General features: G+C 69.7%; 46 protein-coding genes. 23 read left to right on the forward strand and 23 right to left on the reverse strand.

Going from position 1 to position 52431, the window contains the following annotated elements; all coding sequences use genetic code 11:
- The first annotated feature begins 105 nt into the window (after window positions 1-105).
- The gene (locus D187_RS37235) at window positions 106-495 is read left to right on the forward strand and encodes a hypothetical protein (RefSeq protein WP_002628738.1); all 390 of its coding nucleotides are present in this window, start codon (window positions 106-108) and stop codon (window positions 493-495) included.
- Window positions 496-513: 18 nt separating this feature from the next.
- Here D187_RS37235 and D187_RS37240 read toward each other — a convergent pair whose 3' ends face one another.
- Both D187_RS37240 and D187_RS37245 read right to left on the reverse strand, forming a co-directional pair.
- On the reverse strand, window positions 514-2172 hold the full coding sequence (locus tag D187_RS37240) for a M14 family zinc carboxypeptidase (RefSeq protein WP_002628737.1): 1659 nt from the start codon (window positions 2170-2172) through the stop codon (window positions 514-516).
- Window positions 2169-3596, reverse strand: coding sequence for a cytochrome P450 (locus D187_RS37245; protein WP_002628736.1), 1428 nt, complete (start codon window positions 3594-3596; stop codon window positions 2169-2171). The genes D187_RS37240 and D187_RS37245 overlap by 4 nt, the downstream gene beginning before the upstream one ends.
- A 73-nt stretch (window positions 3597-3669) precedes the next feature.
- Between D187_RS37245 and nudC the strand changes: the two genes are divergently transcribed.
- Both nudC and D187_RS37255 read left to right on the forward strand, forming a co-directional pair.
- A complete protein-coding gene (gene nudC / locus D187_RS37250; protein ID WP_002628735.1) occupies window positions 3670-4509 on the forward strand; it encodes an NAD(+) diphosphatase in 840 nt (279 codons plus the stop codon).
- A gap of 122 nt (window positions 4510-4631) precedes the next feature.
- Window positions 4632-5324 carry a radical SAM protein gene (locus tag D187_RS37255; RefSeq protein ID WP_002628734.1) on the forward strand — a complete coding sequence of 231 codons (693 nt, stop codon included), beginning with the start codon at window positions 4632-4634 and terminating at the stop codon, window positions 5322-5324.
- A gap of 70 nt (window positions 5325-5394) precedes the next feature.
- Here D187_RS37255 and D187_RS37260 read toward each other — a convergent pair whose 3' ends face one another.
- Window positions 5395-5679 carry a hypothetical protein gene (locus D187_RS37260; RefSeq protein ID WP_002628733.1) on the reverse strand — a complete coding sequence of 95 codons (285 nt, stop codon included), beginning with the start codon at window positions 5677-5679 and terminating at the stop codon, window positions 5395-5397.
- A gap of 71 nt (window positions 5680-5750) precedes the next feature.
- Here D187_RS37260 and D187_RS37265 point away from each other — a divergent pair, with 71 nt between their 5' ends.
- Window positions 5751-6086, forward strand: coding sequence for a hypothetical protein (locus tag D187_RS37265; protein WP_002628732.1), 336 nt, complete (start codon window positions 5751-5753; stop codon window positions 6084-6086).
- A 25-nt stretch (window positions 6087-6111) separates the two neighbouring features.
- On the opposite strand, the gene D187_RS37270 is transcribed toward D187_RS37265, so the two are convergent.
- Window positions 6112-7053: a LysR family transcriptional regulator gene (locus D187_RS37270; RefSeq protein WP_002628731.1), complete on the reverse strand. Its 942-nt coding sequence runs from the start codon at window positions 7051-7053 to the stop codon at window positions 6112-6114.
- A 132-nt stretch (window positions 7054-7185) separates the two neighbouring features.
- On the opposite strand from D187_RS37270, the gene D187_RS37275 reads away from it, so the two are divergent.
- Both D187_RS37275 and D187_RS37280 read left to right on the forward strand, forming a co-directional pair.
- On the forward strand, window positions 7186-8814 hold the full coding sequence (locus tag D187_RS37275; protein WP_002628730.1) for a hypothetical protein: 1629 nt from the start codon (window positions 7186-7188) through the stop codon (window positions 8812-8814).
- The gene (locus D187_RS37280) at window positions 8811-9815 is read left to right on the forward strand and encodes an NAD(P)H-dependent flavin oxidoreductase (protein WP_002628729.1); all 1005 of its coding nucleotides are present in this window, start codon (window positions 8811-8813) and stop codon (window positions 9813-9815) included. The genes D187_RS37275 and D187_RS37280 overlap by 4 nt, the downstream gene beginning before the upstream one ends.
- A 6-nt stretch (window positions 9816-9821) precedes the next feature.
- Here D187_RS37280 and D187_RS37285 read toward each other — a convergent pair whose 3' ends face one another.
- The 3 genes from D187_RS37285 to D187_RS37295 form a co-directional block, all read right to left on the reverse strand.
- Entirely contained in the window at window positions 9822-11135 is a 1314-nt protein-coding gene (locus D187_RS37285) for a sensor histidine kinase (RefSeq protein ID WP_162159745.1), read from the reverse strand.
- 75 nt (window positions 11136-11210) lie between these two features.
- Window positions 11211-11498 (reverse strand): GIY-YIG nuclease family protein, encoded by a 288-nt coding sequence (locus D187_RS37290; RefSeq protein WP_002628727.1) that lies wholly within the window; start codon window positions 11496-11498, stop codon window positions 11211-11213.
- Between the two features lie 48 nt (window positions 11499-11546).
- Window positions 11547-11777 carry a CBS domain-containing protein gene (locus D187_RS37295; RefSeq protein ID WP_162159746.1) on the reverse strand — a complete coding sequence of 77 codons (231 nt, stop codon included), beginning with the start codon at window positions 11775-11777 and terminating at the stop codon, window positions 11547-11549.
- A 183-nt stretch (window positions 11778-11960) separates the two neighbouring features.
- Here D187_RS37295 and D187_RS37300 point away from each other — a divergent pair, with 183 nt between their 5' ends.
- From D187_RS37300 to pdxA, 5 genes are all read left to right on the forward strand, one after another.
- Window positions 11961-12977, forward strand: a complete 1017-nt coding sequence (locus D187_RS37300) for an alpha/beta fold hydrolase (RefSeq protein WP_002628725.1) — start codon at window positions 11961-11963, stop codon at window positions 12975-12977.
- An 87-nt stretch (window positions 12978-13064) separates the two neighbouring features.
- Window positions 13065-14111 carry a peptidylprolyl isomerase gene (locus D187_RS37305; RefSeq protein ID WP_002628724.1) on the forward strand — a complete coding sequence of 349 codons (1047 nt, stop codon included), beginning with the start codon at window positions 13065-13067 and terminating at the stop codon, window positions 14109-14111.
- The gene (locus D187_RS37310) at window positions 14108-15136 is read left to right on the forward strand and encodes a peptidylprolyl isomerase (RefSeq protein WP_002628723.1); all 1029 of its coding nucleotides are present in this window, start codon (window positions 14108-14110) and stop codon (window positions 15134-15136) included. Before D187_RS37305 ends, D187_RS37310 begins: the two co-directional genes overlap by 4 nt.
- 47 nt (window positions 15137-15183) lie before the next feature.
- A complete protein-coding gene (locus D187_RS37315; protein ID WP_002628722.1) occupies window positions 15184-16152 on the forward strand; it encodes a peptidylprolyl isomerase in 969 nt (322 codons plus the stop codon).
- Window positions 16153-16214: 62 nt separating this feature from the next.
- Window positions 16215-17189, forward strand: a complete 975-nt coding sequence (pdxA, locus tag D187_RS37320; protein WP_245591923.1) for a 4-hydroxythreonine-4-phosphate dehydrogenase PdxA — start codon at window positions 16215-16217, stop codon at window positions 17187-17189.
- Here the strand turns inward: pdxA and D187_RS37325 are convergent.
- Window positions 17119-18300, reverse strand: coding sequence for an alpha/beta hydrolase (locus tag D187_RS37325; protein ID WP_002628721.1), 1182 nt, complete (start codon window positions 18298-18300; stop codon window positions 17119-17121). The genes pdxA and D187_RS37325 overlap by 71 nt on opposite strands.
- 147 nt (window positions 18301-18447) lie before the next feature.
- On the opposite strand from D187_RS37325, the gene D187_RS37330 reads away from it, so the two are divergent.
- Together D187_RS37330 and D187_RS50955 are read left to right on the forward strand one after the other, a co-directional pair.
- Complete coding sequence (locus D187_RS37330; RefSeq protein ID WP_002628720.1) at window positions 18448-18720, forward strand: hypothetical protein; 273 nt, start codon at window positions 18448-18450, stop codon at window positions 18718-18720.
- 109 nt (window positions 18721-18829) lie between these two features.
- On the forward strand, window positions 18830-20791 hold the full coding sequence (locus D187_RS50955; RefSeq protein ID WP_002628719.1) for a lamin tail domain-containing protein: 1962 nt from the start codon (window positions 18830-18832) through the stop codon (window positions 20789-20791).
- Window positions 20792-20980: 189 nt separating this feature from the next.
- On the opposite strand, the gene D187_RS37340 is transcribed toward D187_RS50955, so the two are convergent.
- The gene (locus D187_RS37340) at window positions 20981-21478 is read right to left on the reverse strand and encodes a hypothetical protein (protein ID WP_002628718.1); all 498 of its coding nucleotides are present in this window, start codon (window positions 21476-21478) and stop codon (window positions 20981-20983) included.
- A gap of 199 nt (window positions 21479-21677) precedes the next feature.
- Between D187_RS37340 and D187_RS37345 the strand changes: the two genes are divergently transcribed.
- Complete coding sequence (locus D187_RS37345; RefSeq protein ID WP_002628717.1) at window positions 21678-23186, forward strand: ABC transporter substrate-binding protein/permease; 1509 nt, start codon at window positions 21678-21680, stop codon at window positions 23184-23186.
- Between the two features lie 48 nt (window positions 23187-23234).
- On the opposite strand, the gene D187_RS37350 is transcribed toward D187_RS37345, so the two are convergent.
- A complete protein-coding gene (locus D187_RS37350; protein WP_043433593.1) occupies window positions 23235-23576 on the reverse strand; it encodes a hypothetical protein in 342 nt (113 codons plus the stop codon).
- Window positions 23577-23973: 397 nt separating this feature from the next.
- Between D187_RS37350 and D187_RS37355 the strand changes: the two genes are divergently transcribed.
- Entirely contained in the window at window positions 23974-24501 is a 528-nt protein-coding gene (locus tag D187_RS37355) for a pyridoxamine 5'-phosphate oxidase family protein (protein WP_002628715.1), read from the forward strand.
- A gap of 225 nt (window positions 24502-24726) precedes the next feature.
- Complete coding sequence (locus D187_RS58390) at window positions 24727-24939, forward strand: hypothetical protein (protein WP_002628714.1); 213 nt, start codon at window positions 24727-24729, stop codon at window positions 24937-24939.
- 66 nt (window positions 24940-25005) lie between these two features.
- Here the strand turns inward: D187_RS58390 and D187_RS37365 are convergent, their stop codons facing one another.
- Window positions 25006-25407: a helix-turn-helix domain-containing protein gene (locus tag D187_RS37365; RefSeq protein ID WP_002628713.1), complete on the reverse strand. Its 402-nt coding sequence runs from the start codon at window positions 25405-25407 to the stop codon at window positions 25006-25008.
- A 261-nt stretch (window positions 25408-25668) separates the two neighbouring features.
- Between D187_RS37365 and D187_RS37370 the strand changes: the two genes are divergently transcribed.
- Window positions 25669-26319 (forward strand): hypothetical protein, encoded by a 651-nt coding sequence (locus D187_RS37370; protein ID WP_002628712.1) that lies wholly within the window; start codon window positions 25669-25671, stop codon window positions 26317-26319.
- On the opposite strand, the gene D187_RS37375 is transcribed toward D187_RS37370, so the two are convergent.
- Window positions 26320-27609 (reverse strand): CapA family protein, encoded by a 1290-nt coding sequence (locus D187_RS37375; protein WP_020918529.1) that lies wholly within the window; start codon window positions 27607-27609, stop codon window positions 26320-26322.
- A 61-nt stretch (window positions 27610-27670) separates the two neighbouring features.
- Window positions 27671-31042, reverse strand: coding sequence for an ATP-binding protein (locus D187_RS37380; RefSeq protein ID WP_155893876.1), 3372 nt, complete (start codon window positions 31040-31042; stop codon window positions 27671-27673).
- 173 nt (window positions 31043-31215) lie between these two features.
- Between D187_RS37380 and D187_RS55875 the strand changes: the two genes are divergently transcribed.
- From D187_RS55875 to gloA, 5 genes are all read left to right on the forward strand, one after another.
- Window positions 31216-31419: a hypothetical protein gene (locus tag D187_RS55875; protein ID WP_002628709.1), complete on the forward strand. Its 204-nt coding sequence runs from the start codon at window positions 31216-31218 to the stop codon at window positions 31417-31419.
- A gap of 349 nt (window positions 31420-31768) precedes the next feature.
- Window positions 31769-32965, forward strand: a complete 1197-nt coding sequence (locus D187_RS37385; protein WP_245591924.1) for a DUF2380 domain-containing protein — start codon at window positions 31769-31771, stop codon at window positions 32963-32965.
- Window positions 32962-33429 (forward strand): hypothetical protein, encoded by a 468-nt coding sequence (locus D187_RS37390; RefSeq protein WP_002628707.1) that lies wholly within the window; start codon window positions 32962-32964, stop codon window positions 33427-33429. Before D187_RS37385 ends, D187_RS37390 begins: the two co-directional genes overlap by 4 nt.
- Window positions 33430-33502: 73 nt before the next feature.
- A complete protein-coding gene (locus tag D187_RS37395) occupies window positions 33503-34237 on the forward strand; it encodes a hypothetical protein (RefSeq protein ID WP_002628706.1) in 735 nt (244 codons plus the stop codon).
- Window positions 34238-34242: 5 nt separating this feature from the next.
- Window positions 34243-34629 (forward strand): lactoylglutathione lyase, encoded by a 387-nt coding sequence (gene gloA / locus D187_RS37400; protein WP_043433597.1) that lies wholly within the window; start codon window positions 34243-34245, stop codon window positions 34627-34629.
- 3 nt (window positions 34630-34632) lie between these two features.
- On the opposite strand, the gene D187_RS37405 is transcribed toward gloA, so the two are convergent.
- The 3 genes from D187_RS37405 to D187_RS37415 form a co-directional block, all read right to left on the reverse strand.
- The gene (locus D187_RS37405) at window positions 34633-36312 is read right to left on the reverse strand and encodes a CotH kinase family protein (protein WP_002628704.1); all 1680 of its coding nucleotides are present in this window, start codon (window positions 36310-36312) and stop codon (window positions 34633-34635) included.
- Window positions 36313-36445: 133 nt separating this feature from the next.
- A complete protein-coding gene (locus D187_RS37410; RefSeq protein WP_002628703.1) occupies window positions 36446-36844 on the reverse strand; it encodes a response regulator in 399 nt (132 codons plus the stop codon).
- Window positions 36845-37047: 203 nt separating this feature from the next.
- Complete coding sequence (locus tag D187_RS37415) at window positions 37048-38637, reverse strand: glucose-6-phosphate isomerase (protein WP_002628702.1); 1590 nt, start codon at window positions 38635-38637, stop codon at window positions 37048-37050.
- Between the two features lie 179 nt (window positions 38638-38816).
- Here D187_RS37415 and D187_RS37420 point away from each other — a divergent pair, with 179 nt between their 5' ends.
- Window positions 38817-39623, forward strand: a complete 807-nt coding sequence (locus D187_RS37420) for an alpha/beta hydrolase family protein (protein ID WP_043433609.1) — start codon at window positions 38817-38819, stop codon at window positions 39621-39623.
- A gap of 10 nt (window positions 39624-39633) precedes the next feature.
- Here D187_RS37420 and kynU read toward each other — a convergent pair whose 3' ends face one another.
- The 7 genes from kynU to D187_RS56545 all read right to left on the reverse strand — a co-directional run.
- Window positions 39634-40914 (reverse strand): kynureninase, encoded by a 1281-nt coding sequence (kynU, locus tag D187_RS37425; RefSeq protein WP_002628699.1) that lies wholly within the window; start codon window positions 40912-40914, stop codon window positions 39634-39636.
- On the reverse strand, window positions 40911-42086 hold the full coding sequence (locus tag D187_RS37430; RefSeq protein WP_002628698.1) for a hypothetical protein: 1176 nt from the start codon (window positions 42084-42086) through the stop codon (window positions 40911-40913). Before D187_RS37430 ends, kynU begins: the two co-directional genes overlap by 4 nt.
- A gap of 17 nt (window positions 42087-42103) precedes the next feature.
- The gene (locus tag D187_RS37435; protein ID WP_002628697.1) at window positions 42104-43666 is read right to left on the reverse strand and encodes a sensor histidine kinase; all 1563 of its coding nucleotides are present in this window, start codon (window positions 43664-43666) and stop codon (window positions 42104-42106) included.
- A 35-nt stretch (window positions 43667-43701) separates the two neighbouring features.
- Complete coding sequence (locus D187_RS37440; RefSeq protein WP_002628696.1) at window positions 43702-48984, reverse strand: hybrid sensor histidine kinase/response regulator; 5283 nt, start codon at window positions 48982-48984, stop codon at window positions 43702-43704.
- A 108-nt stretch (window positions 48985-49092) separates the two neighbouring features.
- A complete protein-coding gene (locus D187_RS56540) occupies window positions 49093-49524 on the reverse strand; it encodes a thiol-disulfide oxidoreductase DCC family protein (protein WP_002628695.1) in 432 nt (143 codons plus the stop codon).
- Between the two features lie 74 nt (window positions 49525-49598).
- Complete coding sequence (locus D187_RS37450; RefSeq protein WP_020918530.1) at window positions 49599-50945, reverse strand: hypothetical protein; 1347 nt, start codon at window positions 50943-50945, stop codon at window positions 49599-49601.
- A partial coding sequence (locus tag D187_RS56545; protein ID WP_043433599.1) for a hypothetical protein occupies window positions 50942-52431 on the reverse strand: 1490 nt, incomplete at its 5' end. The genes D187_RS56545 and D187_RS37450, both read right to left, overlap by 4 nt.

Raw genomic sequence — 52431 nt, forward strand, 5'->3', positions numbered from 1 at the left:
CCCCCCCCCCCTTCCAAATACCCGTTTTTACTGGGTTTCGTCCAGGATGAGCCTTCCGTTGTCGCACCGAGCCGAGGGGACTGGCCCCAGGGACTCCCGTCGCCCATGACGAAATACAACGTGAACTTCGATGTGGAGTCCGTGCTGCGCACCGTGGAGGCGCTGGGCAGGAATCAGCCCGAGGGGACGCTGGAAGAGGAGTCGCTCCGGGTGTGTGCGGCCGCGCTGCTCTTCGTGCGCGAGGACCCGCACAAGCTCGATGAATTCCGGGAGTACTTCCGCAGGCTCACCCCGCCGGCCGTCGAGGGCGTCAAGGTGGACCACGTCTTCGCCACGCGCGAGGCGGCGGAGACCTGGCTCAAGCAGGGAGATGCCCGGGATGGCCAGCGGCTGCGCGTCGCGGGCCAGGGCTTCACCGTCATCGACCTCGGCGCCCGGGGGCTGAAGCTCGTGCGGATGCCGCTGCCCGAGGAGTTGCCGCCCCACAAGCCGTGAGGCGCCCCACCTGTCGAGTCACTCGGCCTTCCGGGGCACCGACCCCGCGCCCACCACGCGGTGTACAGGGTACAGCTCACCCACGGTGATGTCCTTGTCGAGGAACTGCCAGCGGCAGAAGCCGTCGTCGGAGTGGGGCTCGAGCAGGTACACGGCGAGCGTCCCGGCGCGCTGGGCGGTGGGGACGAGCAGCGTGCCCGGGGGGAACTCGCGCGAGGAGCGCTCGGGGGACACGGTGAGCACGGTCTCGAAGCGCACGGGCTTGGGCTTCTGGCTGAGCGGCACCTCGGCCTCACCGGGCGGCGGCACGTTGGCGGCCACGTCGGGGCTGAACGTCTCCTCGCGCCGCGCCACCCGGTAGCTGTCGACCGTGAAGCGCTGGGCGGCCGCGAGGCGCTCGAAGCGGATGCCATGCCCCTCCAGCCGCGAGGCGAGCGACTCGGGCACGAGGTACGCGGACGGCGTGCTCACCGCCTGGGTGGGCACGAAGGTGCGGTGGTGCGGCATGCGCCAGGTGCGCGGGCGCTTGCCCGGGTAGCGCCGCGCGGTGATGCTCGCCTCGTCGAAGGAGTGGATTTCCGCCACGTCGCCGGGCTTCGCGTGGGCGGGGTACTCGAACACCAGCGCCCCCTTCTCATCGCGCGTGGCCACGCCGTAGTTGATGCCCACGAGCGCCGTGACGTCCGGGGACTCGCCGCGCGCGAGGATGCGCTCGCCCTCCGCCTCGGTGATGGCGAGGTAGGAGCTGGCGTTCTTCGCCGCGTCCCGGAACAGCTCGAGCAACCACGCCCGCATCACCGCGCAGCGGCGCGGGAAGTCGATGTAGCTGTACGTCTCGAGCAGCACGTCGATGCGCCCGAGCAGGCCCCGGTAATGGCTGCCAAAGCGCGGGAGCGCGGGATAGGTGTGCCAGCCCGAGCGCGGGTTGCCCTCCTCCTTGAAATTGCCATACCAGAAGCTCTGGAAGTCATGGCGCTTGGACACCGCCGCGGCCACGCGATCGAGCATCACGCGGTTGAAGGAGCGCAGCTCGGAGAAGAGCGGCTCGTTCGAGTGGGACGTGTCATACGTCAGGTCGAAGGCGTGGATGCTGCCGTCGGTGGTGTGGCAGTCGATGAAGACGTGTGGCCACCACTCCTGATGGAGCCTGGCCAGGCAGCGCGTCTCGGGGGCCTCCTGCTTCATGTTGTCGCGGTTGAGGTTCCACCCCTCGCCCGTGTAGCGCGTGCCCACGCCGCCCGGAGGGTTCACCTGCCCCTCGAGCTCGGCCAGGTTGAGCTTGCGGTTGTTCGGGCTGATGCGGTCGTTGCCATCGGGGTTGAAGTTGGGCACCAACACCAGACACAGCTTGTCGAGCAGCTTCTGGCCGAGCTTGGTGAGGGTGAGTTCCCTCGCGAGCGCGAGCACGGACTCCTTGCCCTCGACCTCACCCGCGTGGATGTTGGCCTCGACCATCACGATGACCTTCTTCTGCTTGCGCGCGAGCGCCGGGGTGAAGCAGTTGCGGTCACTCACCACGAGCGCGACCATGGGCTGGCCCTCGCCGCTCTGTCCGAAGTCCACGCGCCGCGCGAGCTTCGTGCGCGCGCAGAGCGCGTCGACGAAGGCGAGCACGTCGGCGTGCCGGGAGGTTTCCTGATAGTTCGTGGCTTCGGCGCGGGTGAGCAACTCTTTCATGGACGGGCATCCGAGCGCTCCGGCCCGGCACCGTCAAGCACTTCCCCCGGGACATCCCCTGGTTCGCGCCGCCAGGCGATGACTCGCAAACCAAACCGGGGCCGCAAGGTCACCAGCGCCTGGGGAACGACGGGGTGTTCTGGCACCAGTTGGAAACGGTAGCGCCGCGCGAGCATCGCCAGACAGAGTTGTCCCTCCAGCAGGGCGAGCCCACTGCCGATGCACATGCGCTGTCCGGCCCCGAAGGGCAGCCAGGCGAAGCGCGGACGCGTCCCCGCGCGCTCGGGCAGGAAGCGGTCCGGGTCGAAGGAATCTGGACGCTCCCAGAAAGCGGGGTGGCGGTGGATGACATACGGCAACATGACGACGATGGAGCCCCGGGGCAGTGTGTAGCCCCCGAGCACGTCGTCGGCGAGCGCCACCCGGCTGATGAGCCAGGCGGGGGGATAGAGCCTCATGGACTCGTCGAAGACACGCGCCGTGTAGCGCAGGCGGGGCAGGTCCTGGAACGTGGGGGTCCGCTCGCCCACCACGCTCGTCACCTCCTCGACGAGCCGCCGCGCCGCCTCGGGGTGCTGGTGCAAGAGGAGGAAGGTCCACGCGAGCGCGTTGGCGGTGGTCTCGTGCCCCGCCAGCACGAGCGTCATCACCTCGTCGCGCAGCTGCCGGTCACTCATGCCCTCGCCGGTGTCCGCGTCGCGCGCCGCCATGAGCATGGAGAGGAGATCCCCGCTCGCGTCCGTGCGCCGGTGACGCCCGTCGATGATGCCGTAGACGATGCGATCCAACACGCGGATGGCCGAGCGCAGTCGCAGATGTCCCGGCAGGGGCAGCAGCGAGGGCAGCGGCAGCGCGGACAGGACACGCTGGTTGAGTTCCTCCAGCACGGTGGTGACCGCGCGCGCCATGTCGTTCGCGGCGCCGCTCAGATCCGTGCTGAAGAGCACCTGGCCGGTGATGGACAGCACCAGCCGCATCAACTCCGCGCACAGGTCGAAGGGCTCGCCCCGGGCGGCGAGCGCGTCCCAGCGCGGCAGCGATTCCTCGACGAGCCGGGTGATGAGCGTGGCGATGCCCTCCATGCGCTCGCGGTGGAAGGCGGGCTGGGCGAGCCGGCGCTGGCGCTTCCAGAAGTCCCCCTCGCTCAGGAGCAGCCCCTCGCCCAGCACGGGCCGCAGCCGCTGCATCAGCGCGGTCTTCTGGTAGTTCTGCGCGTTGTCCACGAGGACACGTTTCACGTCGTCCGGGTGGCTGAGCTGGTACATGAGCAGGGGACCCATGGGGTAGCGCACCACGTCCCCATAGCGCTCGCGGCCCCGCTGGAAGAGCGTGAGCGGATCGGATCTCCGCTCGGGAAGATTGCCGAGGAGCCAGTGCCCCTTGGGGCCGGGAGGAACGCGGGCGGTGGCGGCGGCGTGTGTCATGGATGTGGTGTTTCCAAGGTGGGGGCTCGGGGGTGCCCTGCGCAAGCGTAGCGGGTCCGCTAAGGTGTCGCGCGTGAGCCCTCCCCGATTCGTTCCTGGATTCGACGCCCCCGACCGTCCGCGTGACTCCGCTCTGCTCTTCGCCGCCCGTGGCTTCGACCTGCTCGTCACGGAGGGCGAGGGCGAGGGCAGCGCGCCGCTGCCCACCGTGGGCCAGCTTCCCTCCCTCGCCACCCAGGCCCTCTTCCTCGGCACGCTCGATGGCGTGGACTGCTACGTCACCGCCCTGCCCAAGGAGACCGAGGCCCCCGCCGGCATGAAGTTCATCCCCGGACGCGCCCTCTACTCGCGAGTGGACGAGGACACCTTCGGCCTCGTTGGCCGCTCGCTGGCGATCGCCGAGTGGGATGTGCTGCACCGCTTCTGCGGACGCTGCGCGCAGCCCACGGTGCTCACGCCGGGCGAGCGCGCGCGCCGCTGCTCCGTGTGCCGCACGCCCTTCTATCCGCGCATCTCCCCCGCGGTCATCGTGCTCATCAGCCGCGGGGACGAGATGCTGCTCGCGCGCAACGCGAGCTTCCCCGATGCCTTCTTCAGCACCCTGGCCGGCTTCGTGGACGTGGGCGAGTCGCTGGAGGAGACGGTGGCGCGCGAGGTGCGCGAGGAGGTGGGTCTGGAGCTGAAGAACCTGCGCTACTTCGGCAGCCAGCCCTGGCCCTTCGGCCGCTCGCTCATGGTGGGCTTCACCGCCGAGTACGCCAGCGGGGAAATCCGCGTGGATGGCCAGGAGATCGCCGAGGCCGGCTGGTTCGGCGTGGACCGGCTGCCCCGCATCCCTCCGCCCCTGAGCATCGCGCGGCGGCTCATCGACTCCCACATCGCCCAGGTGAAGGGCCGCGCCCCCTCGCCTTGAGCCCCCTGCCTCCGGGCGCCCGCCGCGCCGCCCGGGGGGCGGGCCCAGCGCGTGGGCCAGCTCCGCGCTTGCATCGCCCGCGCGGGTGGGGTTGAAGCGATTGTCCCCCTGGATTTTCGCCCATGCCCCTCGCGCGTCCCCACATCGAGCCCCGTCGTGTTCCCACCGCTGACTCGCTGGTGGTCAAGGAGATCTACCTCTCGGTGCAGGGCGAGTCCTCGCACGCGGGACTGCTGTGCTCCTTCGTGCGGCTCACCGGCTGTCACCTGCGCTGCAGCTACTGCGACAGCGAGTTCGCCTTCCATGGCGGCCAGCGCCGCAAGATCTCCGAGGTGGTGGACGAGGTGAAGGCGCTCGGCTCGCCGCGCGTGGAGGTGACGGGAGGCGAGCCCTTGTTGCAGCCCGGGGTGTATCCGCTGATGGAGCAGTTGCTCGCCTCTGGCATGACCGTGCTCCTGGAGACGAGTGGCGCCATCGACGTGCGGCTCGTGCCCCCCGCGGTGCACAAGATCGTGGACATGAAGACGCCCTCCTCGGGCGAGAGCGATCGCAATGACTACCGCAACCTCGAGTCGATGAACGCCAACGACGAGCTCAAGTTCGTCATCGGCAGCCGCGAGGACTACGAGTGGAGCAAGCGGCTCATCACCGAGCACCGGCTGCTGGACAAGCCCTACGAACTGCTCTTCTCCACCGTGCACGGGAAGATCACCACGAAGGACCTGGCCGAGTGGGTCATCGCGGACCGGTTGCCGGTGCGCTTCCAGCTTCAGATGCACAAGTACATCTGGGATCCGAACGAGCGCGGGGTGTGACGGCCGAGCCCCCTCGGGACATGTCGAGGGGCTCCGGGGGGGAGCACGGGCGCCACGTGCGCGGGGCGGCTCAGAAGGGCGAGGGCGGAGGCGGACGCACCATCACCTGCTCCAGGGCATGGGCGCCGAGCCCCAGGAAGACGGCGGTGAGCAGGGTGCTGCCGAAGAAGCCCGCGAGGATGAGGTTCTTGCGCGAGTGCTCGAACTGGCTGAAGGCATACACGGGCAGGTAGAATGGCACCAGGAGCACCATCATCCCCGTGCCCAGGCTGCGGCGGAACGCATGGACGAGCAGGAAGAGGGCACACACGAACGTGATGACCCCGAACAGGGCGGCGAGCGGAAGGAGCGGCACGGGTTTCCAAATAACACGCGCGCCGCCCCGTGCTAAAGGACGCTTCCCCGTCTCCTGACCGAGGTTCCTGGATGATCGCCGCCCTCAAGACACTGCTCACCTTCATCCTGGCGGGAGCCTTCGGGGGACTGGCCACCGCGTCGTGGCTGGGACCCAAGTGGCTCGAGTGGGACAACACCACCCGCATCCAGGCGACCCAGACGATGTGCAACCTGCCCGAGGTCATCCGCAACGTCACCGCGCAGCTGCTCGGCTACCAGTTCACCGGCACCGGCGTGGGCGCGGGCGCCGGACTCCTGCTGGGCATCGTCTTCCTGGTGATGCGCTCGAGGAAGCAGAAGACGCTCCAGGTGCCGCCCGCCGCGCCGCCGCCCGCCGCGCCGCCGCCGCCCTCCGCCACGGCCTGAGCGCGCCTCCGCCCCCCACCCGGGCTCACCGCCCGGAGCCCGTGTCCCTGACGCCGCTTCGCATCCAGGCGTCCCAGGGAAGGGGCTCGGCGATGTGCTCGACGAGGAAGTCGACGAGGGTGCGCACCTTGGGCGAGAGATAGCGCCGGCTCGGATAGACGGCGTAGAGGGTGAGGGGCGACACCGGGTAGTCCGGCAGCAGCCGCACGAGGCGGCCTTGCCGCAGATCCTCGCCCACCAGGAAGGTGGGCTCCAGGATGATGCCCCGTCCCGCCACCGCCGCCGCGCGCAGGGAGTCCCCGTTGTTGGTGGCGAGCCGGCCCTGGACGGATACCCGGAGGGGCCCCGCGGGTCCCTCGAACTCCCAGACGCCGCGCAGCGCGTCGTACGTGTAGCACAGGCACTCGTGGTGACGGAGCTCCTCCGGCGCGCGGGGCACCCCATGGCGCTCGAGGTAGGAGGGCGCCGCGCAGGCCACCAGGCGCGCCTGGGCCAACGGCCGGGCCACCAGCGTCGTCTTCAGCTCCTGGGTGATGCGCAGGGCCAGGTCATAGCCCTCCTCCACCAGGTCCACCATGCGGTCGGACAGCGACAGCTCCAGCTTCACCTCCGGGTAGCGCTCCATGTAGTCCAGGAACAGCGGCGTGAGGTGCTGGACGCCAAAGGACACCGGCGCCGCCACCCGCAGCAGCCCCTGGGGCCGCCCCGCCGCCGAGGAGATGGTCAGCTCCGCCTCGTCCAGGTCGTTGAGGATCTGCGCGCAGCGCTCGTAGTAGCTCCGCCCGCTGTCGGTGAGGTACAGCCTGCGCGTCGTGCGATGCAGCAGCCTCACCCCCAGCCGCGCCTCCAGCTCGGCCACCTGCCGCGACGCCGCCGTGGCCGAGATGCCCAGCCGCTCCGCCGCCCGCGAGAAGCCTTCCAGCTCCACCACCTTCGCGAACACCCTCATCGCCTGAAAGACATCCATCCACTCATTATCCCGCTTCTCGGGATAATGATTTTACCAGAACCCCATTTTTCACCTCCCAGCAGGGGTGTATCGATTCAGCGAGCCGCCGTTGTTCGCTGGCCCAGCCCCCACCCCCGCGAGGAGTCGATCATGCAAGAAGCCCTGGGACACCTGGACGCCCTGTCGCGCGAACTCGAGGGGCACGCCATCTACCGTTGGATTGGCGACTCGCACCTGAGGGACACGCGGCGGCACTACGACTGCTTCATTCCCCTGCTCGGCTTCGTGATGTCCTTTCCCTTCTACAACGAGCGTTATCTCGCTTTCCGCAAGAATGAGAAGGAGTCGGAGCAGGACGCGAAGCTCAAGGACGCCATCAACCACCACGCCCTCGAGGACCGCACGCACGCGCGGCTCTTCCTGGCGGACTTCCGCCGGCTGGAGCTGGACGAGCTGTGGGGCACCCAGCGCGCCAGCTCGCTGATGTGGGCGTTGTGGACGTCACCCATGCTCGACCCGGGACGCGCCGTGGAGAGCCAGCGCATCCAGGAGATTGTCGGCGCCGAGGCGGCGGTGCCCGCCTACCGCTACCTGCACGTGGAGCAGCTCGAGCAGGATGGCCACCTGCTCTTCTCCGCCACGACGAGCCAGGCGCTGCAGGTGAGGCAGCAGACGGGCATCACCCCGGTCTACTTCGGCATGCACCACCTGGAGCGGGAGTCGGGAGACGTGGGCGCCGCGAAGTCCGAGCTGGTGACGTTCTCGGCCGAGCAGCGCGAGCGGGCCCTGCGGCTGGTGGAGCGCAAGCACGCGCTGTCGGTGGAGATGAACGACTTCATGCACCGCTTCGTCCAGACGGCGGAGGAGGCCGGAGGGCCGGGGCCGCTGCTGACGCGCGAGCGGCACGAGCGCATGCGGCTCGTTCGCGAGCAGCTGGACGCGTACCAGACCGGCCGGCTTCCGGCGCCGACGTGGAACCCCCGGCCCGACAGTTTCACCGAGCAGGGAGACCTCATCGCCGCCTGGCACCGCCACCACGCCGACTTCGTGGGCCACCCCATTTCCGCGATGATGCGCGAGGCACGGGGCAAGGAAGCGCTCTTCATGCTGCGCTGCGCGGCGCTGCTGTTCGCCCCCCGTATCAACGCGCTGCATACCTTCTACCTCCAGGACTGCCAGGTGCGGGAGCCCGCCACGGGGCCCGGCACCCCCACGGTGGACTTCCTGCGCCGCACGTTCTCCACCGAGGCCGAGCTGTTCCTGCATGACTGGGAGGTGCTGGACATGGATGCCCGCATCCCCTGGACGCCCGCGGAGCTGCTCGAGTGGTGGTTCTTCGACAAGACGTATGGCCGGCCGGAGATGGAGGCCCTGCACGAGTTCCGGCGCGAGACGCTGCGCCATCCGAACGATCCCCTGCTCAAGTACTGGGCCCTCATGTCCGTGCACTTCATGTCGCGCGCCTTCTTCGGCAACCTGCGCGTGCTCACGGAGCGCTTCGCGGCGGACCACCCGACGAGCCCTCCCCTCATCTACCTCGAGGGCACGCACCACCTGCTCTACGGACAGATGGAGCGCGACTGGCGGGAGCCCACCTGCCCCACCTCGCTCGCGCACCTGCCGGCGGACTACGCGCAGCGGCGCGCGGTGCTGCGGATGATGGACGCGTTCGCCACGTACGGCCACCAGCAGTTCGACCACCTGGCGCGGGCGCTGAGCACGGACCGGGAGCACTTCGCCTTCCTGCTCGACGAGGCGGAGGAGAGGGCCTCGCAATGAAGACCCGGATCACCCAGCAGTACGGACTGGACGTCCCCATCATCAGCGCCGGCATGGCCTTCCTGGCGGGGCCCGCCCTCGCGGCCGCGGTGAGCCGCGCGGGCGGACTGGGCACACTGGGCGGGGCGATGCTGCCGCCGCCCGCCCTGGGCGCCATGGTGCGCGCCACCCGGGAGCTGACCGCGCGCCCCTTCGGCGTGGACCTGATCGGCGACTTCGTGGAGGACGCCCACATCGAGGTGCTCGCCGAGGAGCGGGTGGCGGTGGTGGTGTTCTTCTGGACCCCGCCCCGGCGCGCGCACGTGGAGCGGCTGCGCGGCGCGGGCACGCGGGTGTGGATCCAGGTGGGCTCGGTGGCGGAGGCGCGCGAGGCGGCGGCCCTGGGCGCCGACGCGATCATCGCGCAGGGGGCGGAGGCGGGCGGACACAACCGCGCGGAGGCGAGCACCTTCGCGCTGCTGCCGGCGGTACGCGCGGCGGTGGCGCCGCTGCCGGTGATCGCCGCCGGGGGAATCGTGGATGGCCGCGGGCTGGTGGCGGCGCTGGCGCTCGGGGCGGAGGCGGTGTGGTGTGGCACCCGCTTCCTGGCCAGCGTGGAGGCCCAGGCCCATGACGAGTACAAGCGCCGGGTGCTGGCCGCGGGCGTGGGTGACACGGTGCGCACCACGCTCTTCGGCCCCGAGTGGCCCGGCCAGGCCATGCGCGTGCTGCGCAACCGCGCGGCGCGCGAGTGGGCCGGCCGGGAAGCCGAGGCCCTGGCGCTGCCGCCCTCCGAGCCCATCGGCCACACGCTGCTGGGAGACCAGCGCGTGCCCCTGCCCCGCTTCTCCGCGCTCCTGCCCACCGTGCACACCGAGGGCGACTTCGAGCAGATGGGCCTGACGGTGGGGGAGGCGTGCGGCAACGTGCACGAGCTGCGCCCGGCCGCCGAGCTCGTCGCGAGCATGGCGGCGGAGGCCCGCGAGGTGCTCGCCACGCTCGGCCAGGGCGTGGGCGGCTGAGGCCCCTCAGGCCGCGGGCAGCTCCACGATGAAGCGCGCGCCGCCCTCGGAGCGGTTCTCCGCGCGCAGCGTGCCGCCAAAGGACTCCACGTACTGCCGCGACAGCGCGAGCCCCAGCCCCGTGCCCTTGCCCGGCGCCTTCGTGGTGAAGAAGCTCGTGAACAGCCGCGAGAGGTGCTCGGTCCGGATGCCGGGCCCGTTGTCCTCCACCAGCACCCGCACCCGCTCCTCGTCCACCTGCACCCGCAGCGCCACGCGCCCGTCGGGCACCTTCGCCTCCTCGATGGCGTCCGCCGCGTTGAGCAACAGGTTGAGCAGCACCTGCCCCAGCCGGCGCGGCTCGGCCCGCGCCCACGGCGTCTCCGGCACCTCCACCGCCAGGCGCACCAGGGTCTTGAGCCGCACCGACGCCAGCCGCACGCTCGTGTCGATGACCGGCCCCAGGTCGCACGGACTCACGGGCGCGGGCTCCTCCGAGCGCGACAGCGCCGTGAGATCCTTCACGATCTGATGGATGCGCTCCACGCCGTGCATCGTCTCCTGGAGCGCGACGGCGTATTCGGGGTCGCTCGCGCCCTCCGTGGGCCGGGCCTCCTCCTGGAGGAAGCGCAGGTTGGCCTGGATGTAGGCCAGGGGGTTGCGCACCTCGTGGGCCACGCCCGCCGCCAACTGCCCCAGCTGCGCCATCTGCTCGGCGCGCAGCGCCCGCTCGTTGGACTCGTCGAGCGCCCGCCGCACCAGCTTCTGCTCCGCCGCGGCCTTCGCCCGCTCGAGCAACAACCGCTGGTAGAAGAAGGTGAGCTGGATGCCCATCGACTCCACGATCAGCATCGGCATCCACGACAGGAAGCGCTCCTGGGGCGCGCCTCCCGCCCACAGCATCGCGCCCGCCACCAGCAGCATCAGCAGGGTACTTGCCGCCCCATGCCATAGGCCCCTGCCCATCAGCAGGGTGACCGCGGGCATCAGACACAGCCAGTGGAAGATGGGGCTGTTCAAGCCCCCCAGCCGGTAGATGATCAGGCCGAAGAACACGTTGGGCAGGATCATCCCGGAGAGGATCCGCAGCACCGAGCGCCACGCCGGGCCCACCTGGGGCAGCAGCCAGCCCGACAGCACCGTCAGTCCCGCCCACACGAAGCGCAGCGCCAGCGTGTCCCAGGTTGGCCGGAGTACCGACAACATGTCGGCACTCCAGAACAACACCCACGTCAAGGAGGCCGCGTAGAACAGGCGCTGCTCGTCCGCGAGCCGCGCCTCTTGAGCATGGGTCTCGGGCTCCAGCACACCCGGAGTAGACCCTTCGAACGCCGATCGCATGTGCATCCCATGACGCCCAATTTTCCCGGGAGAGGAACGCGTCGGGACGCAAAGTCACATGACCAGGGGTCAGGTCTAATTGGACCCGGGGTCATCTGACGCTTGGTGAACAAGGCTCAACTTCGCGGCGCGAGACAGGCGCTTGAGCGCCGCTTCCCGGCGCAGGGCGGCGCCCCGGTCCACCGCGGGCTCGCTCCACACGAGCTTCACCGGCAAGCGCGCCCGGGTGTAGGCGGCGCCCCGACCCCGGTTGTGGGTGGCCAGACGGCGCTCCAGGTGGTTGGTCGCCCCCGTGTAGAGCGTCCCATCCCGACAGCACACCATGTAGACGAACCAGGCTCCGGACACGACGCCGGGGAGCATAGCGCACGCGCCTTCCCACCTGACCGCCCACTTTTCCCACCCGGTGGCTCACCGGGGCACCAGTCGGGGTCCGGGCGGGCAGGGGGCCTCGCACGCCGCCATCACCAACGACACCGGTAGGAGAGGGTCCACCTCCCACGCCGACATCACATGCTCCCGGCTGAGCAGCCCCACCATCCGCCCCGCCGCTCCCAGCACGGGCAGCAACCGGACACGGTAGCGATCCATCACTCCCAAGGCCCTCAAGAGGGTATCCGTGGGTTCCAGAGCGACCCGCATGGGGGACAACTTTTCCGCAAAGCTCGGCTTTTGCCGCATCTACCTGCCTCCCGGTTTGAATGGGTGGGATACCCTGCAACCTCCTTGCCGATTGGGGGGATTGTGTAATTTTCCACGGAGCCCACACTGGAAGGGCGTTAGACTTCCCAGGTGACGAACCGAAACGGACCCAGGCTGACGAAGATGGCCGACCTGTTCTCGCGCGCGGTGAATCGCGAGGGAGAAGGGTTGCTCACACTGCCCTTCAGGCCGGACGAGCTGTACCGGGTGCCCACGGACGACGGGGCCGCGGTGGCGCTGGGCCGCTACCACGCCCGGGGCGAGCGCCGCTGGGCCGAGCCCGTCATCCTGTGCCATGGACTGGGCGTCAACCGCTTCCACATGGACTTCGACGAGCGCTACAGCCTGGCGCGCTACCTGGCCCGGGCCGGCTTCGAGACGTGGGTGATGGAGCTGCGCGGCCGGGGGCTGGCGGGCCCCTGCGGGGAGTTCTCCTTCGATGATCTCGCCGAGCACGACGTGCGCTGCGCGGTGCGAACCGTGCTGTCCACCGGGGCCAAGGAAGTTCTCTGGGTGGGACATTCCAAGGGAGGGCTGACGCTCTACGGCCACCTGGCGCGAAACCCGCAGGTGCCCGTGCGCGCCGCAGTGGCGATCGGCAGCCCCTTCACCTTCGCGGTGCAGCCGGGTCTCAAGCAATTCATCCAGCGCATCGAGCCGCTCTTGCGGCTCAAGTCCATTCCCGTGCGCCGCATCACCGGCATCGCCCTGTTCGGCGCGCCCCCGGGGCCCCTCACCCGCTACATGATGCTGGCGGACAACATGGACCCGGACGTGGTGCGCCGGTGCCTGGCCAACATGCCCTCGGACATCTCCGGCGGGGTGGTGCGCCAGTTCGCCCAGTGGATCACCACCGACTCCTTCTGCATGGCGGACGGCACCTGCTACCGCAAGCCCCTGGCCGGGGCGAAGCTGCCGGTGATGCTGCTGGCCGGAAGCAAGGATCTGCTCGCCCCGCCGCTCGCCGTGGCGCGCGCCCAGGAGCACCTGGGCGGCCCGGTGAAGCTGGTGGTGGCCGGGCGGGGGCATGGCTTCGCCGAGGACTACGGGCACGCGGACCTGGTGCTCGGACGCCGGGCCCCGGACGAAATCTTCCCCCTGGTGGAAGCGTTCCTGTCGACACACGCGACCCGGGTATGAGGGCCGGAACCGGACCGTGACAGGGGCCGGAAGGGCCGCCCCGTTGTCCCCTCCTCCCGGGCGTGCTACCCACCCGGAACCCCTTCCATGTCCCCCGCCCTCCGCCTCTCCACCCTCGCCGTGCTGGCCTTCTCCGTGCTGGCCCTCGTGGGCTGCGAGCGGAGTCCCGCTCCAGGCCAGGCCCGGGTGGACCTGCGCCATACCCGCGCGCCCGGCGGCACGCCCGTCGTCTCCTGGGCCGGAGACCGGGTGACGGCCGAGGAGCTGCGCCAGCGCCTGGAGGAGATGAGCCCCGCGCAGCGCGAGCGCTACCAGACCCTGGAGCGCAAGCGCGAGTACGTCGAGGGCCTCGCGCGCTATGAGTTGCTCGTCCAGGAGGCGCTCGCGCGCGGGTTGCAGGACGACCCCGAGGTGGTGGCGGCCACCAAGCGGGCGCTCGTGTCCCGGCTCATGCGCGCGCGGCTCGACGACGCCCTCCCCCCCGTGTCCGAGGCCCAGCTCGCCGACGCCTACGCCCGCCACCGCGAGGACTACGTGCGCCCGGAGCAGGTGCGGCTCTCCCACCTCTTCCTCGCGGCCCCCCGCTCGGACGCGGCCCGGGTGGCCCCCGCGCGCGAGACGGCCGGGAAGCTGCTCGCCGAGGCCCGCGCGCTGCCGCCCACGGACTTCGCCGCCTTCGGACGGCTCGCGCGCGCGCACAGCGAGGAGCCGCGCACCCAGCCCCTGGATGGGGACCTGCGCTACCGCTCGCTCGAGGAGCTCGCGCGGGACTTCGGGCCCGAGCTGGCCGAGGCCGCGCGCCTGCTCGTGCCCACCGGCCCGGGGACGCTCAGCGGCGTGGTCCAGACGGACACCGGACTGCACGTGCTCCAGCTCACCGGCCACCAACCGGCGTTGAACCAGACGCTCGAGGACGTGCGCACCGCCCTGTCCGGCCGGCTCGCCCAGGAGCAGCGCGCCCGCGCCTGGACGGAGTGGCTCTCCGAGCTCGAGCAACGCGCGGCCCTCGCGGTGGACGCCGCCGCGCTCGCGCGGGTGCACGTGGACCTGAACGCCCCCGTGCGGCCCGCGAGCGGCCCCGCCCCCGGTACCCTTCCCGCCCCCTTCCCGTCCGTCCAGGTGACGCCGCCATGACTCTCCCGAGCCGCCTCCCCCTCCGCCCGGCCCTCCTGCGTGCTCCCCGTCTGCTCGCCACCACCCTGGCGCTCGCCGTGGGACTCGCCGGCTGCACCCAGAAGGACAAGGAGGAGCCGGACGCGCTCGCGGTGGCCACCGTCAACGGCGAGGTCATCTCCCGCGCCGACTTCGAGCGCGAGCTGGAGCGGGAGTTCATCGCCACGAGCTCCGAGTCCGGCCAGCAGCCCTCGCCCGAGGAGGTGGAGCCCTACAAGCGCGCGCTGCTCGACACGCTCATCTCCCGCACGGTGCTCCTGCAGGAGGCGCGCGCCCACAACATCACCGTGACGCCCGACGAGGTGGACCGGGGCGTGCTCCGCCTGTCGAGCGACTACCCCACGGGCAACTTCAACGACGTGCTCGCCGAGGGCCAGCTGTCCATGGCGGAGCTCAAGAAGAACGAGGCCGCGCGCCTCACCATCGAGAAGCTCTTCACCAACGAGGTGTACACCCGCGTGGCGGTGACGGAGGAGGAGCTGCGCGACACCTATGCCCAGCACGAGGCGGAGTACTCCTCGCCCGAGCAGGTGCGCGCCGCGCAGATCGTCGTGAAGACCATGGAGGAGGCGCGGCGGCTGCAAGTCCAGCTCAAGGCGGGCAAGAAGTTCGCGGACCTGGCGCGCAAGTACTCGCTGAGCGCGGACGCGAAGGTGGGCGGAGACCTGGGCTTCTTCCCCCGCGGGCAGATGCCCCCCGCGTTCGACGAGGTGGTGTTCTCGCTCGCGCCGGGCCAGGTGTCGGACGTGGTGGAGACGGAATACGGCTACCACCTGTTCCGCGTGCTGGAGAAGAAGCCGGGGCGCAAGCTGGAGTTCGTCGAGGTGCGCACCCAGGTGGAAACGAAGCTCCTCGCGCAGCGGCGCGCGGAGGCGCAGGCGAAGTACGAACAGGAATTGCGGAGCAAGGCCCAGGTGTGGGTGAACGAGCCCACACTGCAGGCCATTCGCGGCCGTCCCGTCACCCAGAAGACGACCGAGCCCTGAGGGCCCCCGCGAAGGCTCCCCACGAGAAGACGCACGGAGGACAGGCGATGAAGAAGTGGCTTGGAACGATGGTGGCGGTGCTGCTGCTCAATGGCGCGGCGGCGCGCGCGGAGCTGGTGGATCGCGTGGCGGCGGTGGTCAATCGCGACATCATCACCCAGTCCGAGGTGGAGAAGCGCGCGGCGCCGGAGCTGGCGCGGCTGGCGGGCGAGCGCGACTCGCAGAAGCGCGCCGAGGCCCGCTCGGTGGTGATGAAGAAGGCCCTGGACTCCCTCATCGGCGAGAAGCTGATGGAGGAGCAGATCCGCGAGCTGGGCCTGGGCGTGACGGACGCGGAGCTGGAAGCGGCGGTCGCGGACGTGAAGCGGCAGAACAACATCTCCGACGACGCCCAGTTCAACCAGCTGCTCTCCGGCGAGGGCTTCAACGTCGCGACGTACAAGGAGTTCCTGCGCAAGCAGATGTCGCGCATGAAGCTCGTGCAGATGAAGGTCAGCTCCAAGGTGAAGGTGTCCGAGGAGGACCTCAAGGCGGCCTACACCCAGTACGCGAAGATGGAGTCGGGTGACGCCGAGGTGCACGCGCGGCACATCCTCGTGCAGGTGGACGCCAAGGCGACGCCCGCGCAGGTGGAGGCGGCGCGCGTCAAGGCGGTGGCCCTGGCCGAGCAGGCGCGCAAGCCGGGCGTGGACTTCGCGCAACTGGCGCGCGAGAAGAGCGAGGGCCCGAGCGCGTCCGACGGCGGCGACCTGGGCTTCTTCCGGCGCGGGGTGATGGTGCCCGCCTTCGAGCGCGTGGCCTTCACGCTCGGAGAGGGCGAGGTGAGCGAGCCGGTGCGCACCCAGTTCGGCTGGCACGTGCTCAAGGTCGAGGAGAAGCGCGCCGTGGACGTGCCCGCCTTCGAGACGGTGAAGCAGGAGCTGGAGACGCGGCTCAAGATGCAGAAGACGGAGAAGTACGTGGAGCAGTACGTGCAGGAGCTGCGGCAGAAGGCCTCCGTGGAGACGAAGATCTGAGCGCCCGGGCCGACAGTCCCCCCGAGGGCGCGCGTCCCGTCGTCGGCATCTCGCTCGGGGACGTGTCGGGCATCGGCCCGGAGGTGACCGCGGCGGCGCTCGCGCTGCCCCGGGTGCGCCGCGCGCTGGTGCCCGTGGTGTTCGGCGACGGGCCGACGCTCGAGCGCTTCGCCCTCTTCGGCACGTACGCGCGCGCCACGCCCCAGACGCTGGAGCGGCCGTCACGGCCCACGGTGTGCGTGGTGACTCGGCTCGGGGAGAAGGATCGCCAGCCCGGCAAACCCACGCGCCAGGGCGGAAAGGCCCAGTACGCCTACATCCAGGCGGCCATCGAGGCGGCGCGCGCGGGACGGGTGGACGCGCTGTGCACGGCGCCGGTGTCCAAGGAAGGCATCTCCCGCGCGGGCATCCCCTTCATGGGCCACACGGAGGTGCTGGCGGAGGCGTTCGGCCGCGAGGTGCTCATGCTCATGGATGGTCCGCGCGTGCGCGTGGCGCTGGCGACCAACCACGTGCCCCTGGCGGACGTGCCCCGGCTGCTCACGGTGGAGCGGCTGGTGGCGCAGCTGCGGCTGTTGTCCACGAGCCTCGCGCCCGTGGTGGGCCACGCGCCGCGCATCGGCGTGCTGAGCTTCAACCCCCACGCGGGCGAAGGCGGCCTGCTCGGACGCGAGGAGGTGGACATCATCACCCCCGCCATCAAGCTCGCGCGCCGGCAGCGCCTGGACGTGCACGGCCCCCTGGCGGCGGATGGGCTCTTCGCCCACGTGGAGCACTTCCCCTATGACGTGGTGCTCGCCATGTACCACGACCAGGGCCTCATCCCCGCCAAGGCCCTGGACTTCGAGCGCACGGTGAACGTGACGCTCGGCCTGCCCGTGCCGCGCACGTCGCCGGACCACGGCACCGCCCACGACATCGCCGGCAAGGGTCAGGCCAACAGCGTGCCCATGGTGGAAGCGCTGCTCAAGGCCGCCCGACTCGCTCCCCCTGGAAGAAGCGCTCCAGCGCGCGCAGCACGTCCCGGTCGGACATGAGCGCCACGTGCTCGGCGGCGCTGTCCAGGCGCTGATAGGGGATGGACAGCACCGGCAGCGCGCTCGAGCTCAGCACGGCGCCGTCCCCATCCGCGCTCGGCTCGTTCTTCAAGTCGAGCCGTCCCTCCACCACCCGCACCCCGCTCGTCGAGGGATTCCCCGTGCCCACCACCACGAGCGTCTCGAAGGGAGGCGGGGGCGGCGCCTCGCGGGGCGCGAGCGACTCGTGCAGCTCCCGGTTCGCCTGGAGCATGCGCACGAGCTGCGCGCGGTAGGCCTCGTTCTCGCGCAGCGCGGGGTCCGCGAACGGGCCCCACCCGCGCGTCCACCAGCTCTCGGGCTCGAGGAGATTCCACGCCACGGGCCGGCCGCTCGCGTCCACGAAGACGTCACCGCTCGGCGTCAGCAGCTGGAACACGGAGGCGAAGGAGAAGAGGGCCTCGGGTGGCAGCAGGGCCCGGTTGCGCACCGTCTCCGTCCCCAGCAGCAGGTCATCGAAGAGGCCCGGGCCCCCCTGGAAGGGCGTGCCGATGAAGACCACGCGCTTGACCGCCGCCGCTCCCGCCCAGGGACGCCCGCTGCCCGCCGCGCCCCCGTGCAGCAGACACCGCATCGTCACCAGTCCGCCCATGCTGTGGGCGACGATGTTCACCTCGCGCTTGCCCTGCGCCACGAGCTGCTCGATGCGCGCGCACAGCTCGTCCGCGCTCCGCCGCACGTCCTGGCGCCAGTCGTAGGAGAAGGCAACGAGGCCCGGGAAGTGCTCGCGGCCGTACTCGAGGAACGAGCCATACGCGTCCACCGAGTAGAAGGGCACGGCGATGCGGGTGACGGGGCCCGCTGGCCGCAGGGGGCCGTAGGATGGCACCGGCCGCTGTCCTGGAAATGGCAGGGCGAGCGAGCGCTCTCCCCGGGAGAGGGCCTGGCCCGCGGTAATCCAGGCCCGCTCGGGCTCGGGCGCGTCGGTGTCGAGGAAACTGCCCCGGTAGCCGGGAACGAGAATCGTGACGGTGTCTCCCGTCGGAGGAGGAACGGTGACCTGGGTGGCCGCACAGCCCGCGAGCGACAGGCCCAGCACCAGCCACGAAAGACGGAGAAGAAAACGGGTCATGGCGCAAGAGCTTCCCGGAGCCCCCAGGGCACAGCAAGGGTCTCGCCCCGACACCGAGCAGCCGAGCATGCCGTGACCCCCAGACCGCGGGCCGTTGGCTGACGGATTCGCGGAGTCATCCGCAACTTGGACACCAGGAGGCACCACATGGTGAACGACCCAATGGAGAAGCTGCACCAGCGGGAGCGGGAACAGGAGCGGCGCCGTCTGCGGGAGCAGGAGGCCAAGGATCTGGAAGTGGAAACGCGGCATGGGCCGCGTCCCCTGGAGGGCTTCGCGGGCGGGCACACCACGTGGGCGAGTCAACAGGACGATCGCGCCGCCGCGCAGGAGTACGAGCTGAATCCGGACGAGAGGGCGCCCTTCAGCATGGAGGAGCAGTTGCCCCAGGTGCCGGCTCCGGATGATGAATCCCGGTGACGTTCGCGCGAAGGGGCTGTGACGGACAGTATGACTGGGGGGGGCGTGACTTGAAGCGCCGTTCCGGTTCGGGGTACCCAGGAGGGGCGGTCTTCCTCCAGGCGAGCCCATGCGCACTCCTCCGCGTCTCCCTTTCCGCCTCTCGCTGCTGCTCTCCCTGCTGTGTCCGCTGCTCGCCGGGGCACAGCAGTTACGGTTCACCACCCTGGACATCGGCCAGGGGGATTCGGCGGTGCTCGTCGCGCCGGGAGGCTGCGCGGTGCTGTTCGACGGAGGCCCCACCGGCTCGGGCAACACCATCAAGGCCTACCTCAAGCAACTGGGGGTGACGCGCATCGACATGGCCTTCGTCTCGCACATGCACGCCGACCACATGGGCGGTATCGACGAGGTGGACGTGGGCACCGACGCCGTCCCCATCACCGCCGTGTACGACCATGGCGGCTCGTATGACTCGAAGACCTTCACGGACTACGACACCCACTTCGCGGGCCGCCGCATCACGGCGCACCAGGGAGATACCTTCTCGCTCTGCGGACAGGTGACGCTCCGGGTGCTCGCGAGCAATGGCAATGGCGTCCCCCTCCCCAGCGATGAAGAGAACGCCAGGTCCGTGGTGGTGAAGGTGACCTACGGCGACTTCGACGCGCTGGTGGGCGGCGATCTCACCGCCACTCCCGACGACATCGAATCCACCCTGCTCGAGCAGGTGGGAGAGCTCGAGCTGTACAAGGTGCATCACCACGGCTCGCGCTACTCGTCCGGCAACGCGTTCCTGGACAAGACCGTGCCCCTAGTGTCCTTCATCTCCGTGGGTCGGGACAACACCTATGGCCATCCCACGCGCGAGTGCCTGGATCGGCTGACGGCGCACCACTCGGACATCTGGCAGACGGAGGATCCCGCCACCAACCTGGAGCGCGGCCACATCCAACTGCGCTCGCAGGATGGCACCACCTTCGTGGTGGAGCAGGGCGCGCGGAGCGTCTCGTACACCTCCCGCGGCACGCAGCCGCCGGGACCGGACACCGAGCGCCCCACTCCGCCCCGCTCCCTGGCGGGCAGCGCCGCTCCCGACTCCATCGAGCTGAGTTGGATTCCCTCCCTGGACAACGTGGGGGTGGCGGGCTACCGGGTGTACCGCAGCGTGTATGCAACCACCGGCTACCGGCTGGCCGGGACGATGACCACGCCCGGCTTCGTGGACCTGGGCCTCGCTCCGGGCAACACGTACGTCTACCAGGTGCTGGCCTTCGATGCCGCGGGCAACTCGAGCATGCCCGCGTCCCTCACGCTGCGCACGCCCGCGCCCCGCGTCACCCTCACCAGCCCCGACGGAGGCGAGCGCTGGGTGCGCGGCTCCACCCGCACCCTCACCTGGATCGCCCTCGGCTACACCCGCGTGAACCTGGACTTCACCGCCGACAATGGCGTCACCTGGACGCGCATCGCCACCAACCTGGACGCCAGCACGGGGAGCTACGCCTGGAAGGTGCCCGACTCGCTCACGACGTGGGCACGCGTGCGCATCCGGGACGTGGACGGGAAGAGCTCCGACGTGAGCACCGGTCCCTTCTCCATCACCGAGCCCCCTCCGCGCGTCATCTTCAATGAGATCCTCGCCAATGAGCCCGGCTCGGCCACCAGCGGCGAATTCGTGGAGTTGGTGAACACGGAGAGCACCTCCGTGGACATCAGCGGCTGGGTGCTCATGGATGCCACCGCCGTGCGGCACGTCTTCCCCGCCAACACGGTGCTCGGCGCGGGCAAGGCCATCGTGGTGTTCAGCGGCTCCGGCGGAATCCCCCCGGGCACGCCCAACGCGGTGGCCGCCTCCACGGGCACCCTCAGCCTCAACAATGGCGGAGATACGGTGACGCTGTTGACCTCCACCGCCTCGAGCGCGGAGACCGTCAACGCGTACACCTACAGCGGGACCCAGGCCTCGAAGGACGGCGTGTCGATCAACCGCGACCCCGATGCGACGAGCACCGGGAGCTTCGTGTTCCACACGGCCCTGTCCCCGCTCGGGGCGTCACCGGGCACACGTGCGGATGGAAGCGCGTTCTGAAAAAAGAGCGTGTCCAACACGGGCTCACCCTCGCCCGCCTGACCACCATTCCCACCCATCGACCGGCACACCCTACTCGTCCATGCCGGGCACGCATCTGAAAATTAGGAACGCGCACCGGGAACACCACCCCCCGGTGTCCGCGCCCGGTGGCCCGGCGAGCGGGGAGCCAGACACCGGGCGAAAGCGTCAGTCCTCGAGCTGGGACTCGAACACCAGTTCGCCCCGGAGCGTGAAGACGAGGCCCGTGCCGAGCTCGCCCTCCTCGTCGTCCCGGCCCACCTCCAGCTCCTCGCGCTCCTCGTCCCACTGGCCCATGTAGTACTCGCCGCCCGCCGCCATCCACGCCCGGCCGTCCGCGACGACCGTCTCCACGCTGTCGCCCTTGTCACTGGTGGCGCGGTGCACGGTCCACTCCACGCCATCCTCCTTGAGGTTCTCCACCACCTCGACGAGCTCCTCGTCCTGGGGCTGGGCGCCCTCCTTCGCGGGCTCCTGCTTCCACTTGCGCTCGTCCGGCTTGGGCTTCTGCGCCGTCCACGCGCGCACCAGCTCGCGCATCGCCTGCTCGGCCTTCTCCCGCTGTGCCTTCATGTTCGCGGGCAGTCCCACCTCGTCCAGCGCCATCAGCGCCGTCTCCAGTTGGATCGCCTTGAGGGCCCACTCGTTCATCGCCGTGTTCAGCATCGCCAATCTCCTCGGGCCCCGTGCGGCCCACCCACCCCGGGCGGGGACCTCCCGCGCCGGGCGCGGCTGCCTAGCACGTTCCCGTTTCGGGTGGCACCTCGCGTGGCGCCCGGCGCGGTTAGACTCCGGGGCTCGTCTCCTGGGAGGACTACCCCTGACCCGAGCCGCGTGCTTCTACCTCCTCCTCGCCTGCCTGCCCGTGCTCGCCTGGCCGGACGCCGCCCTCGCCACGTCCCGGGGGCTCGAGGCCGTGAAGGCCCGGGGGGAGCTGCTCTGGGGCGCGGATGCCCAGGGCGGTGCCCCCTACGTCTTCCCGGACCCGAGAGATCCCAACCACCTCATCGGCTTCGAGGTGGACCTGGCCGAGGCACTCGCCGCGAAGCTGGGCGTGCGGGCGCGCCTGGTGCTCGGGCCCTGGGACAGTCTGCTGGAGCTGCTCGCGCGCGGGGACTTCGACGTGGCACTCAACGGCCTCGAGGCGACGGAGGAGAAGAAGCGCGTGTGTCTGCTCACCCGCCCGTACTACGTCGCCGCCGAGCGGCTCACCGTGCGCCGGGGAGACCCCCGCGCGCCGCACTCCCTCGCCGAGCTGAAGGGGCTCGCGGTGGGCACGCTGCCGGGCAGTCTGGCCGAGCGCATCCTCGTGCGCGAGGGCGCCCAGGTGAAAACGTACGAGGGGGGCCAGGACGACATCTACCGGGACTTGAAGCTGGGGCGCACGGACGGAGTGCTGCTCGATGAGCCCATCACCCAATACTACGGCGCCGTCGAGCCGGAGCTGGACGTGGTGCCGGGCGGCTTCGGCGAGGTGCGCTACGCGGCGGCGGTGCGCCTGGGAGAGGAGTCGCTGCGAGACGCGCTCGACACGGCGCTCGAGCAACTGGCACGCGAGGGCACCCTGCGTGCCCTCTACGAGCGCTGGGGCCTGTGGAACGCCGAGACGGCGGCGCTGCTGGGAGACCCGGACCCCACCCCGCGCGACATGCCCGAGCGCTACACGGCGTGGCGCGCCGCGGTGGGCAAGCTGCCGCCCTTCTGGGAGCGCGTGCGCGAGCGCTACCCGGCCACGCTCGCGCTCTTCCTGCGCGGGGCGCTGATGACGCTGGCCGTGTCGCTGATGGCCATGGCGGTGGCGATGGTGGTGGGCCTGGGGCTCGCGGTGGCGCGCGTCTTCGGACCCTGGCCCCTGCGCGCGCTCGCCCTCGTCCTCACCGAGGGGGTACGCGGCACGCCCCTGCTCGTGCAGCTCTCGCTGGTGTACTTCGGGCTGCCCCAACTGGGCGTGCGGCTCGCGCCCCTCACCGCGGGCGTGCTCACGCTGGGGCTCAACTACGCGGCGGCCGAGGCGGAGAACTACCGGGCGGGGCTCTCCAGTGTGCCCGCGGGCCAGTACGAGGCGGCGCACGTGCTCGGCATGTCCCGCTGGCAGACGCTGCGCTACGTGGTCTTCCCCCAGGCCCTGCGCATCTCGCTGCCCCCCATGACGAATGACTTCATCGCGCTGCTCAAGGACAGCTCGCTCGTGTCCGTGGTGACACTCACCGAGCTCACGCGCACCTATCTCAACCTGGCCAACGCCACGAGAGACCATCTGGGCCTGGGACTCGTGGTCGCCCTGCTCTACCTGCTGCTCGGACTGCCCTTCGCGCTGCTGGCGCGCCGGGTGGAGGCGCGGCTCGGTCAACACCTCGAGGGAGCCCCGCGATGAGCCGCCGCGCGGGTGCCAGACACGCCCCCCGCGCGACCGGCGCGCGTTTCAGTACTCGAGCGCGGGATCGTACCGGGGTGCCAGCAACGAGGGCAGCACCAGGTCCGTCACGTCCTTGCCCCCCTGCAGGTTGGTGGCGAGACAACGCGGCGTGAGGATGAGCCCCCAGGGCAGGCCCCACCAGCCGAGCAGCAGCGACAACAGCGTGTAGCCCAGGCTCAACCCGAACGTGCCCTGCCCCGCGCGGACGAAGTACACGTCCGACGAGCGCCTCCGGGTCGTCAGGAAGAAGGACACGCAGTACTCGAACACGACGAAGCGTCCTCCGCGCTCGAGTTCTTCCTGCACCTGTAATGTCGACAGACCGTCCATGCCAAAGATGCCAGCCATTCCGCCCCCGGTACCGAAACAGCGGCCATCGCCGCGATGAAAACCGCGCCGCAGAGTACATGGATGACGTGCGACTGCACAGTCATGTCATCAAGAAATTCCTGGCCATACGGTAAGCAAAGAATCCACCAACCCTCCGCGTGGCATGGGCAGACGAAGCGCACTCGCGGATGAAGAGCACTCCGCTCGCGGTCCGTTGCGCGGCGCTCGCGCTCCAGAATTCTCGTCCATGTGTTGTCTTCCACGAAACACGCACTCGCCCGCGAGTGGTGTTGCCGTGCATGCAACACTTTTGCCTCCAACCTCCCCGCAGGGCGAGCGAGGGGGCGACGAGCGGTCCGTGCCCCCACTGCCCGTCGGGGTGCCCCTGCTTAATGTGAGTTCTCGGGAGGCAGGAATGACCACGAAAAAGACCGAGAAGAAGGACGCGGTGGCGCACCTGGCCGAGCTGATCCAGGGCATCAAGGTCGCGATGATGACGACGGTGGAGGCGGACGGGAGCATCCGCAGCCGGCCCATGTGGACGCAGAACACGGACTTCGACGGAGAACTGTGGTTCTTCACCCATGACTCCGCCCCCAAGGTGGACGAGGTGCAAGGCGACCACCACGTCAACCTCTCCTACGCGGACTCCAGCCGGGACCGCTATGTGTCAGTGAGCGGAGTGGCACGCCTTGTGCGCGACAAGGAGAAGATCCACAAGCTGTGGGATCCCACCCTCAAGGCCTGGTTCCCCAAGGGCGTGGACGACCCGGACATCGGCCTCTTGTGCGTCAAGGTGAACAAGGCCGAGTACTGGGACACCCCCAACAAGCGCATGGTGCAACTGGTGGGCTTCGTGAAGAGCGTCCTCACCGGCGAGACCTACCGCCCGGGTGGCCACGAGAAGCTCGACCTCGAGGATACCCAGTCGCCCATGCATTGATGGCTGGATTGGATAATTCCAATACCGGCGGAGGATGACTGGGAAATCAATTCCTCACATCCTGAGAATCGAGAATTGGCATATGAGAGTGGACGGGTTCCGGACGGGGAGTCATTCCCTGTCCGGGGCCCGTTGTCCTTTGCGCCCCCCCCTGGCGCGCCGGAGGCCGCTGGCGAGCGATAAAGCCAGACAGGAGGCCCCCCACTCCGGAGCCGAGAAACCGCCATGACCCCATCCGTCGCCGAGCACTTCCCCGCGTTGCGCTCGGGCTTCAGCTACCTCGACAACGCCTCGGGGGCGCAGGTGCCCACCCACTGCATCGAGGCGCTCACCGACTTCCTCACCCGTGGCGAGGGCGTGGTGCGCGTGTCCCTGCTGCACTACAACACGCCGCGGGACGTGGAGCGGCTGATGGCCGGCCTGGACGCCCTGCCCTGAAGTCCGAGCGGCCCGAGGGCCCACCTTCCCCGTCGGGTTGGACGACCTGCCCTGGCGGGAGGGCCCTCAGCGCGTGAGCGCGGTGGCGATGACGTTGAGCACCTTGAGCTGGGCCGGAGTGAGGTTGCGCAGCGAGCGCGCGAGCCGCCGCAGATCCGGGGAGCGCTCCTCGCGCGAGGGCAGCGAGTCCACCCAGGCCGTCACCTCCGAGTGGCTCAGGCTCAAGAGCGTGTCGGAGGGAATCTTCAGGGCGATGCTCAAGCGTCTGAGCGTCGGGACGCTGGGCATCATGCCGCCGCGCTCGATGCGGCCGTAGACGCCCGGCGCCAGCCCCACCTTGGCGGCCGCCTCCGCCTGGGTGAGCCCCGCGCGCAGCCGGGCGGCGCGCGCCGCCGCCCCCAGGGCCAGGGCCAGCTTGTCGTCCATGCGCTGCTGCGAAGAAGGGGGCGGAATGCGTTTCGATGCCATGGTGCCTGACGTCCAAAGAGACGTTGGAGGACATTACCCGAGAGGCCAACCCGCGCATAGGGACTTGCTGCATCTCTTCTCCTCCGAGGAACACCCCTCCGAGCCCCCAGGTCGTGCCCCCCACTTCTGACCAGGGGCGTCACCCCGAGGGGACACCAGGAAGGGCAGGAGAGCGGGCGGGAGAGCGGGCTTCGCGTGCACCTTCGAACAACGTCCCCACGTTTCCGCGAGTCGCACAGACAACACCTCACGGAGACGACCATGACTGGAAAGAACACCAAGCGGTTCGCCCTGGTGGGCATGCTGGCGGGAGCGATGCTTCTGAGCGCCGGACAGGCGGGGGCTCAGGCGCAGTCCGGAGCCCAAGGTACCCAGCAGGGAAGCAGCACGACCCAGCCAGGCACGGGCGGCTCCACGACGAATGACCAGAACATCATGCCCCCCGACGTGGTCGACTCCCAGGGCACCGGCGGCTCCGGCCCCACGGGCAGCCTGCCCTCGCAGGGCGACGCGATCGATCCCTCCCAGGGAGGTGGCAACACCACGCTGAACCCCGGCACGCAGGAGCCCAACACCGGGACGAGCGGCAGCACGGTCACTCCGGACGCGGACCGCAACACGACGCTCGATCCGGGCACGGGTGGCTCGGGCACGAGTGGCACCGGCACGGGCTCGGGCAGCCTGGACACGGGTGGCTCGGGCACGACGGGCTCCGACCTGGACACCAGTGACTCGGGCACGGGCGGCTCCGGCTCCGACCCCGGCACGGGCAGCACCGGCTCCGACCCCGGCACGGGCGGCGCGGGCACGAGTGGCTCGGACGACGTGAGCGGCGCCGACGTCGGCCAGAACCAGGATCAGGTCAACCCGGACAGCATGTACAAGAGCGGCTCGAGCTCCTCGACCCGGTAGCTAGTTCACGCCCCTCACGGAAGCAGCGGGCGACACGGACCCCTCGCCCCCGGACGGGGGCAGGGTCATGCGGAGGATGAGCGCGCGTCGGCGCCGGGCCAGGTCGAGCCGGCGCTCGAGTTCCCGGCGCTCCTCGCGGACCTTGCGCGGCGGACCGCTGGCGGAGAACGCCAGGAGTCGGCCACTCAGGGTCTTCAACTCCTCGTCGAGGAGCACGGGCTGGATGCGACGCTGCCCCTCGCGCTCGCGCAGCGCCACCACGTAGTTGGTGTCGATCCACACCGGCAGCACGGACGTGCCCGCGAGTTCCACGGGTGCTCCCGGATGGGGACGCGACAGCGACAGCCGGAACAACATGGAGTCTCGCTTGCGGCCCCGCGCCTCCGCGCCCGCCCCATGGACGTAGTGCCCATCCTGGTTGGCGATGAGGTTGCCCAGGGAGAAGGCCACCACCGTGTCGCGTCCCGCGCGGGTGCGGTAGGGCTCGATGGGCTGCAGCACATGGGGATGGTGGCCGACGACGGCGAGCGCTCCGGCCTCCAGCAGGCGCTGGGCCAGTTGACGGTCCTCGGGCTTGGGGCTGTGGGAGTACTCCGTGCCCCAGTGGATCATGACGATGAGCGCGTCACAGCGCCGGGCGGCGGAGCCCACCAGGGCCGCGGCCGCCTCGGGCGTCAGGCCCCGCCGTTTCTTCGAGGGGTAGGGCACGTAGGCGACGTGGGGGGAGCGGTCCGGGTCATCCGGGTTGCTCGCCCCATTGAGCCAGCGGGTGATGGACAGCAGGCCCACGCGAATCCCCTTGCGCTCGACCACCAGGGGCTCCCACGCCATGGCCTCGGTGGGCGCCGAGCCCACGTGATTCAGACCCGCCGCGTCCAGGTGGGACCAGGTGGAGGGGATGCCCGCGCGGCGTTGATCGAAGGCGTGGTTGTTGGCGATGGACACCACGTCCACGCCCGCGGAGACGAGCGCATGCGCGAGCTGGGGCGGCGCGTCGAAGATGAGGGGAGCGGTGGGCGCGCGGGGATTGCCGCTGATGGGCGTCTCCAGGTTCACCACCGCGAGGTCCGCGGCGCGCAGCTCCCGGGCGATGGGCTCGAGGACGAAGTCCCAGCCCTCGTGGTTGAGCGACACGGCGCGAGCGGCGCCTCCCGGCTGGCTCAGCGCGTGCTCGGCCGCGGCCTGCTTCACGCCATCATGCGGGATGATGTCGCCACCGAAGACGAGGTCCACACGTTCGGCGGGAGCGGCCCCCACCAGGGACACGACGAGAAGCACTGGAACGAACACACCGTCACGCTAGCCGAGGAGTCCCACCCCCTCGCAACCCCCCTGCCCCCTCCTCCAGCGCTCAGGGGACCTTCCCAGGGAGGCGGGGCAACCAGACGGTGAACGTGGTGCCCTCCGCCTCCGAGGAGGACACTTCGATGCGTCCGCCGTGGGCGCGCACCACGTGCCGCACGATGAAGAGCCCCAGGCCCACGCTCCGCTCGGAGCGGACAGCGTCCTGAGGGCCGCGCTGCATGGACTGGAACAGCCGGGGCAACAGCTCCTCGGAAATGGGACGGCCCTGGTTGTTCACCCGCAACATGACCCACTCCCCCACGCCCGAGGACTTCACCTGGACGGAGGTGTCCGGCGGGCTGTAGCGCAGGGCATTGGAGACCAGGTTGTGCACCACCTGGTTCAACCGCTCCGCATCCCACTCGCCCTGGCCATTGCCCTCCTGGGTGAGCACGAGCCGCCGCTCGGGAAAGGCGAACTCGACTTCCTCCACCGCATGGCCGATGACCTCGTGGAAGTTCATGGGCACGCGCCGGATGGGGATGCCCCCGCCCACGCGCGCCTGGGTGAAGTCCAACAGGTCGTGGATGAGGTGCTGGGCCCGCTCGGCGCTGGAGACGATGCGCAGGGTGTTCTTGGTCGAGCGGGCGCTCAGCTCGTCGTTCTTGAGCAACACCTGGGCGGACAGGAGGATGGCGCTGATGGGGTTGCGCAGATCGTGGCTGACGATGCCGATGAGCTGCTTCTCGAACTCCGCCCGCTGCAGCGCCTCCTCCTCCCGGCGCTTGCGCTCGGAGATGTCGCGCGTGACCGTGGCGATCCCGAGGAACTCCCCCGTGCGCGAGTCGGTCACGCGAAAGACGTTGTAGAGGATGGGCAGGCCCTCGCCCGTGAGGAAGTGACGGAAGCGCAGCTCGCCCTCCCAGCGCCCCAGCGTGCCCAGCACGGGCAGGATCGTGTCGCGCAGCAAGGGCTGGTCCTCCTCCAGGAAGAAGTCGAGCATGTGCCGGGAGCGGGCATCCGCCTGGGAGGCGAGGCCCACCATGCGTCGGCCCGCGTCGTTGACGAAGAGCACCTGGCCCCGCTCGTCGGCCAGCCCGATGAACTCCGAGGACTGCTCCACCACGGCCGCCAGCCGCTCGAGCTCGCGCTCGGCCCGGCGCGTCTCCGCCCGGGCACGGGCCGCGGCGAGATTGCCCTCGATGCGCGCGAGCAGCTCGCGCGCGGAGAAGGGCTTGACGAGGTAGTCGGTCGCCCCCTGCTCGAGTCCCTCGACGGTGGCCTCTTCTCCCGCCCGGGCCGACAGGAGGATGACGGGCACGCCGCGCGTGCGCGGCTCCTCGCGCAGCCGCCGCAACAGGCCGAACCCATCCAACCCCGGCATCATCACATCGCTGAGCACCAGGTCCGGCACGCGGGCCTGGAGCACCTCCAGGGCCTCCAGTCCATTCGCCGCCGTCTCGACGGTGTAGCGCCCCGCCAGCAGCCGGCTCACGTAGGCGCGCATGTCCGCGTTGTCATCCACGAGGAGCAGGTGGCCTCCCGCCTGCCCGTGCATGGCGGGCAGCGTCTCCCCGGCATCGGCCACGCCCCGCGGCGCCGGAGCGTCCAGCCAGCTCGACGCATCGCCGAGGAAGGCCGCCGCCAACACCGGACCCGGGGTGGCCGCGACGGGCGCCGTCAGGCACTGGTCGGCCGGCAGGTGCGCGTGGCCCAGGGGCAGCGAGACCGTGAAGGTGGTGCCCTCGCCCAGGGTGCTGTCCACCCGCAGGTGCCCCGCGTGCAGCTTCACCAGCTCACCGACCAGGGACAGACCAATGCCACTGCCTTCATAGCTGCGCCCCTGCGTCCCCCGCACCTGGTGGAAGCGATCGAAGACGCGCGGCAGCTCCTCGGCGGGAATACCCACGCCCGTGTCCGACACGGACAGCTCCACCTGACCCGCGAGCCGCCGCAGGCGCACGCGCACCTCGCCCTGGAAGGTGAACTTGAAGGCATTGGAGACGAGGTTGAGGACGATCTTCTCCCACATCTCCCGGTCCACCCAGACGGGCTCGGACAGCGGGGGACAGTCCACGACGAGCCGCAGGCCCGCGCGCTCCAGCGTGGAGCGGAACGCGCTGGCGAGGCCCTCGGTGAGCGCGGACAGCTCCGTGGGGACGTAGGACGCCCGCGCCCGGCCGGCCTCGATGCGCGAGAAGTCCAGCAGCGTGTTGACGAGCTTGAGCAGCCGCACCCCATTGCGTTGGATCGTCTCCAGGCGCTCGCGCTGCCCGGGGCCGAGCGGCTCGCGTGTGTCCTGGAGACTGTCCTCCAGCGGCCCCAGCATCAGCGCGAGGGGCGTGCGGAACTCGTGGCTGACGTTGTTGAAGAAGGCCGTCTTGGCGGCATCCAGTTGCGCGAGCGCCTCGACCCGGCGGCGCTCCGTCTCACGGGCGCGTGCTCCCGACACGGAGGTGGAGACGCCACGGGCCACGAGCGCCAGGAAGTCGCGGTAGTGCTCGTCGAGCGCGCGGCGGGGACTGATGCCCGTCACCAGCACCCCCATGGGCCGCGCCTGTCCGGACAGCACCAGGGGCTGCAACAGCACCGAGGACGTCCCCTCGGGCCAGGGTCCCCCGGGGAGCGGGCCGAGCGCCTCGGGAAGTCCGCGGGGGCCCAGCAACAGGGGCTCGCCCTCGCGCATCACCGCCCCGAGCGGCCAGGTCTCCGGCGCGTCCACGTCCAGCGGCACCCCCCAGGGCGCCGCGCGGCCGCCCTCCTCCAGGCCGCACGCCCCCACCAGACGCACCGTGGGGGACGCGCCGTCCGCGAGGTAGAACAGGGCGAAGGGCACGTCGTTGGGGCTGGTGGCCAGCACGCGCGCGGCCTCGCGGCAGGCCTCGTGCACCGTGGCCCGCTCACCCGAGGCGGCGCTCAAGTCCTTGAGCACCCGGAGGCGCCGCTCGCTGAGGATGTGCTCCGTCGTCTCGGTGAGCGCCGCGAAGATGCCGCCCACCCCACCCGTCTCATCGCGGATGGGCGAGTGGCTGTAGGAGAAGTAGCACTCCTCCAGGTAGCCGTTGCGATCCAGCAACATCAGGAGGTTCTCCACCCGGACGGGCTCGCCCGTGACCCGGATGCGCTCCCAGGTGGGTCCGAGCACGTCGTTCCACACCTCGGGCCAGGTGACGGAGGCCTCCTGGCCCAGCGCGGCCGGGTGCTTGGTCGCGCCGCAGATGGGCCGGTAGGCATCGTTGTACATCTGCACGTACCGGGGACCCCAGGCGAGGTAGAGCGGGTAGTTGGACGCGAGCAGGATGCCGACGGTCGTGCGCAGCGATTGGGGCCAGTGCTCCACCGGACCGATGGGAGTCCTCGCCCAGTCCACCCGGCGCAGCAGCTCTCCACAGGCGCCGCCCCCCACCAGCACCTCGTCCACCGCGCTGCGTCTCTCCACCCGGCGTCTCCCCTGACCGGCAACCCGTCCGGCCTTCGACAATCCTCGCCGGGGGAACTCCGATGCTCCCCCCTCGAGCGTCCACGCGTCCACCTCTTCACTAACACCGATGGGCCCTCGGTGAACTTGAGACAGGCGCCAACCGGGTGACAGACTGCCAGGCAGCTCCCCCCATGCGACTCGAGGATGTACAGGCCCTGCTGGATGCTTCCTTCCAAGGAGTGGAGGAAGGCGCCGCTCGGATGAACGAGCCCGGGGACTCCCGGTTCGACGGGCGGCGGAGCGCCGTGTGGCTGGAGTACCGCTGGTACGTGGAAGGACGGGGACTGGGCGAGGTCTTCGTGAAGTGGAAGCGGGTGGGCAAGGAGGCCTGCTAGAATGGGCGACCCCCGTTGGAGGCGCTCACGGTGTACGGGCCTGCTGCTCGCCCTGACCCTGCTGACCAGCGGCTGCGCGACGATGATTGCACCCTCTGCTCGGGGAATGAACTCGCGCTACACGCTGCACGAGGCGGCTCCAGTTGGGTCAGCGGAGAGGCTCAGCGTTGAGCCTCCGCGCACCATCGCCTCACAGACTGAGCACGAGGCGCCGGAGCGGCTACACCCTCGCCGGGCCTCCTGTGAGGCCATGATGGAGGCGGGCACTGGTAATGGTCCTAATGAGGAGGGAACTACGAGGCAGAGCGCCCTCGTGGCCCATGTGGCGTTTCGCGGTGCCATTGGGGATGTGTCCGGATCCACCCGCCGCATCTCCGGAGAACTCTCCAGGCTCAAGGCCAGCGAGCGGGGCATCGCCGGCAGAGCCGCTGGCCTCTTCATCCGCTACATCGGGTATGGCGAACATCAACTGCGGTGGATTGACGCCGAACTCGCGGCCGGCACCCGGCTGGCCAACGCCGCTTCGGAGGTGGAGGACCCGGACATGCAGCTCGCCCTGCTGCGCCTCGCCGGCCCACGGCTCGAGGCCGCACTGATGGGCTCCCTCCTGCTCGCGGCATGGCTCGACTTCCTCAAGCTCGTCGATGTGTTGCTCACGCAGGGCTTCATCAGCGTGGAGATGCTGTTCGTGGAGATGGACCGCTTGCAGAAGATGCTCGAGCCCACCATGACGGCGATCTCCTCACTCGAGCCAGGACAGATGGATGCCGCGGCGAAGAACCTCCCCTCGCTGATGGGCCATCTCTCCAGCGAGTTCAATTCCACCTGTGAGACCGTGCGCGTGGCGATGAAGCGCGGCGAGCAGGTGATGCTGTTGGCGCAGCTCATCGAGATGGTCACCATGGTGTCGGCAATGAAGTTCTCGCTGCCACCGCTGCCACCGGCTGCGCCCGCGACACTCGGCATGGGACTGATGCTAGGAAGCGACGGTGTGATGATGGGCACGCGACTGGTCGTCTCCGCCGAGTGGGTGGAAATGATGCGCCAGCTGGTGCGGGCGGGCGTCATCACCCTTCCCGTCGTCAGCGCCGCTACGCGGATTCAGGCCGGCCAGGTGGTGATGGCGCAGTCTCACGACGAGCTGCCCAAGGGCGTACGCGACGCGCTGGGCGACGGGCCCGAGGTACGAGCCATGCGCGTGACGGGCAGAGCAGGAGCCGGCATGGCCGAGCCGCCGCGGCACCACATCCTGCCACGAGAGTTCCGCGAGTGGTTCGAGAAGCGCGGCTTCACCGGCGAGATGAGCATCGACCAGTTCTGCATCAGAATGGAGCAAGCAGGACACGAGGCCATCCATGGCGGTGGCGACTGGCGGGTGGGGCGCCAATGGCCCGGCGAGTGGAACCGGATGATCATGAAGGCGCTGCGCGATGCCGAGACCAGGACCGGACGGATGTTGACGCGGAATGAAATCCTGAGCCTCGTGGCGAAGGCCATGAAGCAGTACAACCTCCCGATGAATCTGACCCCTTGGAGAGGGCGATGAGCAACGGACGTACTTGGGAGGGCAACTGGAGGGTTCGCCTGCGTGAGCGGGTCCGCAAGCGGGGCTTCGATTCCATCACGGCCTTCGCCGAGGCGCGCCCTGCCGTCCCACTGTACGTGCTGGCCGAGGAGCTGGGCGATGACGTCGCTGGGGTACAAGTGTTGAGCGGGTTGCTCGCCGAGGCGGAGCAGCGCAAGCAGGTCACGCGCCTTGTGCGCGATGTGCTCGTGCGTCAGTTGTCCCAGAGTCTCCCCGAGGGCTGGCCGGCCGTGCTGGATGACGGCAACCGTTTCAAGGTCGCCGAGGCACTCGGTTTATGGTCCGCATTCACTCCAGAAGCATACGAGGAACGCGTCAGGCAGACCGGTGATGCGCTTTTCGCCACGCCGCCACCGCCCGGTTGGCGTCCGCTCGGCCCCGACGACGAACTGCTGCGCACGCTCTTGCCCGACGAGGAAGTTTGAACCTGGGCTTCTTGTGCAGGGAGGCAACTGCCCGGGAGGCCCACCAGCCGCACCAAGGAGGATGGGTCATCGCATGCGACTCGAGGATGTACAGGCCCTGCTGGATGCCTCCTTCCAAGGAGTGGAGGAAGGCGCCTCTCGGATGAACGAGCCCGGGGACTCCCGGTTCCACGGGCGGCAGAGCGCCGTGTGGCTGGAGTACCGCTGGTACGTGGAAGGACGGGGACTGGGCGAGGTCTTCGTGAAGTGGAAGCGGGTGGACAAGGAGTCCTGCGCCGACACGCAGGTCGACGTGCTGCGCATCCACCTGCTCGGCCAGTCGGACGTGCTCGCCGAGCGGGCCCGGCGGGTGTTGCTCGCGGGGACGCCCTCGGCCGGGCGGCTGCTGGAGCTGCTGGACGGGGACGGCGTGCGCCGGGAGACCAGCAGGGCGGGGCCCACCGGCATCACGCTCGAATACTGGCCACCTCCCGAGCCGCGGGCCCCCGTGCTGCCCACGGAGACCTTCCAGGGGCTCGCCTCGGTGTTGAGCGACGCCACCGCCACCTTCGAGGAGCGCCACGAGGCGGTGGACCGACTCTGCCGCGAGCGCAGTCCACGCGTGGTGGACACGCTGCTGGCCGCGCTGGAGGTGGGCACGTCCCTGTCCGCGCTGCGCCGGCTGTCGGAGTGGGGCGAGACGCAGGCCCTTCCCCACCTGGAGCGGGCCCTGGCCGGCCTGGAGCCCGACAACGCCTCGGACTTGTGGACGCTGCTCGCGCTGCAACGTCGATTGCAGGCGTGGAGCCGCATCGCCCGGGTTATCTAGGAGGCATGCGAATCCTCCATACGATGCTGCGCGTGGGCGACCTCGAGAAGTCGCTCGATTTCTACACCCGCGTCCTGGGGATGAAGTTGCTGCGGCGCAAGGACTACCCGGACGGCAAGTTCACCCTGGCCTTCGTGGGCTACGGCCCCGAGGACACCCACCCCGCACTCGAGCTGACCCACAACTGGGACACCTCGAAGTACGAGCTGGGCAACGCCTACGGCCACATCGCCCTGGGCGTGCAGGACATCCGCGCCAAGTGCGACGCCATCCGCCAGGCCGGCGGCAAGGTGGTGCGCGAGCCGGGCCCCATGAAGCACGGCACCACCGTCATCGCCTTCGTCGAGGACCCGGATGGCTACCGGGTGGAGCTCATCGAGCAGGGCTCCTGAGTCCTACGGCAGCTGGCGCTCCAAGAGGTCCCACCGCTGCTCCACCCACTGGCGCAGGTAGGCCACCTCCTCCGCGTGGGTGGTGAAGTCGGTGCGATCCGCCCAGCGCGTGAAGGTGAGGTATTGCTCGCGCCAGCGCGCCTCGTCCCGCGCGGCGGGGATGCGCAGCTCCCGCTCGTACCCGTCGATGAGCGCGAGCACCTCCTGCTTGCTCAACGGGCCGTGCAACAGCGAGCGGTAGCGCTCGCGCAGGGGCGTGGCCACCCGCGGATCCGCCAGCAGGAGGGCGAAGATGCGGTTGTCACCGGTGAAGTCGGGCAGGGCCCCGGCCTCGATGCGACGCGTGTCCCAGAGCTGTCCGAAGCTCGCGTCGAGATCCCACGGAATGAAGCGCCAGGGTGCCCGGCTCACCGGATCGAAGTAGTGGTAGGCGTTCTTCGCGCTCGAGTCCGTGCCGAGGATGGCGGTATTGAAGATCCACCAGTCCTCGTAATCGAGCGGGTGGAGCCACTCGCCCCGCCGGGCGAAGAAGGTCTCCTTGTCCGCGTCGGCCATGAAGGCGGTGAGGGCGTTGACCGTGTCGTAGGCGCCCACCTGGCCATCCTTGGGTTTGCCCTCCTTCTTCTCGAAGCCCACCTTGAGCTCCGTCTTGGCGACGCCGCTCTTGGCCATGCGCGAGAAGTTGGCGTCCGCCGCATCCGCCTTGAACAGGTCGCCGTCCTTCGACAACCCGTGGCGCTCCATCAAGTCCTCGTCCACGTGGTCCGCCACGGTGAACACGCCATGGAAGCGGCCGTTCACATAGAGGACGGCGCTGAAGGTCTTGATCTGGATGTGGTCCGCCGACATGCGGTTCCACAGGTCGAAGGCGAGCCGCGGCCGCATGTATGAGTTGTCATTGAAGGACGTGATGAGCACCAGCTTCCGGCGGCCGGTGAAGGTGCCTCCGGCGAGCTCCGGCTCGGAGAACGGCTCGTCCTTGGGGAACTTGAAGGTGTAGTTGCGCTTGGGGAAGACGCTGGAGGTGGCGCCCCGGTACTGGGCCTCCATCGTGTAGCGGTGCCCCCGGTAGATGACCTGCACGGGCCGGTAGCCGCCCGCCGTGAGCTCGCCCTCGAAGCTCAGGTGGAAGACCGGCAGGCCGTACTCCTCGGTGTACGTGAGCGGATCCACCGTCTGGACAGCCCTGGGAGACACGAGCCGGACCGCCACGCCCAGCTTGAGCGCGCCCGTCTCGCCCGTGCTCCGCTCCGTCACCGTCAGGTTCCAGACCGCGGCCTGACCCTTCGCGGGCGTCCAGCGCAGCAGGCCCGCCACCTCGTCCACGGTGGCCCCGGGAGGCAGCGGCGACACGGTGAAGCGCAGCCCCGGCGCGGTGTGGCCCGTGCCACACCGGAGCGTGACGCTCAGCGGCTCACCCTCCTGGAGCCAGTAGGGTCCCGCTCCCGTGGGCGCGCACACCGTGGGAGCGGGCGGAGGCGGCTCGGTATCCGGAGCCGGAGGCTGCCCGCCACCCGTGGGCGGAGTCTCCCCCGGGGAGGCCGGCGCGGAAGGCACCGGGGGCGTGGCGGAATCCTCTCCATCCCGAGAGGAGGCCTCCGGCCCCACCGCGGTCCCACAGCCCGCCATCATCAGACACAACAGCCCTACCCGAACGCACCGCGCCCACGCCCGTCCGCCCATCCTGACCCCTCCACGAACTGCCCGGAGAGGTAAGCATGGGGCGAGCGAAGTGCCGTCACGCGCGATGCGTCATGGAGGAAGCATGTCCGCATGCCCGAAGGGCAGACAGGCGACCTGGACGGGCTCGCCGGGCTCAAACCCCGAGCGTGTCCGCCTCGTTCAGCGCCAGGTGCCGGCGCGCCACGGCCGCCAGCGCGTCGATGGAGATGGGCTTGCGCACGAACTCGGAGGCGCCCGCCTCCAGGGCCTTGGCCTCCAGGTCCGGGGCCTTGCCTCCGGTGAGCAGCACGATGGGCACCTGCCGCACCCGCGTGAACTCGCTGGCGCGTATCCGGCGCACCAACTCCACCCCATCCATCGAGCCCGGCAGGTTGAAGTCCGCGATCACCAGATCCACCGGCTGGGTGATCAACAACCGCAAACCATGATCGGCTTTCTCCGCCTCGAGAAAGTCCAACTTGAGGCGCATCAAGTACACCTTGAGGATGTGCCGGATGGTGTTGCTGTCTTCCACGAGTAGCACGCGCTTCACGGGAACCCCCTCAGCCTGGACAAGACCATTGTCGGCCCTGTCCTGTTCTCTCTCGCTATTCGCATTACCCGGGAAGCCTGGGGTACGACGAGCATCGAACAGATTAGCGCGGCGGGTGTGCACCATCCAATAGCCCGGGAGTCTCTGGACAGCCCCGGGCGGGGGAGGTCGTGTACGTCCCCCTCCCCCACGGACGAGCGGGCTCAGCTCGCGCGGAAGCGGGCGTCGAAGCGGCTGGAGCCCGGCTCACGGCGCACGCCCGCGGGCGCGTTGGCGGCCAGGTGCTCGAGCACCTTGAACACCGTCTCCACCTCGTCCGGAGCACCCACCGCGCGGGCCAGCTCCTCGGCGGACTGGGCCTTGGCGGGCTCGGCGCGCAGCCGCGCCAACACCTTGCGCTGCAGCTCCAACACCACGCCCGCGGCCTTCTTGCCAGCCTCCACGCCGGGCTGGTGGTAGGCGTTGATGTTCACCAAGGTCGCATAGAGCCCCACCGCGCGCTCGTACAGGGCGATGAGCGCGCCCAGCGTCCGCGCGCTCACGTCCGGCACGGTGAGCGTCATCGACTCGCGGCCCTTCTCGAAGAGCGCCCGCCGCGTGCCGAGCAGGAAGCCCAGGAGGTAGTCGCCGCTGGTGATGTCCGGCTCCACCTGCATGGACTCGCCCTCGCGGTCCTTGAGCACCTCCACGAAGGTGGCGAAGAAGTTGTTCACGCCCTCGCGCAGCTGCTGCACGTAGGCGTGCTGGTCCGTGGAGCCCTTGTTGCCGTACACGGCGATACCCTGGTTGACCACCGCGCCCGACACGTCCAGCTCCTTGCCCAGCGACTCCATCACCAGCTGCTGGAGGTACTTGGACAGGAGCATGAGCCTGTCCTTGTACGGCAGGATGACCATGTCCTTCTGGCCCCGACCCCCACCGGCGTGGAACCACATGAGCGCCAGGAGCGCGGCGGGATTGCGCACCCCGTCCCGCACGCGCGTGGCCACGTCCATGTCCCGCGCGCCCGCGAGCATCCCGTCCGTGTCCAACCCCTGCAGTCGCGCGGGCAACAGGCCCACCGCCGACAACACCGAGGTGCGTCCGCCCACCCAGTCCCACATGGGGAAGGTGCGCAGCCACTTGCCCTGCTTCGCCACGCGGTCCAGCTCGCTGCCCTCGCCCGTCACCGCCACCGCGTGCGCGCCGAAGTCCAGGCCCTGGCGCTTCCAGGCGCGCTCGGCCTCCACCATGCCGTTGCGCGTCTCCTTCGTCCCACCCGACTTGCTGATGACCACGGCGAGCGTCTCGCGCAGCGAGTCGCCCAGCTGCGTGAACACACGGTCCATGCCGTCCGGGTCCGTGTTGTCGAGGAAGAACACCTGCATCTTGTCCGCGGCCGAGCCGAGCGCGTCCGCCACGAGCTGCGGCCCGAGCGCCGAGCCGCCAATGCCCACCAGCAGCACGCGGGTGAAGCGCGCGGCGCCCGGAGGCTTCACCCGGCCCGCGTGCACGTCCCCGGCGAAGGCGTTGATGGCCGCCACCGCGTCCTGGATGTCCTTGGTCAGGGCGGGCTCGGGCGCGAGCTCGGGGGCGCGCAGCCAGTAGTGGCCCACGCGGCGCTTCTCGTCCGGGTTGGCGATGGCGCCCTTCTCCAGGGCCTCCATCGCGTCGAATGCCTTGTCCAACGGGCCGCGCATGCGCGCGAGGAAGTCATCGGTGAAGTTCATCCGAGACACGTCCAGCGTCAGCCCCACGGACTCCACCCCGCACAGGTGCTTCTGGTAGCGCTCCCACAATTGACGCTCGGTCATCGCAGCTCCTTCGACGCTTGCCCGGAAAGGTCCCCGGGTGCGGCCCGTTCCTACCGCCCCGTCGGCGCCCAGAAAACCGTTTTGATCACCGCCGCGATCAGCGTCCGACATCCCAGGGGCACTCCCCCCCTCCTCCCGGCTTGCTCCCCCCCACCGTCCCCCCTCATGCTCCGCCCTTCATGAGCCCCACCTGGATGCTGGAGACCCCCGCGCCGCCCGCCGACGAGCGGATTTCCTACGGCGGCATCACCCACCAGTTCGGCGACCTGCGGCTGCCCCCGGGCAAGGGCCCCCACCCGGTGGTGGTGGTGGTGCACGGCGGCTTCTGGCGCGCGCGCTATGACCTGGAGCACGTGGGCCACCTGTGCGCGGACCTCACCCGGCGGGGGCTGGCCACCTGGAGCCTCGAGTACCGGCGCGTGGGCCATCCGGACGGCGGCTGGAAGGGGACCTTCGAGGACGTGGCGCTCGGCACCGACTTCCTGCGCACCCTGGCCACACGCCACCCCCTGGACCTCCAGCGCGTGGTCATCATCGGACACTCCGCCGGAGGCCACCTGGCACTCTGGCTCGCGGCACGGGGACGGCTCCAGGCCGGACAGCCCCTGCACACGGACAAGCCGCTCAAGCCCCGGGGCGCCGTGTCGCTCGCGGGCGTGGTGGACCTGGAGCGCGCCTTCGCCCTGCGCCTGGGCGACGGCATCGTCGAGTCCCTCCTCGGGGGCACCCCCACCCAGGTGCCCGAGCGCTACCGGTTCGGCTCGCCCTCGGCGCTGCTGCCCCTGGGCGTCAAGCAGGTGCTCGTCCACGGCACCGAGGACGACACCGTACCGGTGAGCCTCAGCGAGGGCTACCAGCAGCGCGCCGCCTCGCTCAAGGAGACGGTGCGGCTGGTGCGCCTGCCCGGGGCGGGACACTTCGAGGTCATCAACCCCAAGGCCCGCGAGTGGCCCCAGGTGGTCGAGGCCATCCAGTCCCTGCTGTGAAAAGCGAGGCTCAGCCGCGCGCGTAGCGCTCGAGCACGCTCACGAAGCGGTGGACGTCCAGGAAGCTGTTGTAGAGGGGCACGGGCGCGGCGCGGATGATGTCCGGGTAGCGGAAGTCGCAGTGGATGCCCTCCGCGCGCAGCGTCTCCAGCATGCGCTGGGGATCCTTCGTGAAGCGCAGCGACAGGTGGGCGCCGCGCTGCCCCGGATCCCTCGGCGTGAGGCTGTGCACGAAGCCCTCCGGGAGCCGGTCGATGAGGAACTCCAGGTAGCCCGTGAGCTTCTCGCTCTTGGCGCGCAGGGCCGGCATCGTCGCGCGATCGAAGAGCTCCAGCGAGGCGCGCAGGGCCGCCATCTGGATGATGGGCGGATTGGACAGCACCCAGCCCTCGGCGCCCGGCGCGGGCTCGAAGTCCGGCTTCATCTGGAAGCGAGTGCCCCTGTCGTTGCCCCACCAGCCCGGCAGCCGGTGCAGGGACGCATCGCGCAGGTGGCGCTCGTGGATGAAGACGCCGCCCAGCGCGCCCGGGCCACCATTGAGGTACTTGTACGTGCACCACACGGCGAAGTCCGGCCCGTCCTCGTGCAGCGACAGCCGCAGGTTGCCCGCGGCGTGCGCCAGATCGAACCCCACCCGGCAGCCCCGCTGGTGCGCCGCGCGGGTGATGGCCGCCATGTCGAAGGCCTGGCCGGTGAGGTAGTTCACGTTGCCCAGCAGCACCAGGGCGATCTCCTTCCCGTGCCGCTCCAGCGTGTCGAGGATGTCCTCGTGGCGCAGCGTGTGCTCCCCCGGGCGGGGCGCGAGCGGAATCACCGTCTGCTCGGGCGAGTACCCATGGTGACGCACCTGCGCGGCCACCGCGTACTGGTCCGAGGGGAAGGCGCTCGCCTCCATGAGGATCTTCGAGCGCTCGGGGGTGGGCCGGTAGAAGGACACCATCATCAGGTGCAGGTTCACCGTGAGGGTGTTCATCACCACCACTTCCTCGGGCCGCGCGCCCACCACCCGCGCCATCTGCTCGCCCAGGCCGACATGGAACTCCATCCACGGCGGCGAGCCCTTGAAGTGGCCATCCACGCCCAGCCGCGCCCAGTCCTCCATGGCGGCCAGCACGTACTCCTTCGCCTTGCGCGGCTGCAGGCCCAGGGAGTTGCCCAGCAGGTACAGCTCGTGCCCGTCGCCATGGACGGGAAAGAGGAACTCCTCGCGGAAGGAGCGCAACGGATCCTCCGCGTCCATGCGCCGGGCGAATGCCTCGCCGGGCTCGAACCGAACCGCCTCACCGCTCATCGGCCTGTCTCCTCGCGTCCACCCGGGGACTTGCCGCCCCCCGGAGTCACCTGCTCGACCTTGCCAGAGTTGCTGACCTTCAGCGACAGGGGCGTGCCCTTCTTCCAGGAGAGGAACTCGGCCTCGGTCTTCGGCTCGAGGACGTGCGTCTTGGTGGCGCCATCCGTGTACTCGACCTGGACGCGGTACTTCGCCTCGCGCTCCAACCTGTCCAGGGAACCCGCCTGGAGCTCGGGCCAGCGCGGAGCGTCCTCCCGGCCGGACAGCTTGCGCTCATCCACCTGCTTCCACTGGTAGGTGTCATAAGCGCACTTCTGCGCGAAGACGGGCTCGGTGCGGTACTGCGTCTCGTCATGGCAGTCGCGGTACGTCTCGTCGCAGTACTTCGTCACGTCGTGACACGTCTCCTGCGCGTAGCCATTGCCGAGCTTCTTCGTGGTGCACTTCTCCTCGGTCCCGCACGCCACCGAGCGCGTCTTGTTCGAGCACACCTCCCGGGTGCCGACGGCCACCTGGCGGGTGCCGCGCTGCCGGCTGACGCAGTCGCGGATGTTCTCCACGCCCGCCACCTCCCCCTGTCCATTCACGGGCATCCGGACGGCGGCCGCGCGCAGCTCGTCCCGCCACCCCTCGAGCTTCACCCGCTGGAAGCTCTGGCGCCGCACGGTGTGAGTCCACTCGGTGGACACCACGCGCCCCGGATAGTCATGGGTGATGGAGCCCCAGATGGCCAGCCCCACGCAACTGCCGAAGCAGACGAACACGCTCACGCCCGCGTAGAGCAGCCACCGGGGAAGGGACCGCTTGCGCGCGGCGGGAGGTGGCGCGGCGGCGCGCAGCTCCTCCTCCGACAGGGCGCGTGAGGCGCTGGAACGCTCGGCGCGGCAGTGCTGGCACACCGCCGTGTTCCCCCGGTTGGACGCCTGGCAGTACTCGCAGAACCAATCCGCGCCCGCGCCGGCGGCGGACAGGGCCTTCTCGTCCTGGGTGCCCTCGCGCTTGAGCCTGCCCGAGGCCGCGTCCACCTCTCCGAAATCGAACTCGGATTCCTGGCCGGACTCCTCACGCGGGTTGTTGCACGTGGGGCACTTGCGATACCGCGCGGGGATGTCGCGGGTGTCGCACGAGGTGCAGTTCCAGGTTCCCTCGATGATGCGGGTGCGCTTCGCCATGCGCCCATCCTACCCGTTCAGGAGGAGAGCTCACGGTCCGCTTCGCTGGAGTGCAGGGGCAGGCGGACCTGGAAGGTGCTGCCCTCGCCCTCGATGCCCGAGGACTCCGCCCAGATGCGTCCGCCGTGCTGCGCGACGATGCCCTGCGAAATCGTCAGCCCCAGCCCCAGCCCGCCATAGCGCGCGCCATGGGCCTGACCGAAGCGCTCGAAGATGAGCGCCAGCTTCTCCGAGGGAATGCCGACGCCCTCGTCGCTCACCCCCAGCGCCAGCTCCCCCCCCTCCACCCACGCGCGCAGCCGCACCTCTCCCCCTTGCGGCGAGTAACGCACGGCGTTGGACACGAGGTTGGTCACCACCTGCTCGATGCGTCCCGGGTCGCCCCACATGGGCAACCACTCGGGGACGTCGAGGATCAACGAGTGCTCGGAGGTGAGCATCTGCAGGCGCTCGCACGCGGTGCGCAAGAGCGGCACCAGGTCGAACTCCTCCTCCTCCAACGACAGACGACCGGTGAGCAGCCGGCTCACGTCGAGCAGATCCGACACGAGCTTCGTCATCCGGTCCACCTGCCGGTTGAGCCCCGCGAGCGCCCGGCGAGGCCCCTCGCCCATCGCCTCGCCATACTTGCGCTCGGCGAGCTGCACCTGCATCTTCGCCGCCGCCAAGGGCGTGCGCAGCTCGTGCGAGGCCGCCGCCAGGAAGGCATCCTTCGCCGCGTTCGCCCGCGCCAGGGCCTCCCCCGCGCGCTTCGGGTCATCGATGTCCGTGGCGGTGATGATCCACCCGGTGACGAGCCCCTGGCCGTTGCGCTCCGGCACGGCCCGGCCCAGGAACCAACGGAAGGCACCGTCCTCGTGGCGGCGCATGCGGAACTGCACCTCGAAGGACTCGCCGGTGAGCACCGAGTGGCACCAGGCCGCGTACGCGCCCTCGCGGTCCTCGGGGTGCACGACCTCCGAGCGCCATAAGTCCTCCACCACGTCGGCGGGCAGACCGGACAGCTCGCACCACGCGCGATTGCCCTGGCGCAGCCGGCCCGTGGCGTCCGCGAAGAACACACACAGGGGCATGGCATTGGCCAGCACGCGGTAGCGGTACGCGCTCTCGCGCTCCAGGGTCTCGCGCTCGCGCTGGCGCAGCAGCGCTTCCTGGCGCTTGAGCTGCTGCTCCTTGAGGAACAGCTCCACGAAGACGGCCACCTTCGAGCGGAGGATCTCCGGCGCGAAGGGCTTGAGGACGTAGTCCACCGCGCCCTGGGCGTAGCCCCGGAACACGTGCGAGGCGTCGCGGCTGCGCGCGGTGAGGAAGACGATGGGGATGAAGCGCGAGCGCTCGCGCTCCTTGATGAGGCGGGCCGTCTCGAACCCATCCATGCCGGGCATCTGCACGTCCAGCAGGATGAGGGCGAAGTCCTCGCGCAACAGACGCAGGAGGGCCTCTTCTCCGGATTGCACCTTCACCACCTCGCCCAGGTCTCCCAGCGTCGCCTCGAGGGCGAGCAGGTTGGGCGAGTGATCATCAACGGCCAGGATACGGGCCCGGGAAAGGCTCGCGCGCCCCTCCCGAGAGCCGGTCATGCGGCCGTCTCCCGTCCAAGTCGTCGCTTCCATCGTCAATTCCCCCCGCGTGGTGACACCCAACGGCAAAGCAGCTCCAGTAGCCGATCGATATCGACCGGCTTCGAAAGATAGTCAGAGGCTCCCGCTTCGAGGCACTTCTCGCGGTCATCCTTGAGGGCGCGGGCCGTGATGGCGATGACCGGCAGCGACGCCCACCGGGAGTCGGCGCGGATGGCTCGCATCGCCTGGTAGCCATCCATCTCCGGCATCATCACGTCCAACAGAACCACATCCAGTGCCGGGTTCTTCTCCAGCAGATCCATGGCGGCACGCCCATCCTGGGCGAACGTCACCCGCATGCCGTGGTTCTCCAGGACGCTGGTGAGAGCGAAGATGTTGCGGGCGTCGTCATCCACCAGCAGCACCTCGCGCCCCGTGAGCAGGCGGCGCCGGGATTCCCGTGCATCGGCGATGGCTCGTGACTGTTCACCCACGCGGCGCATGAACCGCCCCATGTCGGCGAGCATTCCCTCGGGTGAGCGGGCGAAGGATTCGAGCAGCACGGACTCCGCCGAGCGCCGCAAGCGCCGCTCGTCATCTGGCGGAAGCTGCGCGCCGCTGTACAGCAGCACGGGGGGCAGGCGGCCGGGCCGGCGCACCAGCTCCACGAGCAGCTTCAGCCCCCGTCCTCCCGGAGAGGACAGATCCAGCGCCACCACGTCCACCGTGCCCTGGTCCAGCGCCTCCACGATGGCGGACGGCTCCAACACCTTCGCGTCCAGGGGCACCCCGGCCAAGGAGAGCTGCCGCACGCACTCGCTCAACTCGGACCGGGGGTCCACGAGCCCCAGCTTCCTGGGTCCGCCGTCCGGCGGGGGCAGCAGGTGGCTGAAGGCGCCCTGGAGCGCCTCGGGCGAGAAGGGCCGGTCGAGGTAGACGAAGCAGCCGACACACGAGCCGCCCCGCAGCCGATCCACGCTCACCACCTGCACGGGAATGCCCCGGGTGCGAGGGTCGCGCTTGAGCCGGTCCAGCACGCTCCACCCATCGAGGATGGGCAGGTCCAGTTGCAGCACGATCGCCGAGGGCTTGAGCCGCTGGGCCAGCGACAGCGCCACGTCGCCACGGGGGGCCACCAACGCCTTGAGGCCCTCCTGGTGCGCGGTGTCCACCAGGCCCCGGGAGAAGTCCCCATCCGACACCGCCACCAGCAGCACCCGATCCTCCGGGCCCACTTCGTTGCGATCGTCCACCCAGGTCACGGACGACGCGGGGATGTCGTGCACCTCGCCCCGGGGCAGCAGCTCGCGCAACATGGGCAGGTAGCCCACGTCCGCATCGGCCGGCGTCTCCACGCCCCGCTCGAGCCCGTTGTAGCTGCGCGGCAGGTAGAGGGTGAAGGTGCTGCCCTCGCCCCGGGCGCTCTTCACCCGGATTTCCCCGCCGAGCAGCCGCGCCAGCTCGCGGCTGATGGACAGGCCCAGGCCCGTGCCCCCGTACTTGCGGCTCGTGGTGCCATCGGCCTGCTGGAAGGCCTCGAAGATGAGCTTCTGCTTGTCCTCGGGGATGCCGATGCCCGTGTCGATGACGGAGAAGGCGAGCACCTGCTCGGCGTCCACCAGCTCGGGCGCGGAGAAGCGATCCTCCTCGCCCGCCCCGCGGATGCGCAGCGTCACCTGGCCCGTGCTGGTGAACTTGAAGGCGTTGGACAGCAGGTTCTTGAGGATCTGCTGCAGGCGCTTGGGGTCCGTGAAGACGGTGGCCGCCACGTCCGGGTACACCTCGGTGATGAAGCCCAGGTTCTTCTGCTCGGCCACGGGCCCGAAGGTGCGGCGCGCGAAGTCCACCAGCTCCACCACCGCGGCGTCCCGCGGCTCCACCTGCATCTTGCCCGCCTCCACCTTGGACAGGTCGAGGATCTCGTTGATGAGCGAGAGCAGGTCCCCACCCGAGGAGTAGATGGTCTCGGCGTACTCCACCTGCTTGGCGTTGAGCACGCCCTCGGAGTTGTCCGCGAGCAGCTTGGCGAGCACGAGCATGCTGTTGAGCGGCGTGCGCAGCTCGTGGCTCATGTTGGCGAGGAACTCGCTCTTGTACTTGGAGATGAGCGAGAGCTGCTCGGCCTTCTCCTCGAGCGAGGAGCGCGCCTGCTCCACCTCGCGGTTCTTCTCCTCCACCTTGATGTTCTGCTGCACGAGCAGCTTGGCCTTCTCCTCCAGCTCGAGCGCCTGGGCCTCCAGGGCCGAGTTGGAGCGCTTGAGCTCCTGCTGCTGCTGGGTGAGCTCGCGCGACTGGCTCTGCAGCTCGTTGGCGAGGCTCTGCGATTGGCGCAGCAGCTCCTCGGTGCGCATGTTGGCCATGATCATGTTGAGCACCACGCCGATGCTCTCGGTGAGCTGGTCCAGGAAGATCTGATGGATGGTGCTGAAGGGGTGGAAGGAGGCCAGCTCGATGACGGCCTTCACCGCGCCCTCGAAAAGCACGGGCAGGACGATGATGTTGAGCGGCGTGGCCTCGCCCAGGCCCGAGGTGATGCGGATGTAGTCGGCGGGCACGTGCGTGAGCAGGAGCGTCTTCTTCTCCAGGGCGCACTGGCCCACGAGGCTCTCGCCGAGCCGGAAGCGGTTGGCCACCGTCTTGCGCTCGCGGTAGGCGTAGCTGGAGGTGAGCTTGGCCACGGGCACGCCGTCCTCGGTGTCCATGAGGAAGAAGGCGCCGTGGTGCGCGGAGACCAGGGGTGTCAGCTCGGACATGATGAGCTGGGACACGGCCTCCAGGTTCTTCTGCCCCTGCATCATGCCGGAGAACTTGGCGAGGTTCGTCTTGAGCCAGTCCTGCTCGGTGTTCTTCTGGGTCGTCTCCTTGAGGTTGACGATCATCTGGTTGATGTTGTCCTTCAGGGCGGCCACCTCGCCCTGGGCATCCACCGAGATGGAACGCGTGAGGTCGCCCTTGGTCACGGCGGTGGCCACCTCGGAGATGGCGCGCACCTGGGTCGTCAGGTTGCCGGCGAGCTGGTTCACGTTGTCGGTGAGCTGCCGCCACGCGCCCCGCGCCCCGGGCACCTTGGCCTGTCCGCCGAGCTTGCCCTCGATGCCCACCTCGCGCGCCACGCTGGACACCTGCTGGGCGAAGATGCCGAGCGTGTCCGTCATGCTGTTGATGGTGTCCGCGAGCGCCGCCACCTCGCCCTTGGCGTCCACCACCAGCTTCTGGGTGAGGTCACCATTGGCCACCGCCGTCACCACGCGCACGATGCCGCGCACCTGGGTGGTGAGGTTGCGCGCCATGAGGTTCACGTTGTCCGTGAGGTCCTTCCACGTGCCCGCGACCCCGGGCACCCGCGCCTGGCCACCCAGCTTGCCCTCGGTGCCCACCTCGCGCGCCACCCGCGTCACCTCCGAGGCGAACGCGTTGAGCTGATCCACCATCGTGTTGATGGTGTCCTTGAGCTCGAGGATCTCCCCCTTGGCGTCGACGGTGATCTTCTTGCTCAGGTCGCCCATGGCCACCGCGGTGGTCACCTTGGCGATGTTGCGCACCTGGTTGGTCAGGTTGGACGCCATCGAGTTCACGCTGTCCGTCAGGTCCTCCCACACGCCGGACACGCCCTGCACCTCGGCCTGGCCCCCGAGTTTGCCCTCGGTGCCCACTTCCTTCGCCACGCGCGTCACCTCGGCGGCGAAGGAGCGCAACTGGTCCACCATCGTGTTGATGGTGTCCTTGAGCTCGAGGATCTCCCCCTTCACGTCCACGGTGATCTTCCGGGACAAATCCCCGTTGGCCACCGCCGTGGTCACCAGCGCGATGTTGCGCACCTGGCTGGTGAGGTTGCTGGCCATGAAGTTCACGTTGTCCGTGAGGCCCTTCCACGTGCCGGACACGCCGGGCACGTCGGCCTGACCGCCCAGCTTGCCCTCGGTGCCCACCTCGCGCGCCACGCGCGTCACCTCGCCGGCGAAGGAGCGCAGCTGCTCCACCATGGTGTTGATGGTGTTCTTGAGCTCGAGCACCTCGCCGCGCGCGTCCACGGTGATCTTCTTGGACAGGTCGCCCCGGGCGACGGCGGTGCTCACCTCGGCGATGTTGCGCACCTGGGCGGTGAGGTTGTTGGCCAGGAGGTTCACGTTGTCCGTGAGGTCCTTCCACGTGCCCGCGACGCCCGGCACGTCGGCCTGGGCGCCCAGCTTGCCCTCCACGCCCACCGTCTTGGCGACGCTCGTCACCTGGTCGGCGAAGATGCCCAGCGTCTTCGTCATGCTGTTGAGCGTGTCGGCGAGCGCCGCCACCTCGCCCTTGGCGTCCACCACGAGGCGCTGCGACAGGTCGCCATTGGCTACCGCCGTCACCACCTTCACGATGCCGCGCACCTGGGTGGTGAGGTTGGTGGCCATCAGGTTCACGTTGTCCGTGAGGTCCTTCCACACGCCGGACACGCCGGGCACGTCGGCCTGTCCGCCCAGCTTGCCCTCGGTGCCCACTTCCTTGGCGACGCGCGTCACCTCGCCGGCGAAGGAGCGCAGCTGGTCCACCATGGTGTTGACGGTGTTCTTGAGCTCGAGCACCTCGCCGCGCGCGTCCACGGTGATCTTCCGGGACAAGTCACCCCGGGCCACCGACGTGGTCACCTCGGCGATGTTGCGCACCTGGGCGGTGAGGTTATTGGCGAGCTGGTTCACGCTGTCGGTGAGGTCCTTCCACGTGCCCGCGACTCCGGGCACGCGCGCCTGGCCACCCAGCTTGCCCTCGGTGCCCACCTCGCGCGCCACGCGTGTCACCTCGGCGGCGAAGGAGCTGAGCTGCTCCACCATGGCGTTCACCGTGGTGCCGATGCGCAGGAACTCGCCCTTCACGGGCTGGCCCGGCAGGTCCAGGGCCATCTTCTGCGTGAGATCTCCCCGCGCCACCGCGTCGAGCACCCGCGCCACCTCGGTGGTGGGCTGCACGAGGTCCGCGATGAGCGAGTTGATGGAGCCGAGGCTCGAGGCCCAGCCACCACTCACGTGGCCGAGCGAGGCGCGCTCGGCCATCTGCCCCTCGCGGCCCACCACGCGCTCCACGCGGACGAGCTCGTCCTGCATGCGCTGGTTCATGCCCACCAGGGCATTGAAGGCGTGGGCGAGTTCCTCCATCGAGCGGGGCTGGGCCTCGGGGGTGAGGCGCACGGAGAAGTCGCCAGCGGTGACGGCGCGCAGGGAATCGAGCAGGTTGTCGAGGGCCTTGGCGGACGCACTCCGGCGCGGGCGTGCCCGGGCCTGACGCGCGGCGGGACGGGCCTTGCGTACCTTCTTCTTTCCGGTCTGGGGGCGGGAGGAGGAACGGGTCCGAGGATTCACGGCGGCTCCTGTCGAGAGTGAGGCTTGTTCCCAACCCCGTGGAGCCGTGGGTTCGTTCCTGCGCCGTGAGTGCCGGGTGCTGTCCAGACGAACGGCCAGGCGCCTGCCCTACTCCCCGTCGACGACGAACTTGCGCCGGAGCGCGGGAGGCGGGAGCGCGCACTGCTCGTACTTGCCGACGAGCCGGTAGCGGTTGCGCGCCACCAGGTCATAGAAGAAATCGCCCACGCGCGCGGGGAGCACGCCCATGAGCACGGACAGCCCCTTCCACACGCCGCCGAGTTGACGCAACACGAACCGCACGGCGGCATATTTCCAGAGGAGTCGCTCGTTCGCGGAGCCCCGGTCGGCCAGGAGGTACACCCCATCCAGGGCGGCCGCGTCCTTGCCGTGGCGGGCGAGGAGGTCCCGGGCGAGCGCTCCCTGGAGCTGGGCGAAGAGGAAGACGTCCTGGCGGTCGCGCGCGTGGATGAAGTGGACCGTGTGGTTGCACAGCACGCAGACGCCGTCGAAGAACAGCAGGTGCTTCGAGGTGCTCACTCCCGCCTCCCTGGGGAAACCGGCTCGCCTGGGGGTTGTATGTACACCAGGGCATGCCGCCGCCACGCGAGATGTCACCCGGCGGCGCGGTGCCGCTCGGCGACGCGGTAGAACTGGGTGAGGGAGAAGTCCAGCAGCGACTGACAGGTGCGCATGTAGCGCCAGGCCCGGACGAAGGGGAGCCAGACCCGGTCGCCCACGAGCACCTGGGCCTCCTCGAGCTTCTGGCGCGGTATCCACTGGCCTCCGAGGTGGCGCACCAGCACCTCGCCCAGGTACGCGCCAATGGCCGGCACCGCGAGCGTGTCGATGTTCTGCCGCTCGAAGACGCGCGGGAACTCCTGACGCCAGAACTCGTAGTCCACGTCCGAGAGGGACTCGGGCGTCGCATCGAAGACGGAGGGCACCTTCGTGTGCAGCAGCGCCACCAGGTGCTCGGCGAGGTAGCGGTAATGCGCTCGGGCACCCTCCACGTCCTCCACGTCTGGCGGCAGGGCGGCGTCGGAGGAGCGCCACTCGTCCGGTTCGGGCGGACGCCAGGCGTTGAACTCGGCAACCTTGCGCGAACGCACGTGACTGGAGATGCGCTCCACCACGCGCGAGAGGAACGGTTCCACGTCGGGAGGGAAGCGGGGCTCCACGGGGGCGAGCAGGGCGCTGCGCTCGCGCAGGCCGCGCAGCACGGTGTCGAAGTCCAGGTCCGGCCGGAGGTGGACATGGGCACGGGCCTGGGCGAGGCGGGCCTCGTCGCTGGCGAAGTCCGCCGGCGTGGGCCGCGTCACCAGGAGGACGGAGCCGTTGGGCAACTCCTCCACCCGCCAGGCCGGCGTGGACAACATGCGCTCGCGGCCCACGGATTCCACCAGCTTCGGGCCGAAGACGTTGAGCCAGGACACCTCGTAGATCTTGTCGAACCCGTCTCGAATGGACGTTTGCATATCCCGGCCAAAGAGAGGAGCGCCCGCGACTTCTCCGTCATCAGAGCTATGGGCATCCGCATGGGACACCGGGTAACGAGAGGCCCAGGCGCGAACCATCTCCACGAATGGCCGACAGCGTTCCTCCTCATTGAAGAGGGAAAGCGGTTTTACATCGATCGTGCAGAACAATTCGGGGCTCCGCGGCGGCAAACGGAGCCGAAACGCCATGTCCAGCGCGGGCCATTTCGTACGATAGAAACCAATTGTTACGAAGTCCCCGTCACGTGCCTCATCTAATGCCTTCCAGATGGCGGCGCGGTTGTATTTACGTCGCCGCTTGCCTTCAACGACGTCTGGCATCCACTCGCCCGCGTACTCCTCGAGCGCTTGGAGAAAAGGCTCCAGTTCGCTCCCCGGCGAGGCCCATGAGCCCAAAGCACCTTTGAAATCAAGTCGGAGGTAATCCTCCTCCTTCACGCCGTGAAACTTCAGTCTCTTCATTGGAACGACACCTCGACTCCGGGAATCTGCTCCTGGGCCTCGCTCATGGCTCTATACAATTTGGCTGTATTCGTGGGATCGAGATGACTGTGCTCGTAGATGAGGCGGACCCTTTGAACCGGCACCTTGCTACCCCCGCGCAGAAGGGACTGGAGGGAGGGCCGACGGATGTCCAACGTCTCACCGTAATAACCCAGGGCCTCCTTCGCGTCCGCCATTATCTGCGCTCGCAGGGAGCTTGCACTCAATCCCGTCAGATCGCGGCTCTTGAAACTGAGTGTCTCGACGCGAGGGGACCGTCCAGCACTCGGACTCTCCTCGATGACAAGTACATCCGCGAAGCGCAGGTTGCTGTTCTGCTTCCACACGCCCACCCATCTCTCGATGCGTGGCCGGTCGAAGTCCCCGAGGAAGCGGCGCTTGCCCCGGGGCAAGGCCGCGTCGGCCCGCAGCCTGTCCACCATGAGGCTCTCGAAGGCCAGCCCCCGGGCGAACCCCCTCCGCATCCGCTCGTAGCCCTCCCACCGCAGAGGCCCTTCAACGTCTTTGCCCTGCTTGAGTTCCCCGAGGCGCTTCTCGCGGTAGGCGACGTACTCGCCCCAGAGCGGGTTGCCTTCCGCTCCGGAGGGTGGGGCCTCCAGTGAAGGCCGCTGCCGCTCCAATACCGCCACGTCCCTGGACAGGCGCGGGCCCTCGGCGTCGAGTTCCACCAACGCCAGCCGAGCCTCCACCACCTCCCGGGTGAGGCCCTCCGCCTCGTCCACCAGCGAGGCCATGCTCCCGGAGCGTTCGGCGGCCAGGGCCCGCGTCGGCGCGGAACGTCCCCCCGTGCCGCCCTTCGACTCCCAAGGGCCAGGGCGCGGAGGTTTCGCCTGGGACAGCCACACCTGCGCCCGCGCCACATCCCCCCGGGCCTCGCGCAACGCCAGCGCCGCGTCCGCGCCTCCCATCGCCACGAAGTGGGCCGCTTCCCGCCGGGCGCGGATGTCTCGGAGCAACTCCCGCGTCCCCTCCACTCCCAGCCGGGCCTCCCACTGCCGCCCCAGCTCTCTCAGGAGCGAAAGACGCACCTCCAGACGCCCCCACCCTCGGGCCTCCCCCAGGGCGCGAACGCCCCGCCCTCCCGCGTACAGGCCCACCACCAGCGCCGCCGGCGCCAGTTCGCGTGTGGCCTGCTCGTACTCGCCCCGCGTCAGCGAGGACAGGCCCTCGCCCGTGCCCACCACCAGGTAGAAGAAGCCCAGCGGCACGCCAAACGTCGCCGCGTCGAGGCTCCCCACCGCCACGCTGCTTGGGGCGAAGTGCCTCCACGCCAGTTCCAGCTCCACCTCGTGCGACGCGTCCTGGTAGGGCGCGGGCAACTGCCCCCGCCGCTCGGCCATCTCCGTGTAGCGCAGGCCATCACTCACCTGACTCGTGGCCAGCGCATCCCGCGCGGCACGGCCCAGTCCCCGCAGCACGTCCCCCGCCTGCTCGCCCCGCTCCG

Source organism: Cystobacter fuscus DSM 2262 (assembly GCF_000335475.2).
Classification (GTDB): Bacteria; Myxococcota; Myxococcia; order Myxococcales; family Myxococcaceae; genus Cystobacter; species Cystobacter fuscus.

Excerpts from the sequence above, each read along its gene's own strand:
- D187_RS37235 (WP_002628738.1), top strand. The coding sequence starts at position 106 with ATGACGAAATACAACGTGAACTTCGATGTGGAGTCCGTGCTGCGCACC.
- D187_RS37240 (WP_002628737.1), bottom strand. The coding sequence starts at position 2,172 with ATGAAAGAGTTGCTCACCCGCGCCGAAGCCACGAACTATCAGGAAACC.
- D187_RS37245 (WP_002628736.1), bottom strand. The coding sequence starts at position 3,596 with ATGACACACGCCGCCGCCACCGCCCGCGTTCCTCCCGGCCCCAAGGGG.
- D187_RS37255 (WP_002628734.1), top strand. The coding sequence starts at position 4,632 with ATGCCCCTCGCGCGTCCCCACATCGAGCCCCGTCGTGTTCCCACCGCT.
- D187_RS37265 (WP_002628732.1), top strand. The coding sequence starts at position 5,751 with ATGATCGCCGCCCTCAAGACACTGCTCACCTTCATCCTGGCGGGAGCC.
- D187_RS37270 (WP_002628731.1), bottom strand. The coding sequence starts at position 7,053 with ATGGATGTCTTTCAGGCGATGAGGGTGTTCGCGAAGGTGGTGGAGCTG.
- D187_RS37275 (WP_002628730.1), top strand. The coding sequence starts at position 7,186 with ATGCAAGAAGCCCTGGGACACCTGGACGCCCTGTCGCGCGAACTCGAG.
- D187_RS37280 (WP_002628729.1), top strand. The coding sequence starts at position 8,811 with ATGAAGACCCGGATCACCCAGCAGTACGGACTGGACGTCCCCATCATC.
- D187_RS37285 (WP_162159745.1), bottom strand. The coding sequence starts at position 11,135 with ATGCGATCGGCGTTCGAAGGGTCTACTCCGGGTGTGCTGGAGCCCGAG.
- D187_RS37290 (WP_002628727.1), bottom strand. The coding sequence starts at position 11,498 with ATGCTCCCCGGCGTCGTGTCCGGAGCCTGGTTCGTCTACATGGTGTGC.
- D187_RS37295 (WP_162159746.1), bottom strand. The coding sequence starts at position 11,777 with ATGCGGGTCGCTCTGGAACCCACGGATACCCTCTTGAGGGCCTTGGGA.
- D187_RS37300 (WP_002628725.1), top strand. The coding sequence starts at position 11,961 with ATGGCCGACCTGTTCTCGCGCGCGGTGAATCGCGAGGGAGAAGGGTTG.
- D187_RS37305 (WP_002628724.1), top strand. The coding sequence starts at position 13,065 with ATGTCCCCCGCCCTCCGCCTCTCCACCCTCGCCGTGCTGGCCTTCTCC.
- D187_RS37310 (WP_002628723.1), top strand. The coding sequence starts at position 14,108 with ATGACTCTCCCGAGCCGCCTCCCCCTCCGCCCGGCCCTCCTGCGTGCT.
- D187_RS37315 (WP_002628722.1), top strand. The coding sequence starts at position 15,184 with ATGAAGAAGTGGCTTGGAACGATGGTGGCGGTGCTGCTGCTCAATGGC.
- D187_RS37325 (WP_002628721.1), bottom strand. The coding sequence starts at position 18,300 with ATGACCCGTTTTCTTCTCCGTCTTTCGTGGCTGGTGCTGGGCCTGTCG.
- D187_RS37330 (WP_002628720.1), top strand. The coding sequence starts at position 18,448 with ATGGTGAACGACCCAATGGAGAAGCTGCACCAGCGGGAGCGGGAACAG.
- D187_RS50955 (WP_002628719.1), top strand. The coding sequence starts at position 18,830 with ATGCGCACTCCTCCGCGTCTCCCTTTCCGCCTCTCGCTGCTGCTCTCC.
- D187_RS37340 (WP_002628718.1), bottom strand. The coding sequence starts at position 21,478 with ATGCTGAACACGGCGATGAACGAGTGGGCCCTCAAGGCGATCCAACTG.
- D187_RS37350 (WP_043433593.1), bottom strand. The coding sequence starts at position 23,576 with ATGGCTGGCATCTTTGGCATGGACGGTCTGTCGACATTACAGGTGCAG.
- D187_RS37355 (WP_002628715.1), top strand. The coding sequence starts at position 23,974 with ATGACCACGAAAAAGACCGAGAAGAAGGACGCGGTGGCGCACCTGGCC.
- D187_RS58390 (WP_002628714.1), top strand. The coding sequence starts at position 24,727 with ATGACCCCATCCGTCGCCGAGCACTTCCCCGCGTTGCGCTCGGGCTTC.
- D187_RS37365 (WP_002628713.1), bottom strand. The coding sequence starts at position 25,407 with ATGGCATCGAAACGCATTCCGCCCCCTTCTTCGCAGCAGCGCATGGAC.
- D187_RS37370 (WP_002628712.1), top strand. The coding sequence starts at position 25,669 with ATGACTGGAAAGAACACCAAGCGGTTCGCCCTGGTGGGCATGCTGGCG.
- D187_RS55875 (WP_002628709.1), top strand. The coding sequence starts at position 31,216 with ATGCGACTCGAGGATGTACAGGCCCTGCTGGATGCTTCCTTCCAAGGA.
- D187_RS37390 (WP_002628707.1), top strand. The coding sequence starts at position 32,962 with ATGAGCAACGGACGTACTTGGGAGGGCAACTGGAGGGTTCGCCTGCGT.
- D187_RS37395 (WP_002628706.1), top strand. The coding sequence starts at position 33,503 with ATGCGACTCGAGGATGTACAGGCCCTGCTGGATGCCTCCTTCCAAGGA.
- gloA (WP_043433597.1), top strand. The coding sequence starts at position 34,243 with ATGCGAATCCTCCATACGATGCTGCGCGTGGGCGACCTCGAGAAGTCG.
- D187_RS37405 (WP_002628704.1), bottom strand. The coding sequence starts at position 36,312 with ATGGGCGGACGGGCGTGGGCGCGGTGCGTTCGGGTAGGGCTGTTGTGT.
- D187_RS37415 (WP_002628702.1), bottom strand. The coding sequence starts at position 38,637 with ATGACCGAGCGTCAATTGTGGGAGCGCTACCAGAAGCACCTGTGCGGG.
- D187_RS37420 (WP_043433609.1), top strand. The coding sequence starts at position 38,817 with ATGAGCCCCACCTGGATGCTGGAGACCCCCGCGCCGCCCGCCGACGAG.
- kynU (WP_002628699.1), bottom strand. The coding sequence starts at position 40,914 with ATGAGCGGTGAGGCGGTTCGGTTCGAGCCCGGCGAGGCATTCGCCCGG.
- D187_RS37430 (WP_002628698.1), bottom strand. The coding sequence starts at position 42,086 with ATGGCGAAGCGCACCCGCATCATCGAGGGAACCTGGAACTGCACCTCG.
- D187_RS37435 (WP_002628697.1), bottom strand. The coding sequence starts at position 43,666 with ATGACCGGCTCTCGGGAGGGGCGCGCGAGCCTTTCCCGGGCCCGTATC.
- D187_RS37450 (WP_020918530.1), bottom strand. The coding sequence starts at position 50,945 with ATGAAGAGACTGAAGTTTCACGGCGTGAAGGAGGAGGATTACCTCCGA.